The organism is Vibrio sp. Vb1574 (genome assembly GCF_033338675.1).
Map to the genome: position 1 here is coordinate 173,014 of NZ_JAWOTC010000003.1, position 56,159 is coordinate 229,172.

At 43.6% G+C, this 56,159-nt stretch carries 61 protein-coding genes and 1 pseudogene (2 of these 62 only partly in view); 33 read left to right on the forward strand and 29 right to left on the reverse strand.

What is annotated here, in order from left to right; translation table 11 throughout:
* Positions 1–310, forward strand: partial view of a hypothetical protein gene (locus tag R7O12_RS03795; protein WP_318125636.1) — the final stretch only. The gene continues 674 nt to the left of window position 1, outside the view; 310 of the gene's 984 nt are visible here — the last part of the coding sequence; its start codon lies off the left edge, out of view; the stop codon is at positions 308–310.
* A gap of 49 nt (positions 311–359) precedes the next feature.
* Here R7O12_RS03795 and R7O12_RS03800 read toward each other — a convergent pair whose 3' ends face one another.
* The 3 genes and pseudogenes from R7O12_RS03800 to R7O12_RS03810 form a co-directional block, all read right to left on the reverse strand.
* Positions 360–560, reverse strand: a complete 201-nt coding sequence (locus tag R7O12_RS03800) for a hypothetical protein (protein WP_318125637.1) — start codon at positions 558–560, stop codon at positions 360–362.
* 3 nt (positions 561–563) lie between these two features.
* Entirely contained in the window at positions 564–2,069 is a 1,506-nt protein-coding gene (locus R7O12_RS03805) for a recombinase family protein (protein WP_318125638.1), read from the reverse strand.
* 50 nt (positions 2,070–2,119) lie between these two features.
* Positions 2,120–2,713 (reverse strand): annotated as a pseudogene (locus R7O12_RS03810) (PhzF family phenazine biosynthesis protein); the annotation flags it as partial.
* A gap of 187 nt (positions 2,714–2,900) precedes the next feature.
* On the opposite strand from R7O12_RS03810, the gene R7O12_RS03815 reads away from it, so the two are divergent.
* Entirely contained in the window at positions 2,901–3,434 is a 534-nt protein-coding gene (locus R7O12_RS03815; RefSeq protein ID WP_005375444.1) for a YbhB/YbcL family Raf kinase inhibitor-like protein, read from the forward strand.
* A 19-nt stretch (positions 3,435–3,453) separates the two neighbouring features.
* The gene (locus R7O12_RS03820; protein WP_203345638.1) at positions 3,454–4,233 is read left to right on the forward strand and encodes a helix-turn-helix domain-containing protein; all 780 of its coding nucleotides are present in this window, start codon (positions 3,454–3,456) and stop codon (positions 4,231–4,233) included.
* Positions 4,234–4,269: 36 nt separating this feature from the next.
* Here the strand turns inward: R7O12_RS03820 and arsB are convergent, their stop codons facing one another.
* Positions 4,270–5,325 (reverse strand): ACR3 family arsenite efflux transporter, encoded by a 1,056-nt coding sequence (gene arsB / locus R7O12_RS03825; protein ID WP_203345639.1) that lies wholly within the window; start codon positions 5,323–5,325, stop codon positions 4,270–4,272.
* A gap of 85 nt (positions 5,326–5,410) precedes the next feature.
* Positions 5,411–5,752, reverse strand: coding sequence for an ArsR/SmtB family transcription factor (locus R7O12_RS03830; protein ID WP_009706198.1), 342 nt, complete (start codon positions 5,750–5,752; stop codon positions 5,411–5,413).
* Between the two features lie 270 nt (positions 5,753–6,022).
* Between R7O12_RS03830 and R7O12_RS03835 the strand changes: the two genes are divergently transcribed.
* The gene (locus R7O12_RS03835) at positions 6,023–6,607 is read left to right on the forward strand and encodes an NAD(P)H-dependent oxidoreductase (protein ID WP_017635228.1); all 585 of its coding nucleotides are present in this window, start codon (positions 6,023–6,025) and stop codon (positions 6,605–6,607) included.
* A 167-nt stretch (positions 6,608–6,774) separates the two neighbouring features.
* Complete coding sequence (locus R7O12_RS03840; protein ID WP_005375456.1) at positions 6,775–7,140, forward strand: winged helix-turn-helix transcriptional regulator; 366 nt, start codon at positions 6,775–6,777, stop codon at positions 7,138–7,140.
* A gap of 188 nt (positions 7,141–7,328) precedes the next feature.
* On the opposite strand, the gene R7O12_RS03845 is transcribed toward R7O12_RS03840, so the two are convergent.
* A complete protein-coding gene (locus tag R7O12_RS03845; RefSeq protein ID WP_206958955.1) occupies positions 7,329–8,018 on the reverse strand; it encodes a hypothetical protein in 690 nt (229 codons plus the stop codon).
* A gap of 511 nt (positions 8,019–8,529) precedes the next feature.
* Positions 8,530–9,069, reverse strand: coding sequence for a redoxin domain-containing protein (locus R7O12_RS03850; RefSeq protein ID WP_005385152.1), 540 nt, complete (start codon positions 9,067–9,069; stop codon positions 8,530–8,532).
* Positions 9,070–9,634: 565 nt separating this feature from the next.
* Between R7O12_RS03850 and R7O12_RS03855 the strand changes: the two genes are divergently transcribed.
* A complete protein-coding gene (locus R7O12_RS03855; protein ID WP_154203956.1) occupies positions 9,635–11,392 on the forward strand; it encodes an SgrR family transcriptional regulator in 1,758 nt (585 codons plus the stop codon).
* 9 nt (positions 11,393–11,401) lie between these two features.
* On the opposite strand, the gene R7O12_RS03860 is transcribed toward R7O12_RS03855, so the two are convergent.
* Entirely contained in the window at positions 11,402–12,277 is an 876-nt protein-coding gene (locus R7O12_RS03860; protein WP_318125639.1) for a LysR family transcriptional regulator, read from the reverse strand.
* A gap of 154 nt (positions 12,278–12,431) precedes the next feature.
* On the opposite strand from R7O12_RS03860, the gene R7O12_RS03865 reads away from it, so the two are divergent.
* The 3 genes from R7O12_RS03865 to R7O12_RS03875 all read left to right on the forward strand — a co-directional run bounded on the left by R7O12_RS03865 (position 12,432) and on the right by R7O12_RS03875 (position 14,344).
* Entirely contained in the window at positions 12,432–13,400 is a 969-nt protein-coding gene (locus R7O12_RS03865) for an aldo/keto reductase family oxidoreductase (protein WP_138939622.1), read from the forward strand.
* A gap of 9 nt (positions 13,401–13,409) precedes the next feature.
* Positions 13,410–13,796, forward strand: a complete 387-nt coding sequence (locus tag R7O12_RS03870; protein WP_017821615.1) for a GlcG/HbpS family heme-binding protein — start codon at positions 13,410–13,412, stop codon at positions 13,794–13,796.
* A gap of 167 nt (positions 13,797–13,963) precedes the next feature.
* Entirely contained in the window at positions 13,964–14,344 is a 381-nt protein-coding gene (locus R7O12_RS03875) for a hypothetical protein (RefSeq protein WP_005375467.1), read from the forward strand.
* Between the two features lie 111 nt (positions 14,345–14,455).
* Here the strand turns inward: R7O12_RS03875 and R7O12_RS03880 are convergent, their stop codons facing one another.
* Positions 14,456–14,788 (reverse strand): helix-turn-helix transcriptional regulator, encoded by a 333-nt coding sequence (locus tag R7O12_RS03880; protein ID WP_005375470.1) that lies wholly within the window; start codon positions 14,786–14,788, stop codon positions 14,456–14,458.
* A 141-nt stretch (positions 14,789–14,929) separates the two neighbouring features.
* Here R7O12_RS03880 and R7O12_RS03885 point away from each other — a divergent pair, with 141 nt between their 5' ends.
* From R7O12_RS03885 to R7O12_RS03895, 3 genes are all read left to right on the forward strand, one after another.
* Positions 14,930–15,241 (forward strand): hypothetical protein, encoded by a 312-nt coding sequence (locus tag R7O12_RS03885; RefSeq protein WP_005375472.1) that lies wholly within the window; start codon positions 14,930–14,932, stop codon positions 15,239–15,241.
* 723 nt (positions 15,242–15,964) lie between these two features.
* Positions 15,965–17,122: an amino acid permease gene (locus R7O12_RS03890; protein ID WP_025768474.1), complete on the forward strand. Its 1,158-nt coding sequence runs from the start codon at positions 15,965–15,967 to the stop codon at positions 17,120–17,122.
* Positions 17,123–17,354: 232 nt separating this feature from the next.
* A complete protein-coding gene (locus R7O12_RS03895; protein WP_080996217.1) occupies positions 17,355–17,690 on the forward strand; it encodes a hypothetical protein in 336 nt (111 codons plus the stop codon).
* Between the two features lie 144 nt (positions 17,691–17,834).
* Here the strand turns inward: R7O12_RS03895 and R7O12_RS03900 are convergent, their stop codons facing one another.
* The 4 genes from R7O12_RS03900 to R7O12_RS03915 form a co-directional block, all read right to left on the reverse strand.
* On the reverse strand, positions 17,835–19,706 hold the full coding sequence (locus R7O12_RS03900) for a methyl-accepting chemotaxis protein (protein WP_017821611.1): 1,872 nt from the start codon (positions 19,704–19,706) through the stop codon (positions 17,835–17,837).
* A 436-nt stretch (positions 19,707–20,142) separates the two neighbouring features.
* Positions 20,143–21,507 (reverse strand): YjiH family protein, encoded by a 1,365-nt coding sequence (locus tag R7O12_RS03905; RefSeq protein WP_005385171.1) that lies wholly within the window; start codon positions 21,505–21,507, stop codon positions 20,143–20,145.
* Positions 21,508–21,962: 455 nt separating this feature from the next.
* Positions 21,963–22,634: a YoaK family protein gene (locus tag R7O12_RS03910; RefSeq protein WP_005375484.1), complete on the reverse strand. Its 672-nt coding sequence runs from the start codon at positions 22,632–22,634 to the stop codon at positions 21,963–21,965.
* A gap of 153 nt (positions 22,635–22,787) precedes the next feature.
* Complete coding sequence (locus R7O12_RS03915; protein ID WP_017635849.1) at positions 22,788–23,189, reverse strand: GFA family protein; 402 nt, start codon at positions 23,187–23,189, stop codon at positions 22,788–22,790.
* A gap of 200 nt (positions 23,190–23,389) precedes the next feature.
* Here R7O12_RS03915 and R7O12_RS03920 point away from each other — a divergent pair, with 200 nt between their 5' ends.
* Positions 23,390–24,019, forward strand: a complete 630-nt coding sequence (locus tag R7O12_RS03920; protein ID WP_054865857.1) for a hypothetical protein — start codon at positions 23,390–23,392, stop codon at positions 24,017–24,019.
* 124 nt (positions 24,020–24,143) lie between these two features.
* Positions 24,144–25,427: a peptidoglycan DD-metalloendopeptidase family protein gene (locus R7O12_RS03925; protein WP_025768471.1), complete on the forward strand. Its 1,284-nt coding sequence runs from the start codon at positions 24,144–24,146 to the stop codon at positions 25,425–25,427.
* Positions 25,428–25,533: 106 nt separating this feature from the next.
* Here the strand turns inward: R7O12_RS03925 and R7O12_RS03930 are convergent, their stop codons facing one another.
* Together R7O12_RS03930 and R7O12_RS03935 are read right to left on the reverse strand one after the other, a co-directional pair.
* Positions 25,534–27,354 (reverse strand): putative bifunctional diguanylate cyclase/phosphodiesterase, encoded by a 1,821-nt coding sequence (locus R7O12_RS03930; protein WP_005375494.1) that lies wholly within the window; start codon positions 27,352–27,354, stop codon positions 25,534–25,536.
* Between the two features lie 183 nt (positions 27,355–27,537).
* Entirely contained in the window at positions 27,538–28,425 is an 888-nt protein-coding gene (locus R7O12_RS03935; RefSeq protein WP_017635852.1) for a LysR family transcriptional regulator, read from the reverse strand.
* 105 nt (positions 28,426–28,530) lie between these two features.
* On the opposite strand from R7O12_RS03935, the gene R7O12_RS03940 reads away from it, so the two are divergent.
* The 3 genes from R7O12_RS03940 (at position 28,531) to R7O12_RS03950 (ending at position 30,516) form a co-directional block, all read left to right on the forward strand.
* A complete protein-coding gene (locus R7O12_RS03940) occupies positions 28,531–29,724 on the forward strand; it encodes a multidrug effflux MFS transporter (protein WP_017821607.1) in 1,194 nt (397 codons plus the stop codon).
* Positions 29,725–29,900: 176 nt separating this feature from the next.
* On the forward strand, positions 29,901–30,248 hold the full coding sequence (locus R7O12_RS03945) for a hypothetical protein (protein ID WP_005391198.1): 348 nt from the start codon (positions 29,901–29,903) through the stop codon (positions 30,246–30,248).
* Positions 30,249–30,381: 133 nt separating this feature from the next.
* Positions 30,382–30,516 carry a hypothetical protein gene (locus R7O12_RS03950; protein ID WP_017635854.1) on the forward strand — a complete coding sequence of 45 codons (135 nt, stop codon included), beginning with the start codon at positions 30,382–30,384 and terminating at the stop codon, positions 30,514–30,516.
* Positions 30,517–30,643: 127 nt separating this feature from the next.
* Here the strand turns inward: R7O12_RS03950 and R7O12_RS03955 are convergent, their stop codons facing one another.
* The 3 genes from R7O12_RS03955 to R7O12_RS03965 all read right to left on the reverse strand — a co-directional run bounded on the left by R7O12_RS03955 (position 30,644) and on the right by R7O12_RS03965 (position 33,594).
* Positions 30,644–31,258, reverse strand: coding sequence for a glutaredoxin domain-containing protein (locus R7O12_RS03955; protein WP_005385185.1), 615 nt, complete (start codon positions 31,256–31,258; stop codon positions 30,644–30,646).
* Positions 31,259–31,301: 43 nt separating this feature from the next.
* On the reverse strand, positions 31,302–32,159 hold the full coding sequence (locus R7O12_RS03960) for a DMT family transporter (RefSeq protein ID WP_318125640.1): 858 nt from the start codon (positions 32,157–32,159) through the stop codon (positions 31,302–31,304).
* Positions 32,160–32,622: 463 nt separating this feature from the next.
* Positions 32,623–33,594 carry a porin gene (locus R7O12_RS03965; protein ID WP_005375535.1) on the reverse strand — a complete coding sequence of 324 codons (972 nt, stop codon included), beginning with the start codon at positions 33,592–33,594 and terminating at the stop codon, positions 32,623–32,625.
* Between the two features lie 609 nt (positions 33,595–34,203).
* Between R7O12_RS03965 and R7O12_RS03970 the strand changes: the two genes are divergently transcribed.
* Positions 34,204–35,262 carry a porin gene (locus R7O12_RS03970; RefSeq protein ID WP_042521502.1) on the forward strand — a complete coding sequence of 353 codons (1,059 nt, stop codon included), beginning with the start codon at positions 34,204–34,206 and terminating at the stop codon, positions 35,260–35,262.
* Positions 35,263–35,482: 220 nt separating this feature from the next.
* Positions 35,483–36,097, forward strand: coding sequence for a fumarylacetoacetate hydrolase family protein (locus tag R7O12_RS03975; protein ID WP_017635857.1), 615 nt, complete (start codon positions 35,483–35,485; stop codon positions 36,095–36,097).
* Here the strand turns inward: R7O12_RS03975 and R7O12_RS03980 are convergent.
* The 3 genes from R7O12_RS03980 to R7O12_RS03990 all read right to left on the reverse strand — a co-directional run bounded on the left by R7O12_RS03980 (position 36,094) and on the right by R7O12_RS03990 (position 38,022).
* Positions 36,094–36,405, reverse strand: coding sequence for an AzlD domain-containing protein (locus R7O12_RS03980; protein ID WP_005375528.1), 312 nt, complete (start codon positions 36,403–36,405; stop codon positions 36,094–36,096). The genes R7O12_RS03975 and R7O12_RS03980 overlap by 4 nt on opposite strands.
* Positions 36,405–37,115: an AzlC family ABC transporter permease gene (locus R7O12_RS03985; protein WP_054578691.1), complete on the reverse strand. Its 711-nt coding sequence runs from the start codon at positions 37,113–37,115 to the stop codon at positions 36,405–36,407. Before R7O12_RS03985 ends, R7O12_RS03980 begins: the two co-directional genes overlap by 1 nt.
* A gap of 79 nt (positions 37,116–37,194) precedes the next feature.
* Complete coding sequence (locus R7O12_RS03990) at positions 37,195–38,022, reverse strand: AraC family transcriptional regulator (RefSeq protein ID WP_005385198.1); 828 nt, start codon at positions 38,020–38,022, stop codon at positions 37,195–37,197.
* Positions 38,023–38,251: 229 nt separating this feature from the next.
* Between R7O12_RS03990 and R7O12_RS03995 the strand changes: the two genes are divergently transcribed.
* Both R7O12_RS03995 and R7O12_RS04000 read left to right on the forward strand, forming a co-directional pair.
* Positions 38,252–38,884 (forward strand): LysE family translocator, encoded by a 633-nt coding sequence (locus tag R7O12_RS03995; protein ID WP_017635859.1) that lies wholly within the window; start codon positions 38,252–38,254, stop codon positions 38,882–38,884.
* Between the two features lie 79 nt (positions 38,885–38,963).
* Positions 38,964–39,386, forward strand: a complete 423-nt coding sequence (locus R7O12_RS04000; protein WP_005375519.1) for a GNAT family N-acetyltransferase — start codon at positions 38,964–38,966, stop codon at positions 39,384–39,386.
* A gap of 98 nt (positions 39,387–39,484) precedes the next feature.
* Here the strand turns inward: R7O12_RS04000 and R7O12_RS04005 are convergent, their stop codons facing one another.
* Positions 39,485–41,179 carry a phospho-sugar mutase gene (locus tag R7O12_RS04005; RefSeq protein WP_053350488.1) on the reverse strand — a complete coding sequence of 565 codons (1,695 nt, stop codon included), beginning with the start codon at positions 41,177–41,179 and terminating at the stop codon, positions 39,485–39,487.
* 330 nt (positions 41,180–41,509) lie between these two features.
* On the opposite strand from R7O12_RS04005, the gene coxB reads away from it, so the two are divergent.
* Genes coxB through R7O12_RS04025 form a run of 4 tightly spaced genes read left to right on the forward strand, consistent with a single transcriptional unit; the run spans position 41,510 to position 45,797 of the window.
* On the forward strand, positions 41,510–42,673 hold the full coding sequence (coxB, locus tag R7O12_RS04010; protein ID WP_225466721.1) for a cytochrome c oxidase subunit II: 1,164 nt from the start codon (positions 41,510–41,512) through the stop codon (positions 42,671–42,673).
* On the forward strand, positions 42,670–44,301 hold the full coding sequence (gene ctaD / locus R7O12_RS04015; protein WP_005375510.1) for a cytochrome c oxidase subunit I: 1,632 nt from the start codon (positions 42,670–42,672) through the stop codon (positions 44,299–44,301). Before coxB ends, ctaD begins: the two co-directional genes overlap by 4 nt.
* Before the next feature lie 20 nt (positions 44,302–44,321).
* The gene (locus R7O12_RS04020; protein WP_318125641.1) at positions 44,322–44,861 is read left to right on the forward strand and encodes a cytochrome c oxidase assembly protein; all 540 of its coding nucleotides are present in this window, start codon (positions 44,322–44,324) and stop codon (positions 44,859–44,861) included.
* Between the two features lie 51 nt (positions 44,862–44,912).
* Positions 44,913–45,797 (forward strand): cytochrome c oxidase subunit 3, encoded by an 885-nt coding sequence (locus tag R7O12_RS04025; RefSeq protein WP_005385214.1) that lies wholly within the window; start codon positions 44,913–44,915, stop codon positions 45,795–45,797.
* Positions 45,798–45,821: 24 nt separating this feature from the next.
* On the opposite strand, the gene R7O12_RS04030 is transcribed toward R7O12_RS04025, so the two are convergent.
* Positions 45,822–46,058, reverse strand: coding sequence for a DUF2909 domain-containing protein (locus R7O12_RS04030; protein ID WP_005375504.1), 237 nt, complete (start codon positions 46,056–46,058; stop codon positions 45,822–45,824).
* Here R7O12_RS04030 and R7O12_RS04035 point away from each other — a divergent pair.
* From R7O12_RS04035 to cyoE, 4 genes are read left to right on the forward strand one after another with little or no spacing between them, the layout of a single operon-like run.
* Positions 46,057–46,842 (forward strand): SURF1 family protein, encoded by a 786-nt coding sequence (locus tag R7O12_RS04035; RefSeq protein ID WP_053303768.1) that lies wholly within the window; start codon positions 46,057–46,059, stop codon positions 46,840–46,842. The two genes, R7O12_RS04030 and R7O12_RS04035, sit on opposite strands and share 2 nt — an antisense overlap.
* Entirely contained in the window at positions 46,839–47,375 is a 537-nt protein-coding gene (locus tag R7O12_RS04040; RefSeq protein WP_053350483.1) for a hypothetical protein, read from the forward strand. The genes R7O12_RS04035 and R7O12_RS04040 overlap by 4 nt, the downstream gene beginning before the upstream one ends.
* An 11-nt stretch (positions 47,376–47,386) precedes the next feature.
* Positions 47,387–48,406 carry a COX15/CtaA family protein gene (locus R7O12_RS04045; RefSeq protein ID WP_017635865.1) on the forward strand — a complete coding sequence of 340 codons (1,020 nt, stop codon included), beginning with the start codon at positions 47,387–47,389 and terminating at the stop codon, positions 48,404–48,406.
* Positions 48,399–49,298 carry a heme o synthase gene (gene cyoE / locus R7O12_RS04050; protein WP_318125642.1) on the forward strand — a complete coding sequence of 300 codons (900 nt, stop codon included), beginning with the start codon at positions 48,399–48,401 and terminating at the stop codon, positions 49,296–49,298. The genes R7O12_RS04045 and cyoE overlap by 8 nt, the downstream gene beginning before the upstream one ends.
* An 82-nt stretch (positions 49,299–49,380) precedes the next feature.
* On the opposite strand, the gene R7O12_RS04055 is transcribed toward cyoE, so the two are convergent.
* The gene (locus tag R7O12_RS04055) at positions 49,381–49,854 is read right to left on the reverse strand and encodes an FKBP-type peptidyl-prolyl cis-trans isomerase (RefSeq protein ID WP_005375638.1); all 474 of its coding nucleotides are present in this window, start codon (positions 49,852–49,854) and stop codon (positions 49,381–49,383) included.
* Positions 49,855–49,867: 13 nt separating this feature from the next.
* Positions 49,868–50,500, reverse strand: coding sequence for a thiol:disulfide interchange protein DsbA/DsbL (locus R7O12_RS04060; RefSeq protein WP_042521488.1), 633 nt, complete (start codon positions 50,498–50,500; stop codon positions 49,868–49,870).
* A 282-nt stretch (positions 50,501–50,782) separates the two neighbouring features.
* Here R7O12_RS04060 and R7O12_RS04065 point away from each other — a divergent pair, with 282 nt between their 5' ends.
* Positions 50,783–51,409 carry an OmpA family protein gene (locus R7O12_RS04065; protein WP_025768460.1) on the forward strand — a complete coding sequence of 209 codons (627 nt, stop codon included), beginning with the start codon at positions 50,783–50,785 and terminating at the stop codon, positions 51,407–51,409.
* 191 nt (positions 51,410–51,600) lie between these two features.
* Here R7O12_RS04065 and R7O12_RS04070 read toward each other — a convergent pair whose 3' ends face one another.
* From R7O12_RS04070 to R7O12_RS04085, 4 genes are all read right to left on the reverse strand, one after another.
* Entirely contained in the window at positions 51,601–51,960 is a 360-nt protein-coding gene (locus R7O12_RS04070) for a glutaredoxin family protein (RefSeq protein WP_005375631.1), read from the reverse strand.
* 111 nt (positions 51,961–52,071) lie between these two features.
* Positions 52,072–52,614 carry a hypothetical protein gene (locus R7O12_RS04075; protein WP_053303766.1) on the reverse strand — a complete coding sequence of 181 codons (543 nt, stop codon included), beginning with the start codon at positions 52,612–52,614 and terminating at the stop codon, positions 52,072–52,074.
* Positions 52,601–53,146 (reverse strand): YaeQ family protein, encoded by a 546-nt coding sequence (locus R7O12_RS04080; protein ID WP_005375627.1) that lies wholly within the window; start codon positions 53,144–53,146, stop codon positions 52,601–52,603. Before R7O12_RS04080 ends, R7O12_RS04075 begins: the two co-directional genes overlap by 14 nt.
* Before the next feature lie 89 nt (positions 53,147–53,235).
* Positions 53,236–53,445: a cold-shock protein gene (locus R7O12_RS04085; protein ID WP_005375625.1), complete on the reverse strand. Its 210-nt coding sequence runs from the start codon at positions 53,443–53,445 to the stop codon at positions 53,236–53,238.
* A gap of 365 nt (positions 53,446–53,810) precedes the next feature.
* Between R7O12_RS04085 and R7O12_RS04090 the strand changes: the two genes are divergently transcribed.
* From R7O12_RS04090 to R7O12_RS04100, 3 genes are all read left to right on the forward strand, one after another.
* On the forward strand, positions 53,811–54,107 hold the full coding sequence (locus R7O12_RS04090) for an alternative ribosome-rescue factor A (protein WP_042521482.1): 297 nt from the start codon (positions 53,811–53,813) through the stop codon (positions 54,105–54,107).
* A gap of 220 nt (positions 54,108–54,327) precedes the next feature.
* Positions 54,328–55,770, forward strand: coding sequence for a sensor domain-containing diguanylate cyclase (locus R7O12_RS04095; protein WP_318125643.1), 1,443 nt, complete (start codon positions 54,328–54,330; stop codon positions 55,768–55,770).
* Positions 55,771–56,103: 333 nt separating this feature from the next.
* Positions 56,104–56,159, forward strand: partial view of an RNA polymerase sigma factor RpoD/SigA gene (locus R7O12_RS04100; RefSeq protein WP_017635872.1) — the beginning only. 835 nt of this gene lie beyond the right edge of the window; the window shows 56 of its 891 coding nt (coding positions 1–56); its start codon is at positions 56,104–56,106; its stop codon lies off the right edge, out of view.

Genomic DNA, 56,159 nt, shown 5'->3' on the forward strand with positions numbered 1-56,159 from the left:
TGAGCACATTGACCTGATACAGAAAGACCTACGGGGACTAGATGGTTTCTGTGGTAGTTACCAAACAGAGATATTCGAGACAGTGAAGGAGGTGCGCTCTCGTATCAGGCGCAAGGAGATAACCAAGCTGCAAGGTGCGAAGTTAATCGACCAGAAAGGAGAGGAGCTGTACCGTCAAGGTGTCATTGATGAGAATGCGATTGCGTGGGATGTGATATGGGGCAAATGGGATACGCTCTACGACAAACTAAGAGACTTAGCACTTGAGACTGATATCCCGTATGACAAGGAGCATGCGATAGCAGCGTAAGAGACTAGACAGATATTCGTTATGAGTGAGTATCTGTCTGTTTTCTTGACTACCAGTCCTGCAAAGTACGGAGGTGCATCATATCAAGTCGCGCCTCCTGCGACTCCTCATGCTTGGCGCGATACTCAGCCTTGAGGCGTTCACGCTCTGCTTTAGGCATTTGATACCACTGGGCAACACTTACGCCATATTTAGCGGCTCGACGTTCACGCTTGAGGCGGGCGTTGTGTTTGTTCTTGTACTTACTCATAAGTCACACCTTGTTATTAAGAAAGTCTGATACTTCGGAATCTGTGAAAAACAGCTCATCTTGCAGAACCCACACTCTTGCATTCCAGTGCAGATACACATCCCCGTTATCAAAGATGAAGTTAACCTTTTTGTCTTCCATTAAGCGCAAGAGCTGACGACGATAGTCTGAGTTATCCTGATTCTTGCACCAGTGTTCAAGCAGAGAAAGGGCGTCAGTCTGTGGTCGTTCTAGCTGCTGAATCTCAAGAGCAAGAGATTCGGCTTGTTGGGTACATGAGGTTAATTTGCTCTCTATGGACTGGTAACGGTCTCTGAGGGCTTGAGTGTAACTAAGGTCGGCTATTGCATCGGCAAGCCCCTCAAGAGCGATTCTGTGTTGTTGCTGTTGTTCTTCATTCTCGGCAAGCGACTTGCGAAGATGAGAGAGCTTAGCTGTGTAGTCATTGGGGTTAGTGCCGATAGTATCAGTTGCCCAAAGACCGAAAGCGGCTTCTAGTTCATCCACCTTGTAGTTCTTGCAACCGAAAGGACAACCTGACTTACCCTTGCGAGTACCGGAGCAAATAAGGCGTCTTAGTCCTCTAGGTCTCGTGATGTTCATTGACTTGCCACAACTACAACGGGCTATCGAAGCAATGAAGAGATTAACCGACTCAAGTCTATTAGCTCTACGTCCTGTGCCTTTACGTTTAAGGGCTTGTACTGCATTGAAATCTGACTCTTGGATGATAGGAGGATAGACACCTTGATAACCTTTCCATTCACCTAGCACAAGGCGGTCACCTAGCTGAGTACTGACGTTAGCAGATGTCCATTCCGTCTTACCTTGGCGGTACATACCTCTCCCATTTAGGAGGTTAGCAATGGCAGTCACCCCTTGCCCGTCAAGATAGAGAGCAAATAGCTCTTGAATCACCTTGGCGTGACAGTTTGTCGAGTAGTGCTCTTGACCTTCTACATACTCAAGCCAGTGAGGGAGGTGACGATAGTTGACAGGAATACCCTGTCTCATTAGCTCGTCACGACGAGCAAAGGATTCCTTGATACGTCTTGATTTGGTTGCGCTCTCTTCATTGGCTCTGCCTATCTTCATCAAGATACCAAACATAGTGGGGAGGTCGTTAAGACTGTCGGCTGTGAAGAGGTTGTTGTCTTCCAGTGTGTAGACATGTGCGCCAGTAGCAAAGATGCGCTGTAAGAGAGCTAGTGCTGTCATTAGCTGCTGACGGGTTAGGCGGTCAAACCCCTCTACTAGCAAGAGACTATTTGATGACAGCTTACCTGTTTCTAGGTCTTCGATGAATTGACCTAATGACCCTGTAGCTATGTGCTCTGCACTGTAAGCGGATTTACCTGCGTCTATAGGTAAGTAAACTACAGAATGACCGTGAATGTGCTCCCAGTGAGATGCTAATGAATCTTGGCGGTCGAAAGAGTCACCTTCGCTTTGAGACTCTTTGCTGTAACGGATGTAGGAATATATCTGTGAGTACTGAGTGAAGTCCATTGACTACTGCCTTACTGCAACTGTTGCGGATATGCAGATATGTTATCAGCATTTGCAGGCCAAAAGTAACGCGATACAAAGTCTTGTTGATCACCTTTCGCGGTAACGACCACATCGTAAGGAGCGAGTGTCTTGAGGTGCTCTGAACGGTATTGAACCTCAAGTACCTCCTGCTGGTTGCCGACCACCACGAAATACGCTTGAGGGCTAAGCAGTACGCGTTCCACATCGCAACTTAGGCCATCAATCAATGCCGAGGGAATATCAGAAACGGCTTTTGGAGGACGAGCAGGGAACGTCATCTCGATCTTACCTTGCGCATTCTTCTCTACGGTGAGGGTCCCTACTTCCAGAGTATGAAATTCAATCGTGCCATTAATGCCAAACTCATCAAACAGAACTAACGAAGAGGCCAGTGTTGCGTGTCCACAGAAATCGATTTCAGTAATCGGAGAGAACCAACGAATCTCATATTGGTTTGCGCCAATGGACTTTAGGAAAGCCGTCTCTGATAAGTTGTTTTCTGTCGCGATATTTTGCATCAATTCTGGGGTTAGCCATTCCTCTAACGGTATCACCGCTGCTGAGTTGCCTTTGAATTGCGTATCGGTGAAGGCGTCCACCACGTAGATATCCAATTCCATTTTCCTTCCTTGTTCCGTGAGCGATTAATTAGCATAAACCAAGTGCAATTAAGAGAGTAAGAAATTTGTGTTAGAATCTTAAAGTGTCAAAATTATAGATTATTTTGTGTTTTTTGATACTTACTGACAAGAATTCGGACTGCTGGGTACTTACACTAGTGTTGAATTCATTGAAAGGAAGAAAAACATGAAAGCGATCTACAAATCAGTTTTGGCATTGAGTGTTTTTGCGGTCGGTTCTGCCCATGCATTTGAACTCGTGAGTAGAGATATTCAAGAAGGCCACCCGATGGCGAAGACATTTGAATACTCTGGTTGGGGATGTGATGGCGGGAATCAATCACCACAATTGATGTGGAAAGAAGCTCCAAAGGGCACAAAAAGTTTTGCGATCACCGTGTATGACCCCGATGCGCCAACAGGCAGTGGTTTTTGGCATTGGATAGCGTTTAATATTCCATCCACCGTTAGCGAGCTGCCTCGAGGCATTGATATGAACAAGTTAGGCGGCAAAGAATCTCGTATTGACTACGGCACAACGGGGTTCGGCGGCGCGTGTCCTCCAAAGAATGATGGGATGCATCGTTACCAGTTTACGGTGTGGGCATTGCCAACTGAAGAACTGAATTTGGATGAAAACACGCCACCAGCCATTGTAGGGTTTACTTTGAATAGTGTTGCTTTGGGTAAAGCGACATTAACCACGACTTACACGCGATAATTGAATATAAGGGGAGAGAATGGGTCACCAATATCAGGTTACGCTGTTTCGTGCGGAGCAGCAGCAGAAGCTTCGTAATGTCAGGATTCACTCCCCAAGCATTATTCAGATTGTTAAGGGGAGTAAACATCTTTTCTGGAAAGACGAAGTACTCGACATCCATCATCCAAATATCATGCTTTGTGAAGCAAATGCATCCCTAAATTTTGAAAATCTTCCTCTACAAGGGCGATTTCTTTCTCGAATGTTCAGTTTTCACTGTGTGCCTAGCGATGAAATGTTGGAGCTAAGCATGAGCAACGCATTAGGAAACTATGTACCCGTTGTTGAGACAGATAAAGCATTGCAAGCGACGTTAAATGCTTTGTTTTCGTTTGAGCGGGAAAGCTTAAGTGAAGCGACACAACGCTATTGGATTATGGGCCTATATCAGCAGCTAGCTGAGAGAGGGTTATTGCATCGGTTGTTCTCGAGTTCACATATCTCCTTTAGTCAGAAACTTAGTCGTTACTTATCGCGCTCTCCAGGGGAGGAGCATCCATTAGATATGGTCGCGGGGCACTTTGCTATGAGCCGAGCAACATTGATACGAAAACTGAAACAAGAAGGTACTCAGTATCGTGAAGTATTGGCAGAAGTGCGCTTAAATCACGCACTTTACTTGATGCAAAATGGCTCGTATAACGTTGCGCTGCTAGCACAGTTGTGTGGTTATCAGTCAGAGGGGCGTTTTAGCCAACGCTTTAAAAGTAAGTTCGGCCTAACGCCCAGCGAGTATATTAAAACGGTAGTGAGTTAATGTTTTACCGCTTTTGTATTTTTTGTGCTTTTTAGGTTAGCCATAATATTTGGCCTTCATTCGCAATGCTACATTCACCAAAGCAATCAACACAGGCACTTCGATCAGCGGGCCAATGACACCAGCAAAAGCTTGGTCTGAGTTTAGGCCAAACACCGCGATAGAAACCGCAATTGCCAATTCAAAGTTGTTGCCTGTTGCCGTGAAAGCAATCGACGCGTTTTTGTCGTAGTCAATGCCCATTTTCTTACCAACGAGGAAGCTGACAAAGAACATCAACACAAAGTAGATAGCCAGTGGAATTGCTACACGGAATACATCCATTGGCAGTTCAAGAATCATTTCACCTTTCAAGCTGAACATCAGCACGATGGTCGCAAGCAGGGCGATAAGCGTAATTGGTGAAATGCGTGGGATGAACACGTCGTTGTACCATTGTTCACCTTTCGCAGCGACCAGCCATTTGCGGCTTAGGAAGCCCGCTAGGAATGGGATACCAAGGTAAATCAGAACGCTTTCCGCGATGTCCATCATCGAGATATCAACCACGAAACCTTCGTAGCCAAAGACTGGTGGCAACACAGTGATGAACAACCATGCCATCACACTGTAAGTCACGATTTGGAAAGCGCTGTTTAGTGCAACTAGGGCTGCGCCGTATTCTTTGTTACCACCACCGATATCGTTCCATACCAATACCATCGCAATACAACGAGCAAGACCGATCAGAATGATACCGACCATGTAACCCGGATGATCACCTAGGAAAGTCAATGCAAGGATGAACATCAAAATAGGGCCGACAATCCAGTTCATGACCAAAGACAGCGTGATTGCTTTTTTATCTTTCGTCACTGTGCCTAGCAGGTTGTAGTTCACCTTTGCGAGTGGCGGGTACATCATCAAAATCAAACCAATCGCTAGCGGTACGTTTGTGCTACCAACTGACATTGACTCGTTCCACTCAGCAACTTGAGGGAATGCTGCGCCAATACCTACACCGATTGCCATTGCAACAAAAATCCACACCGTTAGGTAACGGTCCAAGAAGCTCATTTTGTCGCTGGCACTATTTAAAACTTGAGTAGTCATAGTGTTCTCTTATTCGTTTATCGTCGAAAGGCGATAGTTAAAGGTATAGTTTATCTCTGCACGCCTGACCAGCGTGCAAAGGGAATTAATCAAATAACTTGGAAAATCCTAGATTGAACTGATCAAACGCGTCGCGTTGAATGCGGTAACACACCTTAGGTGGGTTTGGCTCGGCGCTGATAAAGCCAGCTTGCTTTAGAATGCGCAAGTGCTCGGAAACAGTAGATTGCGCAAGACCCAGTTCAGAAACCAAATCGCTGTTCAAACAACCGCCCATGGTATCGAGAGTGTGCAGGATATGCAGAATGCGCAAACGTGCTGGATGTGACAAAGCTTTTGCTTGTGCTGCTAGAGTTTGTTCTTTCTCGAGCTGTTGTTGTGTTGTCTGAAAAACAACTTCGCACGTGTCGTTGCACTTATCACTCATTCGCTGGCCTTAATAGTTAATCGTCGAATTGCGATAAAGTGTACGCCTGCTCTGTAGAAGATGCAACAACTCGATGAAAAAATTAATCGGGAAATAACGATGAATAAAAAGTTGAAAAAATATATCTTTTAAAAACAGTGATATAGTAAAAAATCAAGTAGGTTACTAAAAGTTAACTAATTGCACTATATTTCTAGGTTACCATAATAAACCACATCCGACGCACAATGGTTATTGCGTCATCTTGTGAACTTATTTAAAGGTAATCCCATGAGCAACGTACTGATCATCAACGCACACGAACCATCACCATACTCAGAAGGTCGTTTAAACGCTTCTCTTGTCGACAAAGCACAGACGCTTCTGCAAGCAAAAGGCCATGAGGTTCGCGTTGTGACAATGCAAGATGAGATCAACGTAGATGAGCAACTCGCACACTTTGAATGGGCTGATCGCGTGATCATCCAAAGCCCAATCAACTGGATGTCTGTGCCTTGGTCATTCAAAAAATACATGGACGACGTGTTTACTGCGGGTATGGGCGGCGCACTATGTGCATTCGATGGCCGTAGCGCAGAAGAACCAAAGAAAAACTATGGTACAGGCGGCACTCAAACCAACAGCAAATACATGCTGTCACTGACATTCAACGCGCCAGAAGAATCGTTTGATGATGAGAGCGAATACCTATTCCAAGGTAAAGGCGTGGACGATTTGATGTTCCACATGCACGCTAACTTCCGCTTCTTTGGTATGTCAGCACTGCCTACATTCGCTTGTTACGACGTGATGAAGAACGCAGATATCGAAAACGATTTTGTTCGTTTCGAAGCTCACATTAACGAAAACTTCTAATCCTTTTAGAAAGATAGTGCGAACTGAATGATGAATTGAGATGGACTGCTGCATGCGGTCCATTTTTATTTGTTTGCGGCGAGGTGACGTTTTTATTACTCTAAAGCACTAAATGTATCTAGCTTACTTTTCGTTACCTAGATTAGGTGCGTATCTTGAGGTGTATTGTGGAAAGCAGAATCAGTGTAGATAGCAAAGGTCGTAAGTCAGTGGCGAACGTATGTGCGGAGCCATGTGCTATCGAGAAAGGGATGCGTCTAATTGGTGGTAAATGGAAAGGTTCTCTGATTTATCATTTGAAAGACGGCCCAGTTCGTTTCAATGACTTAGCACGCATGCTAGGCGGTGCAAGTAAAAAGATGATCGACCAACGCCTTAAAGAGCTAGAAGCGGAAGGTATGGTGGTGCGCAAAGTGATCAGCGACCGCCCAATTGCCGTAAGCTATGAACTAACAGAGTTCGGCCGTACCGCACTTAAGATTCTTGATGATTTGCGAATTTGGTCTGAAAAGCATCAAATTGAGCTTCGTTAAGACCAAAGTAGTTAATCGCAAACGTTACTCTCTTTTGAAAGCTGATTAACAATACATCGCCGTTTTTACCCAAGTAACTTAGATGTGCTTCATTCAAATCGTAATTTGTTTCGTAAAACAACGTACTCTTTCGAGTCAGGCATATCGAGGCTACTTGAGCATAATCGTACTTTTTAAGTTTTTGATTTTTAGTTATTATTTATCATACTTAGTAAGTTGTAGAATAAATCACTCACTTCAGTTGAATTTAAAAAAGCACTATTTAATTCCAGTTTCTTTTCAAAATCGGAATATTTATCGAAATCCTCTTTCTCAACTAAACCTATTGGTGAGTTTTCGTTAACGTGGCTTTCATATTTTTTGATGGTATATAATTTAGATTTTTCGTCAAAATATTGAATTATCTTAATGTTAACGTCAGGTCTCTCCGTATTATACGTGATCGTAATTTTTTCATAATCTTTATTAATCGGAGTCGTAAGCCCTGTAGGGTAGATGATTTTAAACCCATTAATGTCATTCTTCTTCGTGCTTTTATAATGTTTTGAGTATGAAAAGTTTTCAATTGCACTTTTAGTGACGATAATTGACTCACCTTTCTTTAAACCGTATTCGGTACATTCATAATCGTCAACAACCGTAGAATTTCTTTTCTTTTCAATCAGGTAGGACATGCTTGCAGATGTCCCTCCGTGTTCCAGTTTTTGTTGGTTTACAGAACAATAGAAATGACCTTTTTCCACCGTCATTGCGTTGATTTGTTCCGGATTTGAAATGGTGGGATGTATATCTTTTGCTGGATCGTTGTCGCTTCCTCCTGAACCGCATCCAACTAATCCGATACAAACGGCCATATAAAGCAAAGAGATTTTATTCATACTGTATTTCTCAATTAAGATGTGTGATTGCAAATAACGATTAATTATATTTATATAAAGTGAAAATTTTTATTTTTAATTGAACGGTGTTTTATTGATAATTTAATCGTTTGCTTTTATTTTGTCTCTTACGGTATCTATGTTTTCATTTATGGTATGAATTATTAGAATTGCACAATTGTGAGTTGCAATAGGATAATAATCGCTAGCCAACTACTTGTGTAGGTACCGTTATGATTTATATATCCGTTAAGTCTAAGTTTTTAGTCTTAATTTCATGTATTTATCGTGAAAGTGACTTAGAAGTAAATACTTAACGTCGTTTGAGGGGAGCCTGGACTTCACTGATCTTGTTTTTCATCAAGGCGTTGTATAATGAACAAGGACTCTATTTCCAACTTGTTGATACATATCAGATCTCACGGATCTGATATGCATTCCAAGTTATTCTCACTAAGGCAAGAATCCTAACTTATTTAAGGATAGAAAGTTTACTTGGGTGTAGAAGATATTAGTAATCCAACGTGCCACGGATAGGGTAGTTATTGTTTGGATCGCGAATCCATGCCAATCCGCGTGATAGCGCGCCAAGCTCAGGGCGAACAAACGGGTTGTTTGAAATATCCACCACGTGTAAGTCGCCGTGTTCATTCACCACAAACAGACCTGGTTCTGCGAAATTATGATCGGTTTCCTGTTCAGATCGAGGAATAGATACATACAAGCCTAGCGTTTTCATTTGTTCTTCGGTCAGGCCGTAAGCGATAGGGAAGCTGATTTCGAGTTTCTCTAGATGCCCCTCTAGCTGTGCTTTTGAATCGCCAGAAACGGCAAGAATATCGACGCCAGCATCAGCGAAAGCCTGTTTGTAACTCTCAAGCTCGTTGAGGTACTTAGTACAAAGAGGGCAGTGTTTACCACGATAAACGAATACTGCTTGCCAAGTCGCATCACCTTGCGGCTGACCCAACGTTACGCTTGAACCATCTAGCAAAGTGGCTTGAAGATGAGGGAAGCTGTCGCCCGCTTTAAGTTTCACTGAAGTTGCCATATTGACTCCCGAATTGGTGGTGTATATCCATGAATGCCCCTTTCTCAACAAAGCGATTGGGGGATGAGACTTCAATGTAGACTCTGTTTTGCGGTGTTTCAACTAGTTAACTTTTAGTAACCTGCAATAAGGTAGTAGAGTGCAAAAGATGAAAAAGCAGAACTTAAGATACAACGAAGTGGGGGTGTAGTATCAGGAGCTAAGTTCTGCTTGAGGTTAGGCTATGACCACTGGAACATATCGTTAAGATAAACCAGAGTCATCACTTCTATTTTATTACTCGATTGAGCTAGGCGTTGCTGAAAAAAGTACGCCATCATTGGCTTCTTCATTTTTTTCCTCCTTTAGCTGACGAATAAATTATGTGTATAAAAGGGGATATAAAAAAGAGAGTGCTTTTGTTGGCTTTTTTCCTCATAACGTAAATATATGGGGCTTTAAAGCCGAATTTGGAGGTTAATTGTGGAAAAGGGGAACAGATAATTAGGAAGTTTTCTTATTTTATTACCGCCAACTTAAGTAAACTATTCCTATCCACAAACTTCACAGATCTAAGGTTGATTCAGTGTCTGATCTCAATTTGTTTCGCTATTACCAACGATTACTCTCGTTTAGCGTTGGTGATGAAACAAAAACCACGTTACAGGACATTGCCGACATCATGTTCACTTCTTCTCGGCATGCTCGTAGCCTGCTAACGCAGATGCAGCAGAAGGCGTGGTTGAGCTGGCACCCGAAAGCTGGGCGGAACCAACGATCGACTCTTATTCTGAATATGGAGTTAGACGTTTTAAAAGAGAGCTTGGCTCTTGAACGTATCAAGTTAGGCAAGTATGAAAAAGCACTGGCGATATTAGATGAAGACGAAATGGCATTTGGCCGTTTGTTAAAAACAACGTCTGGTGCTTCTGTTCAAGAAGGACAGCTCAATATTCAATTAACCTATAAGCGAATGTTTGAGCGCGTCGTTCCACATCAACTTCAGCGTAGCAGCGAACGTTTCTTATTAAGGCAAATCTATTGTTGCTTAGTTTCGAGTGATCACAATGGGAAAGTGCAACCAGAACTCGCACATCACTGGCGTTATGACGAAGACACCTACGAATGGACTTTCTACCTTCGTCCAGGTCTGACTTTTCATAATGGTAATTCCATTGATGCAGAAACAGTGGTTAGCTTGTTTGCAAAGTTGAGTTCACTACAGTATTACGAAAAAGAGTTGGCACATGTTGCTAACATTACTGCGCCAACGCCATTGAAGGTTGTTTTTAAGCTTAATCGAGCTGACTTGGGCTTTGCTGGACTTATTTCTGGTGTGAAATACGGCATTCAACCAGTAAGCCAAGTTAACGTAGCGAATAACAAGCTGGTGGTCGGAAGTGGCCCATTCTCTGTTGTCGAGCACAATGAAAGTCGTTTAAAACTGCAAGCATTTAATGGTTACTATGCATGTAGAGTTCTAACGGATTTGGTGACTATCTGGATTGTTGATGACGAGCAAATGGAGAACCCGTCATTGGCAGCAAATACGTTGCAAAGGGATACTTCGCCCGAGGAGGATTTGTGTGGACACTATATGTCGACGCAAAACCGAGAAAACTCATCGGCGAGCAAGCGTAGTCGAATAGAAGATGGTTGCTTATTCGCCTTATTTAATCAGCACGCTAAGCACAAACTCTCTTTAGCGCAGCGCCGTTATATTAGTGAGCTAATTCAACCTGAGCTCTTGGCCGAAGTGATGCGCCGCGAGAATATTGTATTTGGGAGTATACCCGCTCATAACCTGCTACCAGGTTGGAAGCCAGTGCTCCGTCCGTTCAGTGAGCCGCTTAAGTTACCTAAACACATTACGATAGCAGGATATAACTATACCGCGTTGCGTCGCTGTGCGCGGGCTATTTCTAATCGTTTGGTGAGTGTTGGCAGTAAAGTAGAAATTGTTATGTATTCCTACCGTGAGCTGAACGAGAAGGCTAAGAACGGTGAGCTAAATGAGACAATGGTCGTAACGAACATAAACCTAGATGATAATCGTCATGCCTCAGCGTTCACGAACTTCTTCAGCAACGCTGTGCTATTCCACACTTTGGGAGAGAAGAACGCACAATGGTTAGATGAACAACTACAGAGAGTCAGATCTTTCGTTCCACTTGAGGACTACCTTAATGCATTGGAACCAATTGCATCGACGTTGATCAGCGAATACTGGATTGCACCCATGTTCCACCATACACAAACTTTGCGTTTCCAAGGCGTTTTAGAAGACGTCGCTCTTACTAACTGGGGTTGGCCAGATATTCGCTCGGTGTGGTCGGCGGATTAACTGCTTTAGTTATTGAGCAAAGTGCTGCTTCACAAATTCAATGAAGGCTCTGGTTTTCGCCGATTGATAGATAAGTTGTGGGTACACCAAGTAAACCGCGTTGTGCTGGTGGTCGGTTTCTTCCGATAGAACCTGCACTAGACGGCAGTGCTCAACGTCTTGTTCGACAAAGTAACTTGCTAACCGAGCAATGCCATTGCCAGACAGGGCTGATTCTTTGAGTAAGCGGTTTTCATTGCTTGAAAGCCAACCTTGGGTTTGAACTGTTCCCGTTTTTAACGGCCACTCTTTTTGATGCAATGTGATTAAGCATTGATGCTCTTGTAAATCATCTAATGTCTCCGGCGTACCTTCTTCTTGCAGATACTGAGGAGAGGCCACCAGCCAGTGGTGGTAGTCCAAAAGGTGATGAGCAATCATATTCTCTGGCGGCGTTCTTGTCGCTCGAAACGCAAAATCAACGCTGGTTTCTGTCAGATTAAACGCTTGATAGCTAGAAAGGATCTCGAACTCTACGTTTGGATGTAAAGCGCGAAACGCTACGCACAAATCATGCAGCACCGCTTCAGCAAACATCTTGGGAGCGGTAAGACGAATCAGACCGTCTATTTGTTCAGATCGCTGACTTAAACTCTTTTCCATTTCCATTACGCGGCGTTTGAGATCTTCCGCTTGTGCAAAGATCGATTCACCTTCTGCCGTCAATCTCACGCTGCGTGTGGTTCGAACAATCAAAGGCGTGGCGAGTTCCGATTCCAAGCGCTTGATTTGTTCCGACAGGTAACTTTTAGAAATGCCAAGTTGCTCCGCTGCTCTAGAAAAATTGAGTGTTTGAGCCACTTCAGCAAACAGCATCAGTTTTTCGATTCTCTTATAATCTGCCATCTTGATTGCTCGTCTTTATTGTTCGCTTTAATTGTTCGGTAGCGAGGATAATGAATTCGATTTTACGGTATTAAACTAATTTTTACGAACGGTAAGATGGTTAGAGTTAACTTAAGAAATTGAAGATGCAGAAATCGGAAAAGTGAGAATAACGATGAACAATCCAACACTACCGCTCGCCAAAACCTTACCTAACGTTAGCCGCTTGGTCTTCGGCTGTATGGGACTTGGAGGGGAGTGGAATCGCAACCCATTAACCGCCCAAGATGAAAACCAAGCTTATGCCGCTGTCGAGGCTGCATTAGAGGTTGGCATCAATCTCTTTGATCATGCGGATATCTACAAATTCGGTAAGGCAGAAGAAGTGTTTGGGTGCATCTTAGCCAATGACTCAACCTTACGAGAGCGAATTTATCTGCAATCCAAGTGCGGCATCCGTCTAGGAGATGAGCAAGGTGTTAAGCAGTATGACTTCTCTGCCAAATGGGTGACGGCTTCTGTTGAGGGCATTCTTGAGCGCCTTGGCGTGGAAAACCTTGATGTTTTGATGCTGCATCGTCCTGATCCTCTGGTTGAATTTGAAGAACTGGGCACAGCGCTCCAAGCACTGAAACAAGCTGGCAAAGTTAACCACTTCGGTGTTTCTAACATGAACAGTGCTCAAATTGATCTTCTTCAACAAGCAACGGGCGAAATTGTTGTGGCGAACCAGTTGGAAATGAGTCTGGCTAAGTCTGACTTCATCAAGCAAGGCATGGGGCTTCCTTCGTCTGCATCTGACTACGTTGCAGGAATACTGGAACATGCCCGTAAGCACAATATCCAACTGCAAGCGTGGGGCAGTATGGCGCAGGGAAGATTCTCAGAGCGTGGTTTACATTCTGATGATCACAACACCAGACAGACGGCGGAGATGGTAATGGCGCTAGCAGCTGAATATGGTGTGTCGTCTGAGGCGATTGCTTTAGCCTTCCTGACGCGTCACCCAAACCAAATTCAGCCTGTTATTGGTACTGCAAACCCACAGCGTATTCGCGCTTGTGCTCAAGTAGAGAACGTCACGCTATCACGTAGCCATTGGTATGGCTTGTTCGAGAAAACCCTTGGTCATGAGATCCCGTAGGAGAGAAAAATGAAATACGTACAAGTTCAAACTCTGATTCAAACGGCATTGGAAATTGCGACTGCTCGCAAGCAAAACATTGCGGTTGCCGTGGTTGATACACATGGAGAATTGCTCGGTTTTGCCCGAATGGATGATGTGAGTCTGCAAGCAGGTTTGTTGGCACAGAACAAAGCTTACACCTCGGCTAGAGACCGTCAGCCTAGCGGCAATCTGGGTGCTTGGGCTCGTGAGACGGGTAAGCAGTTGAGTTATTGGACTGACCCAAAGATCACTGGCTTTATGGGTGGTGTGCCTATAGAACAAGAGGGGAAAATCGTCGGTGCAATTGGCATTAGCGGTTTGGCTGAGCAAGATGATGAAGCACTTGCGATGGAAGTATTAAACGCGCGTTGAGTATAATGTTTATCAGTAGGTGTGATGCTTTGTCCAGCTTTGTACTCACTGTAGGGACTCAAGTTCACAGGCTTCGTCGAGTCACAATGCTATCTAATAGCCTGAAGTAAGCAGAAGTTGAAATCGCGAACTATGATTAATTTATTTGAAAGCTTTGAGGCCTAAATATGTTTCATAAGGTATTCGTTTCGCTATTTTTTGTTCTCCTCTCAGGCTGTGGTACGAGTGACAGCGCGTTAAAAGAGAGCGGTTATGATGAAGCTTATATCCAAGGCTTTCATGACGGTCGGCATAGTGGTATGCAAGAGGCAGGGAATGATTTTGAACACTATATTAAGGACGAAACAAGGTATCAAACCGACTCAGATTATCGACAAGGCTGGGATGCTGGTGAGGTAGAGGGTAACAAGTTACAAAAGCAGGCGACCGCGATAGGACAAGGCATGATTGATAATTCATATGAAGAACGTGATGTCTTTGATCCTGATAAAGTGGCGAAAGATGCAATAAAAGGCGTTGATACATCGGAATTGAAAAGCCTAGAGTAACGGACTGATATAAAGAATAAAACTCGTCATTTGACGAGTTTTATTTTTGTCTAAACGATTCATGTTTCAACGCTCAACAGGGCATTCATCGTTTGGGTATGAGCAATGTCGTTAATCACCTTTCTTGTTCTTTTGTTCAAGGATTAACGATAACAGGCGAACGAGCAGGGACTGAGCTTCCGGTGAGAGCAATCGCGCCACGGCCGTTAAGTCATTTGCTGTGACATGCTGAACATCACGTACATCTAAGGCAATATCTAGGTCAGTCAAATGAAGCGAACGCAATATGGCACGATATTGTGAGAGTTTAAGATCGGACTCTCCGCGCTCGATCCTTTGATATGTTTTTACGCTCATTCCAGCGATGTTTGCCATTTGCTCACGGGAGAGGCCATTCGATTTTCGTCTTGCGATCAGTGCTTGAATTATAGGGTCTACCTGCATGTGCTCTCCTGAAAGGACAGTTTTGACCTAAACGGAGCAAGAAGTGGACCAGTTTAACCACCACATATTTACCTGCTTTGCAATCAGTATAAAAATAACTGTCTTATAAAAACGTAAATATTTTAGTCAGTTATTAACTCAATGGAAAAGTATCAATCATACAAATCAATAGAAACGAAAGCTTCTATTCGCAAAATGCAACGCATTTTAGATCATTTATTTAGTGAAATTGATCAGCAACATCGTGAGACTAAAGAGAATGTTGTGACACTGATTCAACAGTCACAACAGCGATTGATGAACTACAAAGAGCTTTACCTTCACAAAGAATCGATAAGTGAAGTAGAGCTGCGGATGGCGCATGAAAATATGAGTGAGACTGAGAAGCAGGTCGCCGATATGGGTATTCCAGTGTTAACTTATATCATTGGCGCTCTAGATAAAGCGTATTAACACAGTCGTAAAGTCGGGCGATACAAGATTTACGCAATTTCGATCAATTGATGACATCTAAAAGAAAGGATGCAAATGCTGGGGAACCACACCCAGCATTCGGACACTCATTTACCTATATTTTCGAACCGTAAATCAGTGTTTAGAGGTATGTGAACCGAACAGTGTCGGTACGCAGCGAATAATAGCGATATTGTCCGATCTAGGCTACGTCCTTGGAATCTAACACCTTCACTTAAACTGTAAATTAATCTGTACACCCAGCCAAATTGAGCCATTGAGCACGTTCTGCCTTCTTTTTAAGCGATAAAAGACTAATTAGTGACGAAAAAAACAACACATCTTAGGTAAAAGATAAGAGTTGTTAAAATATATCGCTATAAGATTGACCTTTTGCTTTTCAATCGTCCTGCTTATGCCTTACAATCTTTTCGAACCAAATCCATTCATAACGAATGGGGTTGATGAATTAAGATGAACAATTTTGCTTCGAACCCAAAGTTGCGCACATTTCATCAACGATGACATCGCCAAAAATGACTCTCAAGTGTTCATGTGCAAATGATTAACCACCTTTTGTTGCGTGTTTTCTTAGCCATACAGGGCTCTTGTAACATAGTGCTCTTGTAACCAAATTTTGACTAAGTCGGAGCGTTTTGTTGTGTGCTTTAGATAAAGCACAACTGGTGAGAAATTAACGGATTGAATTTAGAGGTATTAACCGTGAACCTAAAACTTGTCGGCAGCTCCCTGATCGTTGCAGGTACTGCTCTTGGCGCTGGTATGCTTGCTATACCAATGGTGCTTGCTCAATTTGGCCTCCTTTGGGGCACTCTTCTTATGTTGTTCATCTGGGCTGGAACGACTTATGCTGCGCTGCTCCTTCTTGAAGCCAGTTGCAAAGTAGGTGGTGGTGTGAGCATGAATGCAATTGCTCGCGAAACGCTTGGTAAAGGAGGCCAGTTGGTAACCAACAGCTTGCTTTACGCCCTGTTAGTTTGTCTATTAATGGCTTACATCATTGGTGCGGGTGATCTGGTACAAAAAGTAACAGCCTCAATTGGGCTTCCAACATCTACGATCTCAAGCCAAGTCGGTTTTACTCTTTTAGTTGGTATCATTGTTTCGGCAGGTACAGGGGTAGTAGATAAGCTGAATCGCGGTTTGTTCCTAGGCATGATCGTAGCGCTGATCCTGACACTTTTTGCGCTTGCACCAAGCGTCTCGTTTGAAGGACTTGATGAGGTTGTGAGCGACGATAAAATGGCACTTATCAAAACCAGTTCGGTGCTTTTCACCAGTTTCGGTTTTATGGTCGTGATCCCATCGCTTGTAACTTACAACAAAGAAGCGAGTAAAATACAGCTGCGTAATATGATTATCGTGGGCTCAACTATTCCGCTTGTTTGTTACCTATTATGGTTGTTAGCGGTTGTCGGCAACCTACCACCTCATGAGCTTGTTCAATACTCCAACGTAACAGAGTTGATATCGGTACTAGGTCAGCAATACGAGGGCTTAGAGTTCATCCTATCCATGTTTACTGGTTTGGCACTACTAACGTCGTTCTTAGGTGTTGCAATGGCGCTATACGATCAAAATGCAGACCTACTGAAAGCAAGTAAGCCAGTGATTTTTGTTACTACTTTTGTACTACCACTATTAGGTGCTGTATTTGCCCCAGAACACTTCCTAGCTATTCTCAGCTACGCGGGGATTATTCTTGTGTTTCTCGCGGTCTTTGTCCCATTATCAATGACCATGAAAGTGCGCCGAGTGCCGGTAGAAGATGACAATATTTATGAAGCTGGTGGCGGCGCAATGGGAATGAGCATGATCTTCCTATTCGGCTGTTTCTTGCTGTTTGCCCAAGCAGTATAAAATCACGCTAGCTTATTTAAAAACTGAGCCGCTCGTATTCAAACGGGCGGCTTTTTTGTATTCATAGCCGAACCCAGGCCACTCAAAGTCATCAGCATTTGTGATGTTTGACGTTTCTCTGATAATCACGGTTAGCGCTGACTTTTTAGTAAAACTCCTTAGCGAAAGGCTGACATGTACAGTGATTCACCCTTCTATTATATCGATGTTGATATGAATAAGAGGCTCTGTTGTGTCAAAGCAATTATCTTTTGCCATGGTTGGCGTTATGTTGTCTTTAGGTGTGTTGAGTACAGAAGCGGTGGCTGACCCGAAGCATAAGCATGGACATCGGTACGATCACCATCATGCGCATCACCACCATCATAAACACAAGCGCAAGCATAAACACAAACATCGTGACGTTATTTATGTGGAGACCCGACGACCAAGGCGCAGTTACTATTACCATGACCGAATTCCTCGGAATAGTACCTACATAAAGATTGGAGATTTCACTTATCTAAAAGTGGACGACCGCTATTATCGTCGTTCTAATGATCGCTATATCCATGTAGAGTTCAATTAAACTTGAAAGGGCACATAGTCGGTGTTCTTGTAATGTTGAGCTTAATAGCAACAACATGGCACATGTAACATCGACCAATACTAGGGTAGAGGGTTAAAAACAAAAACAGCGAGCCGGTGCTCGCTGTTTTTGCTTAAATGAGTGTTAGACAGTAAATCTATTTAAGATTTGATCTTGTTTATGTACATCTTCTTGTTGCGCCTGCATCGCGTCGTTGGTTCGATTTGCCGATTCGGCGACTTGAGTCGATAGGTCTTTAATATTCACCGTATTGTTGTTGATCTCTTCAGCGACGAGGCTTTGCTCTTCCGCTGCTGAGGCAATTTGCAAGTTCATATCGGAAATACGCTGAATCGCATCACGAATGCGTTGTAACGCACTATTTGCTAAACCCGCTTTTTCAACGGCCTCTATAGCACTACCTTTGCTTTGATGCATGGCATTTGCCACAGATGAAGCGCCAGATTGTAGTTGCTCAATCATAGTACGAATCTCTGTTGTCGACTCTTGAGTACGTTGTGCCAGTGTACGTACTTCATCTGCAACAACGGCGAAGCCTCGGCCAGATTCTCCCGCACGTGCAGCCTCGATTGCGGCATTCAACGCGAGTAAGTTCGTTTGGTCCGCAATATCGTTGATGACTTTTAGAATCGTTTCGATATTGGCGGTAGCAGATTCCAACACTTGTACTTCTTCGACTGCAAGGTCAATGCTATCGGAAAGCATGTTTATCGTTTGTGTCGATTCACCAACGATAGAAGACCCCTCAACCGTTGCTTGGTCGGCTTCTTTGGCTGCACTTGCCGCACCTTGCGCATTATTAGCAACCTCTGTCGCGGTGACAGACATCTCATGCATCGCGGTAGCAAGTTGTTCTAGCTCTTGCAGCTGAGTGTGAATTGCGCCTGCCGAGTCTTTTGCGCCCTCAGCGGTGATTTGAGTTCCGTTTAAAATTTGATCAGAAATACGTTTCGACTCAATGATTTGCTGTTGTAAGTTCTCCATGAACGTATTGAAGTTTGTGGCAAGCTCAGAAAACTCTTGGTCAGTATCTGTTTCGAGGCGTTGTGTAAGGTCGCCTTTCCCTGATGCTACATCTTTAATCGCATTGTTTAGCGTGTCCAAAGGACGCATGAGAGTGCGAATCAACAGAGTTAGGGCGATAATAGATGCAATCACGGCAATGATTGAATAAATAATAGCGTTGTTACGAAGCTCTCCTACGGCAGAATAGGCAACAGCTTCATCGATCACCGAACCTACGTACCAGTTCTCGCCAGGAATGTGAGTCAGGTTAACCATGTAGCGGTTGCCATCAATCTCAACATGTTGTGCTGATTGCGTAAGTTCGATTTGCGGGAGGTAGCTACCGACTTTCTCACCGTTGTATTTACTTTGAGGGTGAGCAATGGTTGTGCCATCAGCGGTGACCAGAAATAAGTAACCAGCATCAAACAGATTCACTTGGTTGACCAGATCTGAAAGGGTAGTTAATTCGAGGTCATAAAACATACCGGCTAAAAACTGGCCATTTTCTTTTACTGGTGTACCAACAGAGATGATAACGTTTTTCGAAGACGCATCGACGTACGGATCGGTTACGACCAAATCGCCTTTGCTCTTAGCTGCAATAAACCAAGGACGCTGACGTGGGTCGTAGTCTGGACCCGCATCCCAGCCGTCGTCATTTTCAATCACAAAGCCATTACTTTCATAACCAAAACCGATGGCAAGGAAGCTGCTTTTTGGTGTGGGTCTTTCAAGTATGTTTTGAACATAGCTATGTGAACTGGGGTCAAGCTCAATCACTTCAGTAATGGAGCGAGCGAGATCCTTCTTTGCATTCATTTCTGATTGCACAGTGTTACCAACACTGGTCAATATCTCGTTGACACTTGAGTCGATTTGCTCCTGAGTTTGGGAGCGGATGGTCATAACTTGTTGTGTCGACAATAACGACACGGTAATTAGCAGCAAAAATGAAGAGGCTGTGACAACCTTATGTCTGAATTTCATGAGCTTTCCTCTGATTCTCCCGGTTGGTTCCACTTTGCTTTCGCCTCTTTTAAACCGAGCGAATTGGGCATAAAGAGAAACCTATTGTGTTTGGTTATATTTTTATCGACATCTTTGTCAAAAACATGAACTCATTTGTCGTCTTTTTTAACTAAATTTAAACAAACCGACAATTTACGTTAAAACTTGTGAGTGTGATCATGTTTGCGAGCTCAATTAATGAAATCGTCATAATGAAAAGAATTGCTTAACAAACAGTGGCATTAACTGGCTTTACAGGTGAGGTGATGAAAATTTTGTTGGTGCTGAAAGGTGTTTTGTTGAAGTTTTGTCTTTGTAAATTATGAGCTTTTTACTAAAAGCCTAATGTGGACGGAGTTTTAGGTATAAAAAAGGCCCCGACGATGCGGAGCCTTTGTTAATTGACGTCTCGATTTTAGAAAATAAGATGAGCAACGCCAGCAATCACAGGTAACGTGATTAACGTACGTAAAATGAAAATTACGAAGAGCTCTACAATGTTTACTGGAATTTTGCTGCCTAACAGTAGGGCACCTACTTCCGACATGTAGATAAGCTGAGTTACTGACATTGCTGCAATAACAAAACGTGTCATTTCGTTATCGATTGAGGCCGCTAAAATTGCTGGAATAAACATATCCGCAAAGCCAACAACGATTGTCTGTGATGCTGCAACAGCTTCAGGGACTTGCAGTAGCTCTAGGTATGGGATAAACGGTTGACCCAGAATTGCAAATACAGGTGTGTATTCTGCAATCACCAATGCAACGGTACCAAGACCCATCACTACAGGTAATACGCCAAATACCATGTCGACTGCGTTGTGTACGCCTTCTTTAAATACAGACTGAACCGATGTGACTTGACCAGCACGCTTAAGAGCTAGATCCATACCCCAAGAGAATGTGGTGTGGCCTTCTGGCACTGCATCTGCGTCTTTATCAGGGTTGCTGCCGTCAATGTAGCGATCTTTCTTCAGACTAAGCGGAGGCAGGCGAGGAATGACAATCGCAGCTACGATACCAGCTAGACAGATAGCGCCGTAGAAAGGCAAAAATAAGTGCTCTAGTTTTACCTGAGCGATAACAACTAAGCTAAACGTGATCGATACTGCTGAGAAAGTGGTCCCGACAACAGCCGCTTCACGCTGAGTATAGAACTTATTTTCGTATTGCTTGCTGGTTAGCAAGATACCAACACTTCCGTCGCCTAACCAAGATGCCATACAGTCAATTGCACTGCGGCCAGGTAGGTTGAATACCGGACGCATTATTTTACTGAGTAACGCACCAAATAGCTCCAGAAGACCGAAGTTCAAAAGAAGCGGAAGCAGTAAACCCGCGAAAATGAAAACGGCAAACAGAGTAGGTAGGAGACCAGTAAGAACAAGCCCGCCAGTGTTCTCTTCCCAAATTGCTTTTGGACCCACTTGGAAAAACGTCATTAACACGGCAGCGCCGCCGATTAAACGAACAACGAGCCAAAGTGGAGATGGGTTGAAGAGACCGTTTAAAAAACCATTACGTAAAATTGCAGCTGGCTTAAAAATTTTGCAAAGAACAGAAGCAACGGCCATGAAAGCGATGATACTGGTGACGATAGCAATCAAGGTATCGCCTAACACCGCTGGGATGACTTTTGCCATCACTGCAACGGGAATGGTTAGGCCGCCATCGTAAGAGATCGGAGCCATAAAGAGTAGAAGACCAATTAGGGAAGGGATGAAAAACATCCAAAAGTTGCCCTTAGGAGCTTCAGTAGCATTAGTGGTGTTATGCATAGTTGTCTCGTGTTACTACTAGTCAATACTTGCCATTTCCATGACATAAATATTCACTAAACATCCGTATTTAATCACAGTTTTGCGGAGGGTACCCGCAAACTGCATCCATTGCAATACTATTCATTAAATACATCTAGTTATTCAGCCGATTTGTCGGGTAATTGGTCAAATAACGTCTAAGTGTATGCGAATATGTTGCTTGTGTTAGAAAATTGTAGCACGAGAGGCGAATTGCGCAGTGAATTATGGGGCGCATTGTGACTGGAATAATAAAATGGTAAACAAATGTGATTTTGATCTGACTAACTTCTTAGCCAGAAATTCAGTTAGCCTTATCTATTCTAAGGTTTTTAGCAGTGTCAAAATGCCGTTCAGCGTTTCTTGTACCGTGGTAGTGTGAACCTGTTGAGCTAAATCCGATTGAAGTATGTCGCTTCAATCGGATCGAAATTTTATGCTTTTTGTTGACGGCTAAGTATGTATAGGTAACTCCAGTAAATCAGAGCTGTAGAAAAAGCCAATATTGCTGGGAAAACCAGCGTATATAAACCATATACCGTAAATAGAGCCGCTCCCGCGACGCCGCCAAACAAAAAGCCAAAGAAAATGAATAGGAATAATTTTGCTTTACGTCGGTCAAATTGACGACCTCTCAAGCTCTCTCCAATCATAATCCCTAGATCGGTGATGATTCCGGTCATATGTGTGGTTCTGACTACTGCGCCGCTAAACGTGGTGATCATTGCGTTTTGTAATCCACATGCTGCTGATGCTAGATATTGGCCGTACAAATCCCCTTGCACCAAAAAGCCCAAGCTGAGTAAGAGCAAGCTCCCTTCTATGCACAGTGCAACACCATATCTTCGCCCTAGTTTTAACGCACTGCTTTCAATAAAAAAGCCGCTAAAGGCAGCGCCAATCAAAAAGCTAAATACGATGAAGAGCAGGTGAATGGAGCTATCCACACCTGTTAGCAAGCTGTTCCCTAGCTGAGTTACGGTTCCCGAAAGATGAGTTATCGCTTGGTGTTGAAAGCCGAGAAGACCAACGGCGTTGACGCAGCCCGCGAGAAGAGCTAGTAGAAACGCGCCATATTCCACCCAACGAGGAAGTCTGGAAATCACAATAAACCCCCACCAAATATTAGGAGCCGATTATAACGCTCACACCGAGTTACGAAACCCTTTACAGTAAAACTCGATTGATCATTCTCAAAAAAATCTCACTTATAGGGCGTTTGTCCGAGCCAAAGTAAATACGTGAACGCGGATTGCTCGCTAGCAGATGTGTTCCGTTGTGCATTCGAAACTCACCCATCCGTGTTTCATTTGTTCATAGACTGAAACCGTAGGTTGGTGGAACTCTTTATCGGTAAATAGACCGACGGGAATGATCATGATTTCTGGGTATGCAGAAACGAACAACCTCATTGTCGTGCCGCAGGATGGACAAAAGTCATACTGAACCTCACTGCCATCATCGCCAATTCGGGTATAGCTAGTGACTTCACCGTTTAAAGTGACGTGCTCTTTTTCAAAGCGAGCTTGTACCCCAAAAACACTGCCAGTTCGTTTTTGGCATTCGAAGCAATGGCAGACAGACGTGTGGGTGGGCTCTCCCTTACAACGGATCTCAACTAAACCGCAGGCGCACTCGCATGTATGAATGGTTTTTGTCATCGTGATTACCTATTTGTCCCAATACACCAATAGACCTAGAGCACAGAGCTTGTGTCACTAGCTCGTTATGAGCTCTGGACTTGAAACTATTTGGATACAATCAGTTTAGTTTAATTTTGAAACACTTGAAGAGGTGAAATCATTTGGGTATACAATGGTATACTCGCTTTTCGTTTATACCTTGAAACAAGGAAGTCTTCATGACTCACAAAAAAATCCTGCCGATACCACTTATTCTACTTATTCCAATCGTTTTATTGGTTGTGGTTGTGATCGCAGGTGTTTATCGTTTTAGTTTGTCTGATGACGAGATCATGGCTAAGTTTCCTCAAACAGAAGTAGAAACTAACGTTATTGTGCAAGAGACGCTTGGGATCACTGCACGTAACCCTTGGACGATCCAAGTACCCGAGCAGGGTGCGGTCACTTTTCTTGATGAGTGGGATAAAGAAAACGGCTATTTGATCGGTGACTATGATTCAGGTACGACAAAAGGTCAGGTACTTGTTCCAACTGCGTCGATTAGCCAGCGTGAGATTGAAGGTGTTTCATGGGTTGTTGCACCGATGATTGTAACGACACAAGGTAGCGGTTCGTTTAACTATGTTGGCTTGTTCAAGTTTGACCCCGTGCCGAGCCGAGTTGTCCTTTTAGACAGTATTTTTGTTGGTGACCGCGTGAAATTTACTCAGCTCGAATGGAAAAGTGATACAACTATCACGCTTTCATATTTAGCGCACGGTGATGATCAAGCAATGGCAGACACGCCAAATCAATTCAATTCATCCACATTACAGCGTGTAGGGAATAACTTACATATGCAACAGTGATGAATTTTTTTTGAGTTCTGTAAAAATTCAGTATTTTCTGCGCTAGATCTCGAAATTTCCTAGTGATTTCTTATTCGGGAATGCATAAGCTATGAGCCTTGTTTGAAAGGAGATAGTAATTCCCGTGTCTACAAATGAAATTACAAGACGGTTGCCGAATCTGACAAGTCGTAGAGCGCTGCTGTTATACTCCTTGCCAGTTTTAGTTGCGATTGGTGTTTCTCACTCTCTCAAAGAGTCATCTTTAACCAAAACCATCGCATTGAACCTACCTGAATCTCAGGTCGTTGAAAAAATTCTTGATGCGACAACTGCCGAAGTTGTCACTCCCCCGAACTTCGAATATCAAATCCAAGCAGGTGACAACCTAAGCACTATTTTTAGTCAGCTCGGTTTCGGTTACAGCTCGTTAATGAAAGTAATGGAAACGGATTTGAACTACTTGGCACTTGATACACTTAAGCCGGGCAATACGCTCCGTTTCTGGCGTGATGATGCGACAGGCGAGTTAGCGAAAATGGAACTGCAATTTTCTATTGCAGATAAAGTGGTCTACAAGCTGAATAGTGATGGTAGCTATGACTTTACTGATATTTCCATTCCTGGCGTGTGGAGCCAAGAACCTTTAGTTGGCGTTATTCAAGGCAGTTTTTCTTCTTCTGCGAGTCGTTTAGGTTTAACGTCGGCGGAAGTGAGTCAAGTCGTAAGCTTACTCAAAGAACAACTTAACTTTGGACGTGATCTTCGTGCAGGTGATCGATTTGAAGTTGTTCGTCGCTCACAAAGCATCAATGGTGTACCAACAGGTAAGAACGAAATTGAGGCGATTAAGATTTATAATCGCGGCCGCGAGATCACCGCTTACCTTCATACTGATGGTCAATTCTACAATGCCAAAGGTGAAAGCTTACAGCGCGCATTCCAGCGTTACCCTGTAAGTAGTCGTTGGCGTATCAGTTCTGGCTTCAACCCTAATCGTTTACATCCAGTAACGGGGCGTGTTGCGCCGCACAACGGCACTGACTTTGCTGTACCAACCGGTACACCAGTCGTTTCTACTGGTGATGGTACAGTGATCATGACTCGTAAACACCCCTATGCGGGTAACTACGTGGTTGTTGAGCACGGCAGCAAATACAAAACCCGTTACTTACACCTAAGTAAGATTTTGGTGAAGAAAGGGCAAAAGGTTTCTCGAGGCCAGCGTATCGGTCTTTCTGGTAAAACAGGTCGAGTGACTGGGCCACACCTTCACTATGAGTTGATTGAATACGGCCGTCCAGTTAACGCTATGCGAGCAAATATCCCAATGGCGAGTTCTGTTCCTAAGAAAGAGATGGCTACTTTTGTCGCGAACAGAGATGAAATGGATAGACTATTACGCGATAAAGAGAAAGCAGTGCTGTAATAAAGTACTTCGCTTAAAAAACAAAAAGAGACTAAGCATGGCTTGGTCTCTTTTACTTTGTGCATTAACTAGATTTGAATTCTATGACAGCAGTTTGTTCAGTACGTTAGGCACTCCGCACTTCACGTTCATTTATCAGGTGTACGATTTCTTCAACACTGTGTGGACGAGAGTAAAAATAACCTTGGATGTAGTGGCAGCCCATTTCAATTAACTTTTGTAGTGCTCTATCGTCTTCTACGCCTTCGGCAATCAAATCCACATCAAGCAGCTCTGCCAATTGTGCTATCAAAAACACTACTTGTTCAGAGGTTGTATTTGAGAGCATGTTCTGCACAAAGGTAGCATCGATTTTGATGCTATCAATCGGATAATTGTGTATATAGTTCAAGCTTGAGTATCCCGTACCAAAATCATCCAGTGCGACTTTAAAACCCAAGTATCGCAACGAGTTAAGTACCATCTGTTCACGGCCACTTTGTGAGAGTAAGACGGTCTCGGTGAGCTCTATAACAAAGTCTTTTGCTTCGTGCTGATACTTTTCAACCATGTTGGTTAAGTGATTAATATAACGGTTGGAATCAACCAGCTCATACGCTGAGCAATTGATGGAGAGTTTTACTTTATAGCCTAGGTTCGCTTCGAGTTCTTGCTTTGCGATACACGCGAGTTCAATAATCCGTTCTCCTAACTCGATAATCAGGCCTGATTGTTCGGCAGCTTCAATGAACTCCGCTGGAGAGATATTTCCATAGATATTGCTATTCCAACGAGTCAAAATTTCAAAGTAATTCCAGCGGTCGCTCGTGATATCGACGATCGGTTGAACCACTACATACAACTCATCGCTGTCTTGTATATCAGTACTTAGCTGGATTCGCATTGCCTCAATAAGCTGCGTCCTACGGTGGTATAACGCACTAAGGTGTGTGTCGTAATGCTGAATTCGTGTATCGCGATGTTTTTTACAGTCTTTGAGAGCGAGACTGGCATTCAAAATCAGCTCATCGCTGTTCAACATATGTACTGGTGCGCGCGCGATACCGATACTAACAGTGAAAGAAATTCGGTTAGATTTGTCGCTGTAGCCACTTTCAATTTTGTCGAGTACTTCCTGACACACGGCTACAGGATCTTCGTCGTACGTGATGAAGGCGAATTCATCTCCTGCGACACGGAACGCATTGTTTGGCGACGACAAACTCTGTTGAATGGCGTTAGCTGTGAACTTAATGATTTGGTCGCCGATATAGTTTCCGTTGATATCATTGATCGATTTGAAATTATCGATATCAAGATACGCCAAACTGAATGGACGAGTCGCTTGCTGCGTTAATGTCTCCAAGGTATCAGCTAAACAGCTACGGTTGAGCAGTCCAGTTAGGTTATCATGCGATACCTCATAGCTAAGCTGATTAAGAAGCTTATCTGAACGTTCACTGACCCACTTTTCACGTAAGCTATGAATAATGACATTGGCATAAAATCGGTGGAAGTCGAGGATATCTTGCGCTTCTTTCGCGTGGATGCTTCGGGTAAAGGTAGACAGTAAAATTCCCAGAACTTCGCCATTTTGTGTCTTCAATGGCAGGCCAATGTAAGCTTGAATGCCATCTTCTTGAAACATCTGATCTTCAGGAAAACGCTTGTATACCTGGTCTTGATAGAAAATATGTTCGCCAATGTCTTTCGCCACTTTTTCACAGGGGGTGCCTGAAAGGTGGTAGCTTAGGTTGTCTGTAATTTTTCCATTGCTGGCGAAGGAAATGGTATGAGCCGAATGCTGAAGATGCGCAACTTCTACAACGCAAGTGCAATGGCTCTGCAAGTGTTGATGAATATCTAACGTGACTCGGTTTAGCTGAGCCGTGCCGTTTAGCTTCAATATCTCATCAATTTTGTGGAAACTGATTTGTACCTGACCCATCGAGCATTTCACCTAGCGTTGTTATTAACATATCGTGTAAGACACGACGAATTATTATTTGATATGCATCAAATAAACTATCGGTTACTAAGGCAGATTTTTCAAATTTTGTGAACGAACAAATCATTATTTTCATGTTTTTATGCTTGAACCTTTTAAAGGTATAGCGATAAAAACGCTAAGCTAGGCGCGCTTCTCCTCTTCTAATCGTGATTTGAGATAATCGAGGAATAGCTTAGTCCGGGTATGCTGATAATCCAGCTTTGGATAGTAGGCATATACAGTGGCTTTATCCGCTGTGATATCGGGCAGGATAGGGACTAACGCGCCGGATTTGAGATCATCTTTGATCATGACGTTGTTCGTCATCAAAATACCCATGCCTCTTTTGGCACCATGAAACAGCGCTTCTGGGTTGGTCGTGGCAAAGTTACCGGACAAGCTGATACGCTTACCTCGATTTGTTTTGATTTCTCGTGAGGGTTTTTCTCCCCAAATCAGGACATTATGCTCTGTCAGATCCTCAACGCATTGCGGTGTTCCATATTTTTTTAGGTAACTAGGCGCGGCGTAAAACTGGGCTTTATGTTCGAAAAGCGCAGTGGCTTTGAAACTCAGAGAGTTCAGTTGCTCTAATTCCCGGCTAATAAACAGGTCTAAGCTTAGCTCTGGCAATTGGCCTGGTAGCGTTGTCGTTAATTGAAGCGTGATGTCTGGATATTTCTCAAGAAAATCATCAAGATAATGAACTAGAAATTTAGAACCAACGGCCAGCGTTGCCCCAATTTTTAATAGCCCCGCTGGTGATTGGTTGACTGAGCGAGTTTCATCTAATACCGATTGCCATGAATCAAGCTGACTTTTTGCTCGTTGATAAAACAGCGCACCAGCTTCAGTTTGGCTAATTGAGCGGGTCGTACGTTTGAGTAGTTGAACGCCAATTTTATCTTCTAGCCATTGAACTCGCTTACTGATAGCTGAGCTGGTGGTATTGAGTTTCCGCGCTGCTGCATTAAAGCTACCTTCTTCGACCACACGAATATAACTCTTCACGCTTTGAATCCAGTCCATTGTATCTCCTTGGGAATTAATTCCTTTCCAACTTAGCTGATTATCATCTTTGAGTATCAAATATACACTGTTTGCCATCAATCTGTCACAAAGTAGGAGGAACGTTTGCGTAAAACACCATTGTTATTAGCGATGATGATCATTGCCACAGGCCAAGTTGGCGTTAGTATTTATCTTCCTTCTTTGCCGTTGATTGGTCATGACTTGAATTTGCCGCAACATTCGATTCAGAATCTCGTCACGCTATTTCTCGTTGGGTTCGGTATCTCTCAGCTTTTTTACGGCCCATTGTCTGATGCGATTGGTCGTCGGCCGGTGTTTATTCTGGGGCAAAGTGTATATCTAGTTGGTACGGTTATTTGCATCGCGTTTTCGGACAACATTGTTGCCCTTGAAGCGGGACGGTTACTGCAAGGCCTAGGAGCGGGCAGCGCTTCGGTACTTGGTCGGTCAGTACTGCGTGATAGTTATGACGGTATGCAATTAACCAAAGCGCTATCTTATATTTCAGTCACTGCTTCAGTGATGCCAATTATTGCTCCGCTGTTTGGTGGCTGGATTGCTTTTCACCTGAGTTGGCATGCTGTCTTCGTGTTTGTACTGATTTACTTAATGGCAATTTTTACACTTGGTTTATTGGTGCTGCCAGAAACGCTGCCTTATCCGAAGAGAAAATTTAAAGTAGGCGAAGTAAGCGCGAACTATTTGCGTCTGTTAACGAATACACAAGTGATTGGTAGTGCGAGCTACAACTGGCTTAGTTATTTATCGGCTCTGGTTACGCTCTCCTTGTATCCATTTTTAATGCAACAAGAGTTAGGATTAACGGCGGCAGATTACGGCTCTTTGATGATCATACCATCAGTTGGTTTGCTGACGGGTAGCTTAGTGCTGAACTTGATCAATGCTCGTTACAAAGCTCAGCAAATCTTGCTGATGAGTTTCGCGATTGTTGCTGTTGCAGGCTTCATGTTGTTGGTTACCCCCTTCAGTGTATTTTCATTGCTGACGGCATTCACGTGTTTAAGTTTTGCTCAAGGAATGTCATTCCCGGTATCGATCAGTTTGCTACTTTCACCACATAAGCAACAGGCAGGCGCGGTTTCTGCGCTATCTGGTTCTATTCAAATGTGTTTAGCAGGTTTGTTTGGTGGGTACTTAGTAGACTCATGGGTTACGAATCAGCAGCAGCTTGGGGTGTTTTATTTGTTTATTGCGTTACTTTCTTGCTTTGTTCTTGTACTAAGCCAATTTCGTAAAGTGCCAGAAGGGACGGTTCAAGCAGAAACTTCCATCTGAATATACTTGCAACCAGAAGGTCGGCTTTCTAAAATGCGCAGCTAAATTAAGTCTGGCCTGTTGTGTATACTGAATGACTTGGTTTGAAAGGAAGAGGGCGAACCTTGATACTTCTCTCAAGCTTGGAATACATTTCTGCCCAATGGCTATCCGATCTCTAATCGTTAGGTGAAAGAATGCAACAAAACGAATTTGAAACACTGGTAAAAGAAATTACTCAGCAAGAAAGTATGCCAAAGGCACTCGAAGTCTTGAAGGCGTGTGAGGAAGAAGAAGTTGCACAAGCGGCGCAATCCCTAACGGGTCAGTTTGGCCTTGCAGAAGTTGATGGTGAGAAACGTATTTACCATATTACCACTCAAGAAGATGAGTCCGGAGAAGAGCAAGAATACGTAGAGCACGTCATGAATGAAGGCGATCACTTGATCAAGTTTGCTGCGTGGTTCTTTGAAACATTCTTTGAAATCAAACAGAAAGATACGTACGTCGCAGCGGGTAAAACATACCAACAACCTAAGCGATAGACGCTCATTTCAAGAAATCCACGAAAATCAAACTGAAAGTTAATTACAAAATAAATGTGACTGGAGTCTTGTTTTTATCTAATTGTGGTGTAAAATTACAACATAGTTAAGTCAATACATTCAGGAGAAGGTCATGGGTAACGAACTTGGTGGTGCTTATATTGGCCAGATGATTGCAAAAGACGCGATGCACAAAGCGCTTTACGGTAAAGCGAAGAAGAAAAAAGCTTCTGTTTTTGCTCGTGTTATTAAAAAACTGGCGAAATAATTTAAAAAGCCCTGATTGAAAAATCAGGGCTTTTTGCTTTTCTCTGTTTTGTTGTTAGTAAGTAGCCAACATATTGCACAACATTGGCAAAACGCTACTCAAAGACTGATGACATTTAAATCTAGAATTACGCGGATTGGCTTGGTATCTCCACAACATTGTTAGGCACTTTATCTAGCCCCTTTGCTGATAACCACTTTTCTAAATCGTCAGCGCCTCCAATATATTTTCCATCTAACCAGATTTGCGGCACTGTTACCGGTGTTTTTTCGCCAATGATGGCTTTTACTTCAGGAATCATGCGGTATAAGGCGGCGCTGTCTTTAACTACATCATGGTACTCATACTGAACGCCAGCCTCGTCAAGTAATTGTTTGGCTTTGACACAGTAAGGGCAAGTTGCTTTACCATAAACAATGTTGCCTTTTAGCTCATCGCGTTTTACCCACTCAGCAATAACAGACTGTACAAGCACACCCCGATTCAATGCTTCTCCTTGGCTGATAACTTTCCCTTCGACAAGAAGAATGGGTGCATGCCAAGCACCAGCTTTTAATGGTTCCCACCAGTGCGATAACCAATCTTTTACTTCAAGTTCAACGGGCACATCGGCTAGTTCGTTTTCAAAAGTATCCTTTAAAATATCTTTGGTTAATGTACATTCACCACAAGGAATATTGACTTTGAATGGGCCCCAACTACCAGCCCAGCGATACAGTGTAATTTTGATTGGTTGACTCATATGGGTTCCTCATTTCCTTTCCTGAAAATATAGAACTTTTAAATTAGATTTTTCTTTCAACTAACTTTGTCTTTTTCGCTTCCCAATGCGTAATAAACGCAATAGATGCAATAATAATCGCAGCACCTAACCATAAACGACCAGGTGGCACCCAACCAAACACCAACCAACCAGCAACAACATTCAAAGGCAGTTTGGCGTGATCAAATGGTTGCACAAATGAGGCGTCTGCTACTGCATATGCTTTAACGATAGCCCATTGAGCGAGTGCTGTAAGTGCACCTGCGGCTAAAAGCACACCCCATATCGTCCACGTATCTGGCATAGTAAACGTCGGTATCGCTAACAAGATATTAAATGGTGTTATCAGCAGCAATAAATAGACAACCATGGTTGATGGCGGATCGTTTACCGACATTTTTTTTACCATTAATGAATACGCTGCCCAGAAAAATGCGGCGCCAACAGAGAGCAGGGTCGCCCATGTAAATGAGTCTGCCCAAGGCTCAAGAATGATCATGGCACCAACAAACCCCGTCAATGTCGCTAACCAGCGTGCAGTACCTACTTTCTCTTTGAGTAACAAGCCAGAACCAACTGTGGCAAATAACGGGGAGGTCATGAGAAGTGCAATACCTTGCCAAATTGGAACTGGGTAAGCGAGAGCCCATAACCAAAGTTGAATCCCGATAACAGAGAGAAAAATGCGGAATGCATGCCAGCCAAAGTGTTGGGTTCTTAAAGAACGTCTAATCCCAAGTGTACGTAGGTAGGGCAGAATAACAAATAAGGCGATTGCATATTGGAATAACGCAAATGTGGTGGAGGAGACACCAAAGTTGATGCTAGCAATTTGGGCGAAGCTGTTCACTATGGCGAATGCCAAGCCAGCTGTTAGCATCCAGGACGCACCTTGAACAGGATGATGATTCAATTGAAAAATTCCAGTTTGATAGAGGTGGCGGGATCATACGTCCTATTGTTTTTCGCGCCAATAAAAAAATGCCTCCCAGAGGGAGGCGACATTACCAATTCAAAGGACGTGCCTGTTATAACAGGTACAAAGAACGAGAAGCACAAACGCTGCCATGCATTTGCATAAATAATATTGCAGAACACGTGCCAACTTTTATGTGTTTGATTTTAAATGGTTTTTTGGTTTTTCTGTGTTGTCGATTAGATGAAATGCACTAACTTAGTGATCAATCGCATTAAAAGAGGGCAGAAGTAGGCGTCGTTACGCTCGTTTTTCATTGCTGAGCGATACTTGGATAGTGTGAAAACTTATCGAGTTGTGTTGGGTTAAATAAAAATGGCCAGCAAAGGTGCTGGCCAAGTGGACTCGCTCTTAGGACAAGAGTGAATTAGAAATCGTAACGTACGCCTAGGCGCAGTGTATCTTCGCCTTCTGTTACTAGACCTGTTGTTGCATCTTTTGCTTCATCAAGTTGGTTGATGTAGTAAGACAGGTAAGTACGGAAGTTGCTGTTTAGTTTGTAGTAACCAACAAGCTCGATACCTTCAACGGTGTCGTACTTTGAACCGTTGTCTGGATCATTCTCTTGAGCTGTGTATAGAGCTGCAAGTGTCACTTTGCTTGCTACTTTGTAGCTTGCGACTAGCTCGTAAGCCGTAAAGTCTTCAGAGTCAGTCAGGGAACCTTGAGAATAAGTACCTGCTAGGTAAAGGTTGTCCATCGAGTAAGCGATACCACCTAGAATTTGATCTTCAGAGTTATCTTTATCTACATCGCCACCAGAGTATGCAAGACCAAAGTCGAGGCCCATTGGTAGTGAGTACATTCCAGAGATGCCGTATTTATCTTCGTTATCGCTAGAGTTTGCTTGGTAGGTTGCTTGAAGTTGTAGTGCATCAAACGCACCACGGTATGCGAAAACGCTGTCTTGCTTATCAGAAGACGAATCAATAACTTGCTGAACACCAGAGAATTCAGTGATATCCGTCATGTCAGAGATGATGACTGCAGCCATGTCTTGACGACCTACAGAGAAAGCACCGATATCAGAGTCGACGCCTGCATACATGTAGCGGTTTTTGAATTCACTCTTGCCCGTTTTTTGTTCGGCTTCGTAAACACCGAAAGCAGAAAGGCCGTTGCCGATGTCTGTTTTACCTTTTAGGTTAAGACGAGCACGGCTTTTATCTTCCATAGAACCTTCAACTTCAGCACCGTCTGAACCGATGAAGTCACCACGAAACTCAACGCGGCCGCCAACTTTTAATTCAGTACCGTCGTTTTTGTATACAGTTGCTGCGAATGATGGTGCTGATACCAATGCTGTAAGAATTGCAGTAGTTAGTGCTGCCTTTTTCATTTTCTTATTACCCTAGTTGTAATCGATGGGCTTTCTTGCCCGATGTGTTGATGACGCTAAGGTAAAGGCTGAAAATGAAAGATAGATTTCTGTTAAGTTATGATTTGATTGCACTTTTATTGCTGGCGAGAATAAGTGCCCCTTCTCATACCACTTATAAAAAGAAAGGTTTATCTTTTTTGAGGTTTTTTTCTCTCCGTTGAAGACTGTGTTTTTTTCAAAAAGTTCCTGAATTGTTTCTTGACCCTAAATGTAAGTAAACATTTCAATTTGGCAGGGAAGTTTGGCCTAAAAATAGCGAATCATCAGCTATTTGTGAGCTAACTCTCTCTAAAGCATTTCTTATTGTAAGGTTTTTATTTCTCGATTTCTTGAAGGCTAAGTAAACGATTGCTTTTTAGGTTTTGTCTGAGATCTTTTCACTCGGTTGTCAGGAACTAATCAAATAAAGTGTCGGCAGTTGTTACACAAAGGTAAAACTAATCTGGTGGAAACGATGCCTCGGATAGCCTTTGTATTCCTCTCTTTGTTCATCATTTCGTTTTTACGAAAGTGAACCAAAGCCGGGTCTAAAACTGACTAACCAACTAATAAGTAATGGATTTAGAAATGAATAAAAAATTATTAGCAGCGGCAATCGCGGCAGCAACCTTCGGTACTCAAGCAGTTGCAGTGGAACTATATAATAACGATGGCACAACATTTTCGATGGGCGGCCACGTTTCTGTTAATTTAAATGGATCAGAGCAAGGTGACACGGATGTGGGTACTAACTCTCCTCGTATCAATATCTCTGCGACACAGGATTTGGGTAATGGCTTCACCGCAGACGCACGTGGTGAATGGGCGCTAAACTACTTAGACGGTGGTGAAGAGTCGTTTAAAACTCGTCTAGGTTACTTAGGTATAACGCATGAGGTTTATGGTCGTGCAGTAGGTGGTACGCAATGGTCACCTTACTACGATGTCGCAGGTATTGCAGATATGCCAATCGCGTTTGCCAACGACTTCATCTATGACGATCATGGAAACCTTGGCACTGGCCGTGCGGATAAAATGCTTTCTTACCGTAATGCCATCGAGCTGGGTGAAGCGGGTGTGATCAACTTTGGTCTTGGTTGGCAGGGTGCAAACGATGATTACACGCGCAACGATGCTGGAGTTATAACTGGCGGTGCTAAATACGATGACCGTGTGCAAGCTGCGCTTTCTTACTCAATCATGGGCGCTAAAATCGGTTACTCATACAATGGCGGTGATTTCCAGCACCCTGCATATGCAGGTAAGCACACGGCGGAATCACACGTTGTATCAGCATCTTACGGTGCGTACGGCCAAGGCCTATTCCTTGCTGCGGTTTATGGTTCAAACGAAAACATGAACTTCAGTGCAAAAGGCGACCGTTTAGAAGAAAGTGATGCATACGAAGCGATCATCGCATACGCTCTAGCAAACAGCCTAAACTTGAGTGTTAACTATGAGATGGTGGAAGGTAAAGAGTTTAAGAGCTCTAAAACAGAAACTGCTCGTGAAGAAATGGCACTACAAGCAGAATACAACTTCACGCCTAAATTTGTTGGTTACGCGGGTTACCAGTTTGACCTAAATGACGACAATGGTCGTGAAACTGATGACAAATGGGCGTTAGGTGCTCGTTACTACCTATAATAGGATTTAGCGAGAACTATTATTCAGCTCATTGATCTAAAGCCAGCCTCGTGCTGGCTTTTTTGTCTATTTGTTTTACAAATACTTTGCTGTTTCAATTAGATGATACAAAACTCAAAACGGGGTGAATGTCTTATTTTTTACACTAGAGGTTGCTATTTAGTGTCGTTAAGTCAATAGGTTAGATTATGATGGGATTTTTGTTTTGCAGGGAAGAATGATGAGTGTTATTCAAGTTGAAGAAAAGAAAGTAGAAGTGGGTAAAGTGCTTTGTGTTGGACGAAATTACGTTGAACATATTCATGAGCTTAATAATGCAATGCCTGAGCAAATGGTGGTATTTAATAAACCCGCAACTTCCGTATCAACAACTCTGCGTTCATTCCATCAAGAACCCCTTCATTATGAGGCTGAAATCTGCTTTTTGATCAAGGATGGACGTTATTCAGCGGTTGGTTTGGGATTGGATCTGACCAAGCGTGGTTTGCAATCCTCGCTTAAAAATCAGGGGTTGCCGTGGGAGCGAGCTAAGGCATTTGATGGCTCTGCTGTGTTTAGTCGGTTTGTCTCTTTGGATAACATTGATATCAATGATCTTAACCTTGAGCTCTTAATCAACTGTGTTCGTGTACAAAAAGGTCACGTTAACCAAATGCTCTATCCGCCGCTAACTATCCTGGATGAATTAACCAGTTACACAACACTTCAAGATGGCGATGTAGTGATGACCGGTACACCAAAGGGCGTTGGTGAGGTACATGAAGGTGACATCTTCCTTGGTCGATTAAAGTGTGGCGATGTCACCTTGTTGGAGATTGAGTGGTTGGCGGATTAAAGCCAAATTCGTAGAACGAGAAATACCACCATACTGATAACCGTCGTTAAAAGAACATTTTTAGTAAAATACGCGATTAAAGCAGCGAGTATGGCAGCCAGTAAAAATGGGTTTTGCACATTGACGCTGAGCTCCCCATCTGGAATGAAAACGATAGGTGCCCAGATCGCAGTCAGTACTGCTGGGCTAGCGTAATTGAGTACTTTTTGAGTGCGCGTCCCTAATCGCAATGGTAGCTTGGGTTCTAAAAACAAGTAGCGGCTGGTGAAAACAAGTACCGTCATCAGTAAAATAGCCAACATGATCATTAGCGTTTCTCCTTTACTTGTTCCACAAAGTAACCAGTAAGCATGGCTAAAATGCTTGAAATCATCAAACTTCCCTCAATTTGATAATAGGTTAGGGCAACCGAGCTCACCAAAGCCACAAGAACACTCGCGAGCACCGCTGCATTTTTAATAGTCGGAACTACAATTGCGATAAAAGTTGCGGCCACAGCAAATTCCAAACCCATTTCGTTCAGTTCAGGGATTAGACTTCCCGCAATAATGCCCGTCAATGTCGCGACATTCCAAAACAGGTAAAAACTCAGACCAGCCCCAAGTGCATACCAGCGATTAAATTGTTTATCGGAATGGTGGCCTACAATCGCAAACAGCTCGTCAGTAAGTAAGAAGCCGAGTGATAATCGCCATTTTAGAGGGAGCGGTGCAATTTTACTGCGCATCGATACACTGTAGAGGAAGTGTCGAGAGGTGATAAAAAACGTTGTCAGTAACATGGTCACTAGACCTGCTCCCGTTTTAATCATTCCCATCGCGACGAGCTGTGCAGAACCTGCGAACAAAATGGCGGATAGTGCTTGTCCTTCCAAAGGGTGAAGCCCAGTATCAATTGCGAATGAGCCTGCGAGTAAGCCCCAAGGGAGCACTGCGATACTCAAAGGCATCATCGCAAGTGTACCTTGCCAAAATAGCGTGGCTTTTGATTCTTTTTGTAACGGCAAAGTGTGGTCCATAGTTTCTTCTTATTTATTCCTAAATCAGATTACCAAGATAGCTCGGTAGTCGCATAACGCCTTGTACAATATTGCTGCTTTAGCTGTGACGGACGTATTGGCCGGGAGTGACGCCCATGGCTTTTTTAAAGTGTCGATGCAGATGGCTCTGATCATGGAAGCCACATTCTTGTGCCACGTCTGAAATTTTTTGTCCCATTTTTAGTAGCTTCTTCGCCATACGTAAACGTTGCTGAATTTGATAGGCATGAGGCGGAAAGCCAAATTGCTTTTGAAACTCTCTCAGCAGATGAAAAGGGCTTAATCCAGACAGTTTCGCGAGTTCTTCTAGTGAGACGTCCGTTTGTGGAAAGTCTTCCAAAAATTCTCTGACGAGCTGCACTTGTCGCTGAGCTCTGGTTGACTCTTTCAGTGGTGCCCGATGAGTGCTGTGTTTACTGGCTAGCTTGATCAACGTGCCGTAAACCAAAGTTTCTCTCAATAAACGGTTGTCTGATTTTTCTAGTGTTTCAAATACCAGTCGTAACTGACTAGCCAGCTCAGGATCGTAAACCACAGGTTGAGGGAAATAGGGCAGAGCTACATTTGGTGAACCAAGCTCTTGTCCTAAAGTTTGAAACTGCTGAGGTACGGGGTACATTGCTTTGTATTCCCAGCCGCCTTCCGAGGCTGAATGCCCGTTGTGTACTTCATCTGCATTAACAAGGATGATGCTGTCCTGTGGCGCGATATGATTCCCGCCCGTCCTAAAAAATTGTTGTGCCCCTTTTTCGATGACACCAATAGTGTAACCTTCGTGGCTATGGCGTGAAAAATTCTGCTTCTCATACTTTGCATCGAGAAGTTCTAAACCGCCGAGCTCTTGAGCTATCTTGAAGGTAGCGATTTCCTTATTCTTTTCTTTCATCTTTATCCGGTCTGCTCAAGAAAATCATTTTAGAAGTGTAACGGATCCATCGTGCTTATTTTTGTACAAAATTGCTATTCGATTTTGATAAACAGGCGAATTGATTGCTATTTTTCAGCTGGGCAAACTATGATTTTTATTTTTTGATTTATCTTGGCTATTTTGGGCTGGATGATGTTATTTTGTTGGTATAACATTCGCCGCCTTGTTGTAGAAAAGCGGTTCCATCATGATTGATTTATCTGTACTTCCTGTTTATCTCACCGCAGTCGTGGCTTTGTTGCTGTTACCAGGGCCCGATATGTTGCTGATAGCGAGTTCTAGTATGAGTTACGGTAAGAAGGTCGGTCTTTTTGCTAGCTTAGGCAATGCGACGTCTGGTGTTATTCTTACTTTGCTTGCTGCGATGGGCGTATCTACCCTGATTGCCATGAGCCCAATAGCCCTTAAAGTCCTTCATCTACTAGGTGGCGCTTACTTGTTAAAAATGGGTTGGGACTGCTTACGAGCTGAGGCATCTTCGGCTCCAGAGCTTGATGGTCAAAACAAAATAGCATCAACTTATTATCAACGTGCTTTGATGAGTAATTTGCTTAACCCTAAAGCCTTGGTCTTTTTTGTGATGTTTTTGCCGCAGTTTGTCTCAAGCAATATCACGGCATCTTCCGGTGAGCAGATGCTAGCGCTAGGGTTATTGTTGAACGTTCTTGGCTTGTCATTCAATTTATTACTTGTTGGGTTAGCAGGCACATTGGGCAAAGGGCTGCTCGAGAACGAAAAATTCCGCACGTATCAGCATAAACTAATGGGGTTAGTGTTTGTTATTCTGGCGTTGTGGATGCTGAGTAGTTTCGCCTTGTAAAGTTATCATATTCCATCAGAAAGCCAGCAATTGCTGGCTTTTTGTTTTAGGATATTGGTGTTTCCTAAGGAGAGGGTATATGAAGCTTGAATTTTGTTTAAATCCAGATCAAACAGACCTTGATTTTGTTCGTGAAGGTATTCGATCTTATAACCGATTGCATTTACCTGAAGGGGAAGTGCATGCTGTAGGCTGTTTCGCAAAAGATGAGAATGGCAAGATCATGGGTGGCTTGACTGGCGAAATGTTTAAAAATACGGTGTTTGTTGAGTTTTTGTGGGTAGACGCTGAAAGTCGAACCTCTGGTCTCGGTAGCCAATTAATGTCGATGCTAGAACAAAAAGTAAAGCCTCATGGGGTTACCCATGTTTATTTGGATACCTACAGCTTTCAAGCTCTTGAGTTCTATCTCAAATTGGGTTTTGAGAAAGTGGGGCAGTACTCAGGCTATCCTGCAGAGGGCATCCACAAGTACTTTCTACAAAAGGAAATTGTAGGCTAGGGAAAGCACGGGTTAGCTTGACTTGTTCTAGTGAAAATCAAAAAAGAGGCGCGAATTTGCGCCTCTTGTTGTATCAAATATCTATGTTTCTCTTTGACTTACAAACTTTGCTGGTGCGCGTCGATAAGTTCGTTCATCTTCGCTTCTGCTGCTTGCTGTGCTTGTTCATAGCTCATATCCGCAGGGAAGAGGTTGATGACTTCGTAGTAACATTTTAGTTTTGGCTCAGTACCAGAAGGACGAACAATCACGCGTGATTGATCTTCTAGGTGATAAATCAATACGTCACTTGCTGGTAAGTCAATGGATTCTTCAGAGCCGTCGTCAAACATGCGAACCGATGTTTTAAGATCTTCGGTTACTGCAACTTTTTTACCAGCAATCTCTGTTGGTGGATTGGCTCGGAGTTTGTCGCCGATTGGTGGAGAGTTCGGGTCGAGAGCGATGCTGCGTTGTGCGTTGAAGTAGAAACCGTGCTCGCGGTACAGCTCTTCCAGTTTATCCCACAGTGTTTTGCCTTGCGCTTTAAGCTTGCCTGTTAGCTGTGAAAACGCGACGATTGCAGATAAACCATCTTTATCCCACACCTTGTTACCCACGGTATAACCGAGCGCTTCCTCATAAGCAAACAAGAATGGGTTGGCTTCTGTCTCTTGTTCCATGGCAACATTAGTAAGCCATTTAAAGCCAGTTAATGTTTGATAGTATTGTGCGCCATGCGCCTTAGCGATGCTGCTCAGCATTCTTGAGGATACGATGGTGTTGCCAACCAAAGCGTTAGGTTGCTGTTCCAGCAAGTAATCGCCAAATAGTGAGCCCACTTGGTCGCCGGTTAACATCTGATACTCGCCATCTGGGCGTTTAACTGCCACGGCAAAACGGTCTGCATCTGGATCGTTAGCGCAAGCGATATCTGCATCTACGGACTTACCTAACGCCATCACCATATCCATTGCACCTGCTTCTTCAGGGTTTGGGAAGTTGACGGTTGGGAAGCTTCCGTCAGGTTCGCGCTGTTCCTTAACACTTGCCACTTTTTGGAAGCCTGCGTCGGCAAGTAGCGTTTCCGCCATATTCGCGCCAACGCCATGCATTGCGGTGTAAGCAATAGATATATCGGTATTGTTGTCAGGAGTAAGCAGCGCGTTTTCATTCATTGTCTTACGGTAAGTTTGGTAGTAGTCGTCTTCCAACCAAACTAACAAACCGTGCTGTTTTGCATCATCGAGAGACATTAAAGGTAATGGCTTCGTTGTTGCGTCATCAATTTTCGCTGCGATTCCAGAGTCGTGCGGAGGAATAATCTGTGCGCCATTTTCCCAATATACTTTAAAGCCATTGTATTCTGGTGGATTGTGGCTGGCAGTAACAACAACAGCGGCCGCAGCATTCAATGTACGGACACCAAACGCAACAATTGGGGTTGCTGCAACGTCATACGTTAGGTAAACCTTGATACCAAGGGCCGTCAGTACGGATGCGGTATCATGCGCGAATTGTTTTGAATCGGGACGACCGTCGTAGCCAATAACGACACCACGACTCGCGGCATCTTTGACTTGCTCAAGCAAATAGTGCCCTAAACCAGTGGCGGTCTCTTGAATCACCAAGCGGTTCATTCGGTTTGGACCTGCGCCCACTTTGCCACGTAAGCCTGCAGTACCAAAGGCAAGGCGTGAGCCAAAGCGATCAGTAAGTTCTTGTTCATTGTTCGTATCGACGAGGTGTTGTAGCTCTTCACGAGTCTTAGGATCAGGGTCTCGTTCTAGCCATTGCGTAATTAGTGCTGTCATATCAGTCATTCCTTAGTAGGGGGAGCCTACTTTCTTGGACACTTCGTTTGGTAAGTATCTCAATGTTTTCTTTTAAATCAATGTAAATGGTTCTCAATTACATTTCAAAGAGGGCAATCGATAAACCGAATTAATTTTTCTTATCCGAACAAAATTTAATCATATTTAATTTCTTGAAGAACCTTGGAACTATAACTAGCCTTTTAACATAAATATAACAAACCGTGTCGAAATCGTAGTTTTTGTGATTTTTCGTAAAGTTGTTCGATATTTGCATCGGGACGCAAGGAAGCTCGCGTAGGCGTAGCGGCTGAGCAGAGGAGAGATCTTTTGAAAAGATTAACGACTACTCTAGCCTTATCACTGAATGTGATTTTAATCACATTTTCCTCTTTTGGTTGGTCAAAGGAAAATGACTACAACATGACAAAAGGGGTCACAGAGATAAGTGGGCAAGTGTATGAATTACATATGCTGATTTTCTATATCTGCTGTGTAATTGCTTTGATTGTTTTTGGTGTGATGTTCTATTCCATCTTTCGTCATCGCAAGTCAAAAGGAGCAGTTGCCGCACATTTCCATGAAAGCACAAAAGTGGAAATTATTTGGACGGTCATACCCATCATCATTCTTGTCGCTATGGCGATTCCCGCAACAAAAACTCTAGTAGCAATGGAAGACACAAGCCAATCGGATATCACGGTCAAGATCACAGGCTCGCAATGGAAATGGCATTACAGCTATTTTGGCGAAGATGTTGAGTTTTTTAGTTTGCTTGCCACCAGCCAAAAACAAATTGATGGAATCGAAGCTAAAGGCGCACATTACTTACTGGAAGTAGACAACCCTTTGGTGTTGCCTGTGAATCGCAAAGTGCGTTTTTTGATGACTTCTGATGATGTCATTCACTCTTGGTGGGTACCGGACTTTGCCGTCAAGAAAGACACCATTCCAGGTTTTATTAATGAAGCATGGACAAGAATTGATGAGCCAGGCGTATATCGCGGCCAATGTGCGGAGCTATGTGGTCGTGCACACGGATTTATGCCGGTGGTGGTGCATGCGATGGAAGAAGAGAAGTTCGATGAATGGCTAGCGAGTAAGAAGCAAGAACTCGCACTTCAAAAAGCGGCGGCACAAGAAGCGCTCTCTCAAGACTTATCTATGGATGAATTGATGTCGCAAGGCGAATCGATATACACGGCGCGTTGTGCTGTGTGTCATCAGGCAAATGGTGAGGGGATTCCGGGTGCATTTCCCGCGATTAAAGGCAGTCCTATTGCAACCGGAGATGTTACAGATCACATAGATATTATTGTCAACGGTCGCCCGGGCACTGCAATGCAGGCTTTTTCTAATCAGTTAAGTGACAAAGAAATTGGCGCGGTTATCACATATCAACGAAATGCATGGGGCAACGATACTGGCGATACAGTGCAAGCATCCGATGTGAATGCCTTTAAGGCACAAGACAGTGCTAAGGAGGAAATATGAGTAAGCCAATAGATAAAGCAGTGAAGTCTGCGCCAGCAGAAGCCAGTGCGAACAGTACCATTGCGATTGATGATGGTCACGAGCATCATGCACCCCAGGGCATCACTCGTTGGTTGTATTCCACAAGCCATAAAGACATAGGCACCCTCTACCTTTGGTTTAGTTTTGCAATGTTTCTAACAGGTGGTGCGATGGCTATGATCATTCGTGCCGAACTGTTCCAGCCAGGGCTACAGCTAGTCGATCCGCAGTTTTTTAATCAAATGACCACGGTACACGGTTTAGTGATGGTATTTGGTGCGGTGATGCCAGCATTTACTGGCCTTGCTAACTGGATGATCCCGATGATGATCGGCGCTCCAGATATGGCGCTGCCGCGCATGAACAACTTGAGCTTTTGGATCTTACCTTTTGCATTTCTTATTTTGTTGAGCTCGTTGTTTTTACCTGGCGGCGGTCCTGATTTTGGTTGGACTTTTTATGCTCCGCTGTCCACGACTTATGGACCAGATAGCACTGCGCTGTTTGTATTCTCTGTGCATATCATGGGTATCAGCTCCATTATGGGCGCGATCAACGTTATCGTGACGATCGTAAATATGCGAGCTCCGGGAATGACTTGGTTCAAGTTACCAATGTTTGTTTGGACTTGGTTAATTACCGCTTTCTTGTTGATCGCGGTTATGCCGGTACTAGCGGGTGCGGTGACCATGGTTCTTACTGACAAATATTTCGGGACTAGCTTCTTTGACGCAGCTGGTGGTGGTGACCCGGTAATGTTCCAACACATCTTTTGGTTCTTTGGTCACCCAGAAGTGTACATCATGATTTTACCGTCGTTTGGAATCATTTCCGCCATTCTGCCTGCTTTCAGTGGTAAGAAGCTGTTTGGTTATCATTCGATGGTTTACGCGACGTGCAGCATTGCATTGTTATCTTTCCTTGTGTGGGCGCACCACATGTTTACCACGGGGATGCCAGTTTTTGCTGAGCTCTTCTTCATGTATTGCACTATGCTGATTGCGGTACCAACGGGGGTGAAAGTCTTTAACTGGGTTGCCACCATGTGGCGTGGAGCTCTGACATTTGAAACGCCAATGTTGTTTGCCATTGCCTTTATTGTGCTTTTTACCATTGGTGGCTTCTCGGGACTAATGTTGGCGATTGTGCCGGCGGACTTCCAATATCATGACACTTACTTCGTAGTTGCCCATTTCCATTATGTGTTGGTATCTGGTGCGGTATTCTCGATCATGGCAGCGGCATACTACTGGCTACCTAAGTGGACGGGCAATATGTACGACCACAAGCTGAGTTTATGGCATTTCTGGTGCTCAATTATTTCCGTCAATGTCCTGTTTTTCCCAATGCACTTCCTAGGCTTAGCAGGCATGCCAAGGCGCATACCGGATTACGCCATTCAGTTTGCTGATGTTAATCAAATAGTATCAATTGGTGGGTTTGCATTTGGGTTGTCACAACTGATCTTCTTATGGTTGGTGATCAAGTGTATTCGTGGCGGGGAGAAGGCTTCTGCAAAACCGTGGGAACGTGCGGAAGGCTTAGAGTGGACAGTGCCAAGCCCTGCGCCACATCATACGTTTACTACACCGCCTAAGATTGACTAGCAAAGAGTGGGGTGAGTGACATGAAACCGAATCCATCAAACAAGAAGCTCACAGTGAAGTTGCTTTTGGCGACCCTGTTAATGTTTGGCTTCGGCTATGCACTAGTCCCACTTTATGACGTGATGTGCGACGCACTGGGAATCAATGGAAAGACAAGTGAAGTGGCCGCCATTCAACCGACAGGTATGCAACCGGACATGAGCCGAACTATTCGCGTGGAGTTTATGGCGCATGTCAGCCCAGATATGCCTTGGGAGTTTAGACCCAAAGTGATTTCGATGGATGTTCACCCAGGTGAAGTCGTACAAACCGAATACCTTGCATTTAATGAAAGCGGGCAGAAGTTGGTGGGGCAAGCCGTTCCTTCTGTTTCTCCCGGGACTGGAGCTGCTTACTTCAATAAGATTGCGTGTTTTTGTTTTAACCAGCAGCCTCTGGATGGTAAACAGCAAGCTCAAATGCCGTTGATTTTTTATATCGAACCGGACTTGCCGGAGTCTATACACACGTTAACGCTGTCTTACACACTCTATAAACTTCCCCCTCCTACAGGCTCTTAGCCACTCAGGGAGAGAGATACAGACCAAGGTTGGTCAGTAAGGAGAGAAATTATGAGTAACAAGCCAGGAACATATTATGTTCCCGCTCAAAGTAGCTGGCCGATCATCGGTGCATTTGCTCTGTTTTTGGTTGCTGTTGGCGCAGGCATGACCGTCCAGGGGACACAAAGTGACGGTGCAGTGGGAACCATTGGTGGCATTGTGCTAGCGGTGGGCTTCTTGTTCTTGCTTTACATGTTGGCGGGTTGGTTTAGTAATGTGATTACTGAATCACTGAGTGGAAAATACAGCTCGCAAATTACTCGTTCTTTTCGCCAAGGAATGAGCTGGTTTATCTTTTCTGAAGTGATGTTTTTTGGTGCCTTTTTTGGTGCCTTGTTCTACGCCAGAATGATTTCTGTGCCTTGGTTAGGTGGGGCAGATAATAACTTCATGACTAACGAAGTCCTGTGGCCAACCTTCGAAGCGATGTGGCCACTCACACTGACACCGGGGGGAGAAACAACACAAGCTATGCCGTGGCAGGGCATACCCCTTACCAATACTATCTTGCTGCTATTGTCGTCTATTACGCTACATATGGCGCATATAAGCCTTGAACAAGACAAAAGAACGGCACTGATTGTTTGGTTAGAGATAACCATCGTACTTGCTGGCTTTTTCCTATATTACCAAGCGGTTGAGTATGTTCATGCTTATCAAGACATAGGGCTCACGTTGCAGTCCGGTATTTACGGTAACACGTTCTTCATGTTGACGGGGTTCCACGGTTTACACGTTTGTCTTGGGACTATCTTCTTGATCGTGCTGCTGTTCAGAATCGCTAAAGATCACTTTTCGCCAAAGAACCATTTTGCCTTTCAAGCGGGCAGCTGGTATTGGCATTTCGTGGATGTGGTTTGGTTATGTCTGTTTGTGTTTGTTTACGTACTTTAGGCGCACTGTGAACTCTTGGTTCGACTAATAAGGGCGAGGGTTTGGTGCTAGCCAACCCGAGCTGAGCGCAATAAGCAAAAGGACGACCACCAAAGCGGAGAACATGACTCGACGGCCTAAGTAATGACTCATGGGTTTGTCTCTTTTTTCAGGATTATCTGGGTCTTCACGAACCATTTCGATAAGCGCTTTTGCGAGGTTGAAGATAATGAAAAGCAGCAAAAGGACAAGCGTCAGTTTGAATAGAAATACGGTGGACATGGCACCTCCGGTTTCATCATTGTTGTTATCAAGACAATTATGGCTATCGAAACGGTTTTGGGTTGCAGTTGGTTTAACTGTGGTTGTGTTTTCTCTTTTGGTCAAACTGGGTTTTTGGCAGTTTGAGAGAGGGCAAGAAAAACAAGCATTGGAACAAGCCATTCTCGCGCGTGCGGATAGTGCGTACCAAGCACTAAGCGTCGTTCTTGAAGACAACGACTGGCGAGAGGAAAGTATCCTCGGGAAAAAAGTGGAAGTTAATGTTGTTCCTCAGGCGTTTCCCGTAATTTTGTTAGACAACCAAACGCATAAAGGCAGTGTGGGATATTTAGCATTTCAGATTGTATTGACGAGCGATGAGCCTAGTGCCTATGCGTTATTGGAGCTTGGTTTTGTCGAGGGAAGAGCAGAACGCTCAGTGTTACCAACGGTCACCAAACTCGATAATTCGACTTTCATCACAGGACGCCTGTACCGAAAATCTACTAATCCACTGAGTTCAGAGTTAATGCCGGAAGTTGGCGATGTTATTCGCGTGCAAAACCTAAACATCGCGCAATTGAATCAGCTACTGAATATTGAACTTATGCCCGCAGTCTTGCAGCCAGACAATTTAACTCGTTGGCCCTATGACTTTCCTTGGAATCCATTGCCACTCAATAGTGCCAAACATTTTGGCTATTCGATTCAATGGTTTTCGATGGCAGGTGTTTTCTTATTACTGACTTTAATTGTTTTTGTTCGTTGGCAAAAAAAAGTTGCGTCACATGGAGGTGAAGCATGACATCTAAAGTAACCAAAGGACGACTAATGTTGATTGCGCTGGTTTGTACGTTCGCGCTTCCCGCTGTCATTGCAAAAGTCATTCTCACACAAGGGTGGTATCAAAGCGGAGTGACCAATAGAGGCGAGTTAGTCGAACCATACACGACGTTAGAGCAACTTGGTCAAGAGTCACCTCTCAAAGACCATGGTTGGCAACTCGCTTATGTATTGCCTAACGAATGCACTGAAGAGTGTAAACAGCAGCTTTACCTGCTTCAGCAAAGCCATGTTGCTTTAGGTAAGTATCAAGAGCGAGTAGTGCCAGTCGTTTGGCAGACTGAGCATTCAGATCCCATGGAAGTATCGATGTTAGCGATGCAAATGAATGAATTGGTTACCTCTAAAGTGAAACCTGGGCAAATGTTGATCGTTGATCCTCTTGGGCAGCTGGTGATGTCTTACTCGCCGAAACCAAATGAGGACTTAGTCCTATTGAATAAAGGTATGTTGGCGGACTTACGCAAGCTCTTAAAACTGTCACGAGTCGGTTAGAGGAAGTGCATATGAAATTAATTCAGTTGGTGAGATTCAGTTTGCTCCTAACTCTCGTGGTGATCATGTTAGGGGCATATACTCGCCTTTCAGATGCAGGGTTAGGTTGCCCGGACTGGCCTGGTTGTTATGGGCACTTTTCTGTGCCGCATCAAGAAGAAGACGTCATACGTGCTAACCTGAACTTCCCCGAGCGGGCAGTAGAGCATGAGAAAGCATGGCTTGAGATGATTCATCGCTATTTTGCAGGAACGTTAGGTTTAGTCATTTTTGCGATGGCAGCGATATCAGTAAGGTCTGAGCGTGTAAATTCAACCATTCCGATGTTGCTAAGCGTATTGGTGATTGGGCAGGCACTTTTGGGAATGTGGACAGTTACTCTTAAATTAATGCCCGTCATCGTGATGCTTCACTTGCTCGGTGGTTTTGTTTTATTGGCGTTACAGGCGATTTTTTACTGCCAATTAAAAGCGCAAAACAATCTCTATTTCTCTCCATCTTCTAGCTCTCTGAGAGGCTTTTCATTGTTGGTTTTCCTGGTTGTTTTGGTGCAAGTGCTCCTTGGAGGATGGACTTCGTCAAATTATGCTGCGCTGATGTGTACCACACTGCCGATTTGTGAGGGAGACTGGATGAGCCATCTCTCATGGAAAGAAGCGTTTTCTTTCTGGCAAACTGGATTCGAGAATTATGAATTTGGTGTCTTGGAGTATCCGGCAAGAATGACTATACACGTCACTCATCGTATAGGCGCTATTGTTACCGCCACCGTGGTATTGGCTTATAGTATTGGGCTTATGAGGCAAGATTCTCATCATTCACAGAGAATTGGAGGGTGGTTGTTATTCACTCTGGTGTGCCAAATTATGCTGGGTGTAAGCAACGTAGTATTTCAACTTCCTATCTATGTCGCGGTGGCGCACAACCTTGGTGCCGCTGTTATGTTGAGTCTCGTTTGTGTTAGCCAGTTTTACTTGTGGCAGGGTAAAACGGCTTGGAATTACACCGCGAAAGGAGTTCGCTATGAGTAAAGAAATCGCGCTGTCGTTAAATGGGCGAAAGCGACTAAGTTCCGTTTATTTGAAGTTAACGAAACCTAAAGTGGTGGCGTTAATGTTGGTGACGGCAGTAGTAGGTATGAGCTTAGCCCCGGTTGATGATTTCCCCTGGTTGCAGGCGGTAGTTGGCCTAACGGGGATTGGTCTGATGGCAGGGTCTGCGGCAGCGTTTAATCATCTAATTGACCGCCGAATTGATGCGAGAATGGCACGTACACACAAACGACCATTGCCATCGGGTGAGACTAAACCATCATCGGTGATAGCCTTCGCTACAGTTTTAGGTGTCTTAGGGTTTGTACTTCTCTATGCGATAGTCAACCCGCTGACGGCATGGTTGACTTTGATGAGTTTGCTCGGCTATGCGATGGTATACACAATGTACCTCAAACGTGCTACGCCCCAAAATATCGTCATTGCAGGGATTGCCGGTGCGATGCCGCCTCTTCTCGGTTGGACTGCTGTAACAGGGCAATTACATGCGAATGCCTGGCTGCTCGTAATGATCATTTTTATCTGGACGCCACCACATTTTTGGGCTCTGGCTATTCATCGTGTCGAGGATTACCGCAAGGTAGATATTCCCATGCTGCCAGTGACACACGGCATTGAGTACACCAAAACTTCTATTCTGTTGTATACGGTGCTATTGACTTTGGTTTGTGTCCTACCGGTTTTGGTTGGTATGGTCGGCGTGGTGTATCTTTTTGCCTCGCTACTCCTCAATGCTGGCTTTATGTACCATGCATGGAAGCTAAAATATGCACCAGAGCCAAATACCTCGATGGAGACGTTTAAATTCTCTATCTATCATCTTTTGGCGTTGTTCATTGCATTGCTTTCGGATCACTATATTGGTTTTTAACCTTTCTTAAAACAGAAAACGCCGCGTGGTTCGCGGCGTTTTTGGTTTTGATACTTTGGCTTTAAGACAAAGCTTTCTAGATTTATTGAATTTCTAGCAGTTCAACATCAAAGATCAAAACACTTGCTGGTGGAATTGGGCCAGAGCCACTCTTACCATAGCCAAGCGTGCTTGGTACGAAAAGGCGGATTTTCTCACCTTCTACCATGTATTGTAGACCTTCTTGCCAGCCTTTAATGACTTGGTTAAGACCAAATGAAATCGGCTCACCACGATTAACAGAGCTATCGAATACCGTGCCATCAATCAAGGTGCCGTGGTAGTGTACTTTTACTTTACTTGTTGCCGTTGGGTGAACCTCACCTTCGCCTTTTTCAAGAACCATGTATTGAAGGCCACTTTCTGTTGTGATGACGCCTTCTTTTTTCGCATTTTCTAGTAAGAATGCTTGGCCTTTGGCAAAGTTTTCATCTGCTACTTTATGGTTTGTCCAAGTACGGTAAATGAAAAAGCCCGCCAAAATAAAAATAATAAGAGGAAACAAAAATTTAGACACGTAATCTCCTTGTCTATTTAGGTTGTTTTAGCAAAAAGTTGATGGTTTCTGCCATGGCTTCAACGCTGTCATGACCACCAGTAATTACTTGATATTTTCCGTTTACGATAAAGGCTGGAACGGAGTTAATTTGGCCTCGCGTGGTGATCGCTTCTGCCTTAGTGATGTACTCAAACAGCGCTTTTTGCTGTGCTTCATCTAAATGGTAAGGGCTGATAAGGTTGCGAGACTCAAAGGCTTTCTCAACAGCGATTTGGCGTTCCTCAGCCGTTGCATCGGCACCCATTTGCACAGCAGTAAAAAGATCTGCCATAAACGCTTTATCTGGTGTTGATTCAAGCTGCATTACGGCAGTATAAAAGATGATGGCGCTCACTTGTGCACTTTCATTGAACGTTACATGCATTTTTTCAACGCTTTGATCGGTCAATGATTCAATTTGAGGGACAAACTCTTCCATTGAGCGGCAGTGGCCACAAGTTAAAGAGAATGCTTCAGTCAGGGGAGCTAAATCATATTCTTCAAGGGATACTGGCAAAACTTCGTATTGTTTGCCTTGCTGAGGCTGACTCTTGCCGCTATCGCATGCCGACAAAGCCATTACGGCAACAACAACAGCAAAGCCTTTCGATATGGTTTTTAACATAGTAGTGCTCTAAATGAGAAATTTGCGTTAGTTTATCGGTTAACGATAGTGACTAAAACCATTAAATAACAATAAAGTGAGACCATTGGTAACAGACTTAGCCTGACGTATGGGCTGTAAGGGTAGGGTATTTTAGTGTTGCTTTTTATTTGAGAGATGATTTGGCATTGACTCCAGTGGCATGAACGCTGCATAGACAAACCAATCGGTGGACAAAAGCGCTAAAGATTCGGCGTGTTTTGTCGACACAATGAACAAGAGTTTTTCTACGTTGGTAATGGTATGAAGCATTGGTTTTTAATTGTTTGTGGCATTCTGGCCGGGTGCAGTAGCCTCGATCAAGATATGGTCCCAGGTGGGAACATTTTAGATACAGCTCCTAAATCAAACACTGAGCTGAGACACCCAGAATGGGGATACCCGAGCGCATCCAATGTGGCTTCTTCCCCTCGTTCATATCAAACGGCGAGGGCGTCAGTAAAAAAGTCGCAAAACGTGACCTCTCTGGAAATGTTCCTGAGCAGGCATAACATTCCTCACGAGACGCTCAGTGGTGGTCACCTGATGATACGTTTGAAAGAGCAAGTGCATTTTCAAACGGGCTCTGCACGGTTATCTGCTCAATCTCAAGACTGGATTCGAAACATTGGTCACTATCTGGCGGGAAGAACTGATGTTGATGTCGTGATTGATGGTCATGCGGATAGTACGGGAGCTGAAAGTTTCAACGACACGCTATCTGAAAAGCGAGCTCGTGAAGTAGAAAAACAATTATTGGCGACGAGTATTCCACGTCAACGAGTGTTTTCTAGAGGCTTCGGAGAGTATGTACCGAAGTGCAGCAATGCGACAGCGAGTGGTAAAGCTTGCAATCGGCGCGTAGAGCTAACATTGATCGTGGATGAATAACGCAGACGTTGGGTGGTAATCTTCGTTGTGTTGTTCTTGCATACCCGTTATTTGCTTAGTGGAGTTTAAGTTCGGAGTTGAGCAAGAAGACTGAATAAGGAAAGCTCGCACGGCAACATTTAGCTAGAAAAAATAGAAAAGAGGCACCGTTAGGTGCCTCTTTTACATCCGCCAATGTTCATAGGGGGAACTTAGGCAAATTCTTTTTCAACGTAAGCGACGATGTCAGATGACTCGTATAACCACTGTGTTTCGCCATCTTTTTCGATACGAAGGCAAGGGACTTTAACTCGCCCACCACCTTGCTCTAGTTCAGCTCGATGAGTAGGATTATTTTTTGCATCACGTAGCTCAATGTTCACCGATTGACGCTTCATTGCACGGCGGACCTTTACGCAAAAAGGGCAGGCTTCAAATTGGTAAAGTGCGTATTGTTTCGCTTTTTCATCAATACGTTGCTGTTCTTCTGCGGTGCGCTTAATACCACGAGGTGAGAACACCGCGTTCAGCAATAAGATAACCTTGCCTAAAATCCAACGGATAAACTTCATAATGATCCCTTGATGTTCATTGGGTAACTGTCCTTTAAGAATGCAATCATGATGCTTGTTGCACTGAGCGTGAAGTCTATCAGTTGTTTGAAATGGATAAAACCATGTATTTTATGCGGAAAATAGACGTTTAAACCAACCCCAAAAGCCACTTGCTGAAGCCGGACGGGCTTCTTTACCTTGATAAAAACTTTGCATGAGTTCGGTTCTGAATGCATCAACGTCCATGCGTTTTATGACAAGCTCATGCTGCAATGTATTTTGAGTCTGCTCGGCATGATCGTGCGCCAAGCTGAAATCCATATTTAAATAGCCTTGCGTGTATAACCAAAGGTGGGTGACTAAGATTAGGTCTTCAGCAGATTGGTTAGTAAACTTATCCGCGAGCTCATTACCCAAGGAGTCAGTCAGAACTTGCTGCATACGCTGGGTAGAGTGAGCATGTTGCTCGTAGTTAGCACTTGCTTCAATATGTGATTTGGTCAAAAGGCCAAGCAGGTGAAGAGTAGGTGCTGTTGTGGGTTTGTTCTCACAAACTTTTGTAAATAGTTGTGACTGTTCTTTTAACCAACGCCGCTTTGCTGCTTTATGTTCTTTAACAAAGGGGATTTCTTCAAATCCCATCTCTTGACTCAGTTCACTAAGAGACGTCATGGTTTTTTAGTTCCTTCACCGTTACTTCGATATGTTGATCATTGATATCAACAAAAATTGAGCTGCCAGTAATCATAACAGAAAGGCTAGTACCTCGGTCAAGATGCTGACAAATCAAGTCGATAGCGTCATAGTCAAAGCTCTCTACGTTGACGGGAAGCATTGAGAACTTTCCTGACATTTTGTCCCACCAGACAGCCGCTTTGGTGTTATAAGTGTAAACTTTTACATGCTTTGCGAGGCGAGAAGCTTTCTTAATTCTGTCTGGTTCTGGTTCGCCAATTTCAATCCAGTGAGTAATGCTTTGATCATCGCCAACATGCCATAAATCAGGCTCTTCAATCGTAGAGAGTCCTTTTGTAAACTCCAGATTGCTTTGAGCATTTAAACAGTAAGCTAGAATGCGAGCCAACATTCGTTGCGGCTTTTCAGAAGGATGAAGGGCGATAGTTAGATTTTTAGAATCGTAATAGTCATTATTCATATCGGAAATGGCGATACGAAATTTGTAAATGGTTGGTTTAAGAGCCATAGATTTATATCGTTTTGTTGGCAAAATAAGTTTTAGGCAAAAAAATAGCCAGCTTTAAAAGCTGGCTATCGTATCAAATTCTTTAAGAATTAAAGTACTTTGATTTGCTCTGCTTGAGGGCCTTTTTGACCTTGAGAGATAACAAATTCTACTTTCTGGCCTTCAACTAGAGTACGGAAGCCGTCACCAGTGATTGCAGAGAAGTGAGCAAATACGTCAGGACCGTTTTCTTGTTGAATGAAACCGAAGCCTTTAGTTTCGTTGAACCACTTAACTGTGCCAGTAGCTGTGTTAGACATGTCTATTTCCTAAATATCTAAATAATGTAATCTTTCGCCTCAACGGCGCTTATAGCGTGGAAAAATAAATTGCTATTGCGTACCACAGGACGACGGGTTACAAGTAATCCAACGAAATGTGAAAACAAAGAACTTTCTTTCTAGCCGTGTTTGAGTCTAGGTTAATTCCACGAAGAGTCAACATATATTAGTGCTTTATGGACAAATATTTGTATTTAGTCACTATTTAACCAGCATGTTTTTGATTAAATTTCAAATAAATGACGGTGATGTGAAGTTTTTTAGCATAAAATTCAACTAAATCTATAAATTTGACTTATTTATATAATTATTGTCCAATCTGGTTCGACCATTAAGGAGGATTTATGGCAAAGCGTAAAATCAGTCCTCAACCGAGTGGCTCACAACATGAGACCGACTTCGGCAGAGGTGAAATCAAAGACAACGCGTTAAAAGCGGTTGTTACCAGTCAGCTGTTCCAAACACGAGTCGTTAAAGCGAAAAAAGGTAAAGGTAGCTTCAGCCGTAAAATGAAGCATAGAGGCAAAGAGCCCTATTCAAAGTTCTCCCCAAGGTGGATTTTGAATAGGGCTTTTTTGTTGGTACTAGGTATTTGCAAAACTGATGATATTCAATTTTTAGTACCAGATAAGTTTTCCTAATTTATCATGTACTGCTTCAACTGCTTCAACTGCTTCAACTGCTTCAACTGCTTCAACTGCTTCAGCGAACTAGGCGTTGAAAGTACCAATTAAGTACTAAAACTTACTAAGTTAGATTCATATCAATAAGCGTCACTTCCTGTCTTATGCAAGTCTACTATATCTTTAGTCTAATCAAACAGCCGAGATTATGGTTTAAAAAGACTGGTGAGAAGTAGGTATGTCATCGACGAGTTATGGTACTTATGGTTGCAAATGTAAAAAAGCGTGTGCTTCTTTATTACTACTGTGGCTGTCCATTTGTCCGATGGCGCATGCGCACAAATCAGAGTCTCATTCTTTAATTGTTGCTAACTCCAAAGCGTGGAAGCCGCTCTCTTACCTTAGCCCAGATGGTGAACCTAAAGGTATTTTAATCGACTTTTGGAAAGAGTACGCGGCGAACAACCAAATCGACGTTCAGTTTCTCCTTTTGGATTGGGATGCTTCTTTGCAAGCCGTAAAAGAGGGTAAGGCTGACTTTCACGGAGGACTTGTCTACTCGCCCGAAAGAGCGAAGTATATGGACTTTGGCGCAGTCATAATGCCTATCCAAACCAAATTGTACGTAAATAAAGATGTACTTTCGGTTGATATCAGGAGTGTTTTAACTGGCGAAATGACGCTGCCAATTGGCGTTGTTAAAGGAAGTTACGAGTCTGAGTTTGTTCAGACGAATTACCCGAATGCACCTATCGCAGAATACATTAACAATGATTCGATGATACAAGCCGCCGTCGATAAAAAGGTGCTGTACTTCGTTGCAGACCTGCAAGTTGCTAACTTTTATATGGCAACCACGCCGGGAGCGGGTATGTTTGTCCCGACAATTAGCTTATATAGTAAAGATCTTCGGATTGCAGCAGGAATGCACAGTGCAACTTCCATTTTAGAGGTATCACGAGCGTTTGAAAAAGTCATCGATACGGATCGTGAGCGGATCCTCATCCGTTGGAGTGTGGTGAAAACGGTTTATCCACTTTATCTTTTCCCTATTGCTATTTTCATTATGGCGGTCGCAACGCTTTATCATATTTTTGCCCTCAAACGTATGGTTGCTCTTCGGACAAGGCAATTAACGATTGCCAATCAGCAATTGCTGGAGATGACGTTGACGGATTCTCTCACAAAGCTATACAACCGTAGACACCTGATTGAGCAATTGGCGCTACTGAATCATTTGAAGCGAAACTTAACGGTGATGGTGTTTGATATTGATGATTTTAAATCAATCAATGATCGATATGGCCACCTTGCTGGAGACCGAGCAATAGTTGCCATCGCAGAAGCCGCTAAGTCGATGACTGATGACCGAATGACATTGGCGAGAATTGGAGGAGAAGAGTTCGCACTCGTTACGTCGTCTCTGTCAGAGCGAGAAGCGCTCAATTTTGCCAATATGCTTTGTAAAGCCGTTTACGATCAGCCTGTTATACTGGGCGGACAAGCAATTCATTTGAGTATCAGTTTGGGCTGTGCTTACTATCCTGAGTTTACCCACATCGTGAGCTTGCAAGATGCTGACGAGTTGATGTATCAAGGTAAGTCTGAAGGAAAGAATCGTGCAGTTTTCCAAGTTATAACAGACTGTCAGCTTCAACCTGCGCTTCGTCAAGTGAATTAGATCTCGCTAATTCAACTGATACTTCAAACCATCCTCAAGCCTCAAAGTTTTAGTCAGAGTAAGGTGGTAAGCGTTGACGATCACGTTGCGTTGTTTTCTTTGAGGCCAATTTGCGTACAAATACTATCACTTTCATATATATAAACCCCCGCTTGCTCACGTTTTTATCATAGAAGCAGTAATTGTTTTAAAGTGATAAGTGATTTCTTGGTAAAGATCAGAACCCCTGTCTACACTCAGTGTAAAGTAATGCATATAAAGCATGATGCATACAGTGTTGTACAAAAACAATTAAAGAAGATAAGAAATAAGTTGGCTTGAGAAGGACGGGGAATGAACAACGAATGCTTTGCTAGGTTCCGAGCTGTCACGGATGAACTGTCAATGAA

Bases quoted from the DNA above. Each gene is read 5' to 3' on its own strand.
- R7O12_RS03800 (WP_318125637.1), bottom strand. From the start codon at position 560: ATGAGTAAGTACAAGAACAAACACAACGCCCGCCTCAAGCGTGAACGT.
- R7O12_RS03805 (WP_318125638.1), bottom strand. From the start codon at position 2,069: ATGGACTTCACTCAGTACTCACAGATATATTCCTACATCCGTTACAGC.
- R7O12_RS03815 (WP_005375444.1), top strand. From the start codon at position 2,901: ATGAAAGCGATCTACAAATCAGTTTTGGCATTGAGTGTTTTTGCGGTC.
- R7O12_RS03820 (WP_203345638.1), top strand. From the start codon at position 3,454: ATGGGTCACCAATATCAGGTTACGCTGTTTCGTGCGGAGCAGCAGCAG.
- arsB (WP_203345639.1), bottom strand. From the start codon at position 5,325: ATGACTACTCAAGTTTTAAATAGTGCCAGCGACAAAATGAGCTTCTTG.
- R7O12_RS03830 (WP_009706198.1), bottom strand. From the start codon at position 5,752: ATGAGTGATAAGTGCAACGACACGTGCGAAGTTGTTTTTCAGACAACA.
- R7O12_RS03835 (WP_017635228.1), top strand. From the start codon at position 6,023: ATGAGCAACGTACTGATCATCAACGCACACGAACCATCACCATACTCA.
- R7O12_RS03845 (WP_206958955.1), bottom strand. From the start codon at position 8,018: ATGAATAAAATCTCTTTGCTTTATATGGCCGTTTGTATCGGATTAGTT.
- R7O12_RS03850 (WP_005385152.1), bottom strand. From the start codon at position 9,069: ATGGCAACTTCAGTGAAACTTAAAGCGGGCGACAGCTTCCCTCATCTT.
- R7O12_RS03860 (WP_318125639.1), bottom strand. From the start codon at position 12,277: ATGGCAGATTATAAGAGAATCGAAAAACTGATGCTGTTTGCTGAAGTG.
- R7O12_RS03865 (WP_138939622.1), top strand. From the start codon at position 12,432: ATGAACAATCCAACACTACCGCTCGCCAAAACCTTACCTAACGTTAGC.
- R7O12_RS03870 (WP_017821615.1), top strand. From the start codon at position 13,410: ATGAAATACGTACAAGTTCAAACTCTGATTCAAACGGCATTGGAAATT.
- R7O12_RS03875 (WP_005375467.1), top strand. From the start codon at position 13,964: ATGTTTCATAAGGTATTCGTTTCGCTATTTTTTGTTCTCCTCTCAGGC.
- R7O12_RS03880 (WP_005375470.1), bottom strand. From the start codon at position 14,788: ATGCAGGTAGACCCTATAATTCAAGCACTGATCGCAAGACGAAAATCG.
- R7O12_RS03885 (WP_005375472.1), top strand. From the start codon at position 14,930: ATGGAAAAGTATCAATCATACAAATCAATAGAAACGAAAGCTTCTATT.
- R7O12_RS03900 (WP_017821611.1), bottom strand. From the start codon at position 19,706: ATGAAATTCAGACATAAGGTTGTCACAGCCTCTTCATTTTTGCTGCTA.
- R7O12_RS03905 (WP_005385171.1), bottom strand. From the start codon at position 21,507: ATGCATAACACCACTAATGCTACTGAAGCTCCTAAGGGCAACTTTTGG.
- R7O12_RS03915 (WP_017635849.1), bottom strand. From the start codon at position 23,189: ATGACAAAAACCATTCATACATGCGAGTGCGCCTGCGGTTTAGTTGAG.
- R7O12_RS03920 (WP_054865857.1), top strand. From the start codon at position 23,390: ATGACTCACAAAAAAATCCTGCCGATACCACTTATTCTACTTATTCCA.
- R7O12_RS03930 (WP_005375494.1), bottom strand. From the start codon at position 27,354: ATGGGTCAGGTACAAATCAGTTTCCACAAAATTGATGAGATATTGAAG.
- R7O12_RS03935 (WP_017635852.1), bottom strand. From the start codon at position 28,425: ATGGACTGGATTCAAAGCGTGAAGAGTTATATTCGTGTGGTCGAAGAA.
- R7O12_RS03945 (WP_005391198.1), top strand. From the start codon at position 29,901: ATGCAACAAAACGAATTTGAAACACTGGTAAAAGAAATTACTCAGCAA.
- R7O12_RS03950 (WP_017635854.1), top strand. From the start codon at position 30,382: ATGGGTAACGAACTTGGTGGTGCTTATATTGGCCAGATGATTGCAAAA.
- R7O12_RS03955 (WP_005385185.1), bottom strand. From the start codon at position 31,258: ATGAGTCAACCAATCAAAATTACACTGTATCGCTGGGCTGGTAGTTGG.
- R7O12_RS03960 (WP_318125640.1), bottom strand. From the start codon at position 32,159: ATGCTAACAGCTGGCTTGGCATTCGCCATAGTGAACAGCTTCGCCCAA.
- R7O12_RS03965 (WP_005375535.1), bottom strand. From the start codon at position 33,594: ATGAAAAAGGCAGCACTAACTACTGCAATTCTTACAGCATTGGTATCA.
- R7O12_RS03970 (WP_042521502.1), top strand. From the start codon at position 34,204: ATGAATAAAAAATTATTAGCAGCGGCAATCGCGGCAGCAACCTTCGGT.
- R7O12_RS03975 (WP_017635857.1), top strand. From the start codon at position 35,483: ATGAGTGTTATTCAAGTTGAAGAAAAGAAAGTAGAAGTGGGTAAAGTG.
- R7O12_RS03980 (WP_005375528.1), bottom strand. From the start codon at position 36,405: ATGATCATGTTGGCTATTTTACTGATGACGGTACTTGTTTTCACCAGC.
- R7O12_RS03985 (WP_054578691.1), bottom strand. From the start codon at position 37,115: ATGGACCACACTTTGCCGTTACAAAAAGAATCAAAAGCCACGCTATTT.
- R7O12_RS03990 (WP_005385198.1), bottom strand. From the start codon at position 38,022: ATGAAAGAAAAGAATAAGGAAATCGCTACCTTCAAGATAGCTCAAGAG.
- R7O12_RS03995 (WP_017635859.1), top strand. From the start codon at position 38,252: ATGATTGATTTATCTGTACTTCCTGTTTATCTCACCGCAGTCGTGGCT.
- R7O12_RS04000 (WP_005375519.1), top strand. From the start codon at position 38,964: ATGAAGCTTGAATTTTGTTTAAATCCAGATCAAACAGACCTTGATTTT.
- R7O12_RS04005 (WP_053350488.1), bottom strand. From the start codon at position 41,179: ATGACAGCACTAATTACGCAATGGCTAGAACGAGACCCTGATCCTAAG.
- ctaD (WP_005375510.1), top strand. From the start codon at position 42,670: ATGAGTAAGCCAATAGATAAAGCAGTGAAGTCTGCGCCAGCAGAAGCC.
- R7O12_RS04020 (WP_318125641.1), top strand. From the start codon at position 44,322: ATGAAACCGAATCCATCAAACAAGAAGCTCACAGTGAAGTTGCTTTTG.
- R7O12_RS04025 (WP_005385214.1), top strand. From the start codon at position 44,913: ATGAGTAACAAGCCAGGAACATATTATGTTCCCGCTCAAAGTAGCTGG.
- R7O12_RS04035 (WP_053303768.1), top strand. From the start codon at position 46,057: ATGGCACCTCCGGTTTCATCATTGTTGTTATCAAGACAATTATGGCTA.
- R7O12_RS04030 (WP_005375504.1), bottom strand. From the start codon at position 46,058: ATGTCCACCGTATTTCTATTCAAACTGACGCTTGTCCTTTTGCTGCTT.
- R7O12_RS04040 (WP_053350483.1), top strand. From the start codon at position 46,839: ATGACATCTAAAGTAACCAAAGGACGACTAATGTTGATTGCGCTGGTT.
- R7O12_RS04045 (WP_017635865.1), top strand. From the start codon at position 47,387: ATGAAATTAATTCAGTTGGTGAGATTCAGTTTGCTCCTAACTCTCGTG.
- cyoE (WP_318125642.1), top strand. From the start codon at position 48,399: ATGAGTAAAGAAATCGCGCTGTCGTTAAATGGGCGAAAGCGACTAAGT.
- R7O12_RS04060 (WP_042521488.1), bottom strand. From the start codon at position 50,500: ATGTTAAAAACCATATCGAAAGGCTTTGCTGTTGTTGTTGCCGTAATG.
- R7O12_RS04065 (WP_025768460.1), top strand. From the start codon at position 50,783: ATGAAGCATTGGTTTTTAATTGTTTGTGGCATTCTGGCCGGGTGCAGT.
- R7O12_RS04070 (WP_005375631.1), bottom strand. From the start codon at position 51,960: ATGAAGTTTATCCGTTGGATTTTAGGCAAGGTTATCTTATTGCTGAAC.
- R7O12_RS04075 (WP_053303766.1), bottom strand. From the start codon at position 52,614: ATGACGTCTCTTAGTGAACTGAGTCAAGAGATGGGATTTGAAGAAATC.
- R7O12_RS04080 (WP_005375627.1), bottom strand. From the start codon at position 53,146: ATGGCTCTTAAACCAACCATTTACAAATTTCGTATCGCCATTTCCGAT.
- R7O12_RS04085 (WP_005375625.1), bottom strand. From the start codon at position 53,445: ATGTCTAACACAGCTACTGGCACAGTTAAGTGGTTCAACGAAACTAAA.
- R7O12_RS04090 (WP_042521482.1), top strand. From the start codon at position 53,811: ATGGCAAAGCGTAAAATCAGTCCTCAACCGAGTGGCTCACAACATGAG.
- R7O12_RS04095 (WP_318125643.1), top strand. From the start codon at position 54,328: ATGTCATCGACGAGTTATGGTACTTATGGTTGCAAATGTAAAAAAGCG.